This is a genomic window from Bradyrhizobium sp. Pa8 (assembly GCF_052588265.1).
Map to the genome: position 1 here is coordinate 6,452,234 of NZ_CP176767.1, position 56,185 is coordinate 6,508,418.

The 56,185-nt window shown below is 63.6% G+C and carries 52 protein-coding genes (2 of these 52 cut by a window edge); 21 read left to right on the forward strand and 31 right to left on the reverse strand.

All coding sequences use genetic code 11. The annotated features are described in order from the left end of the window. On the forward strand, positions 1-1,825 hold the 3' portion of the coding sequence (locus tag ACKWRH_RS30635) for a caspase family protein (protein WP_445216547.1). It extends 11 nt beyond the left edge of the window; the window shows 1,825 of its 1,836 coding nt (coding positions 12-1,836); its start codon lies off the left edge, out of view; its stop codon occupies positions 1,823-1,825. Between the two features lie 73 nt (positions 1,826-1,898). Here the strand turns inward: ACKWRH_RS30635 and ACKWRH_RS30640 are convergent, their stop codons facing one another. The 4 genes from ACKWRH_RS30640 to thiD all read right to left on the reverse strand — a co-directional run bounded on the left by ACKWRH_RS30640 (position 1,899) and on the right by thiD (position 5,845). Beyond that, positions 1,899-2,882 carry a threonine/serine dehydratase gene (locus tag ACKWRH_RS30640; protein ID WP_445216548.1) on the reverse strand — a complete coding sequence of 328 codons (984 nt, stop codon included), beginning with the start codon at positions 2,880-2,882 and terminating at the stop codon, positions 1,899-1,901. Between the two features lie 64 nt (positions 2,883-2,946). Further along, positions 2,947-3,990 (reverse strand): glycosyltransferase family 4 protein, encoded by a 1,044-nt coding sequence (locus ACKWRH_RS30645; protein WP_445216549.1) that lies wholly within the window; start codon positions 3,988-3,990, stop codon positions 2,947-2,949. Between the two features lie 13 nt (positions 3,991-4,003). Continuing rightward, positions 4,004-4,816 carry a UDP-2,3-diacylglucosamine diphosphatase gene (locus tag ACKWRH_RS30650; protein ID WP_028159777.1) on the reverse strand — a complete coding sequence of 271 codons (813 nt, stop codon included), beginning with the start codon at positions 4,814-4,816 and terminating at the stop codon, positions 4,004-4,006. 228 nt (positions 4,817-5,044) lie between these two features. After that, a complete protein-coding gene (gene thiD, locus ACKWRH_RS30655; RefSeq protein ID WP_445216550.1) occupies positions 5,045-5,845 on the reverse strand; it encodes a bifunctional hydroxymethylpyrimidine kinase/phosphomethylpyrimidine kinase in 801 nt (266 codons plus the stop codon). 154 nt (positions 5,846-5,999) lie between these two features. On the opposite strand from thiD, the gene ACKWRH_RS30660 reads away from it, so the two are divergent. The 3 genes from ACKWRH_RS30660 (at position 6,000) to ACKWRH_RS30670 (ending at position 9,372) form a co-directional block, all read left to right on the forward strand. Then, positions 6,000-6,245, forward strand: coding sequence for an Lrp/AsnC ligand binding domain-containing protein (locus ACKWRH_RS30660; RefSeq protein ID WP_014493934.1), 246 nt, complete (start codon positions 6,000-6,002; stop codon positions 6,243-6,245). 378 nt (positions 6,246-6,623) lie between these two features. Beyond that, a complete protein-coding gene (ypfJ, locus tag ACKWRH_RS30665; RefSeq protein ID WP_445216551.1) occupies positions 6,624-7,658 on the forward strand; it encodes a KPN_02809 family neutral zinc metallopeptidase in 1,035 nt (344 codons plus the stop codon). Positions 7,659-7,806: 148 nt separating this feature from the next. Continuing rightward, positions 7,807-9,372, forward strand: coding sequence for an alpha/beta hydrolase (locus ACKWRH_RS30670; RefSeq protein ID WP_445216552.1), 1,566 nt, complete (start codon positions 7,807-7,809; stop codon positions 9,370-9,372). Position 9,373: 1 nt separating this feature from the next. On the opposite strand, the gene ACKWRH_RS30675 is transcribed toward ACKWRH_RS30670, so the two are convergent. Continuing rightward, the gene (locus ACKWRH_RS30675) at positions 9,374-10,303 is read right to left on the reverse strand and encodes a c-type cytochrome (RefSeq protein WP_445216553.1); all 930 of its coding nucleotides are present in this window, start codon (positions 10,301-10,303) and stop codon (positions 9,374-9,376) included. Between the two features lie 153 nt (positions 10,304-10,456). On the opposite strand from ACKWRH_RS30675, the gene ACKWRH_RS30680 reads away from it, so the two are divergent. Then, positions 10,457-10,873, forward strand: a complete 417-nt coding sequence (locus ACKWRH_RS30680) for a CHRD domain-containing protein (RefSeq protein WP_445216554.1) — start codon at positions 10,457-10,459, stop codon at positions 10,871-10,873. A gap of 90 nt (positions 10,874-10,963) precedes the next feature. On the opposite strand, the gene ACKWRH_RS30685 is transcribed toward ACKWRH_RS30680, so the two are convergent. Continuing rightward, positions 10,964-12,532 (reverse strand): winged helix-turn-helix domain-containing tetratricopeptide repeat protein, encoded by a 1,569-nt coding sequence (locus ACKWRH_RS30685; RefSeq protein WP_445216555.1) that lies wholly within the window; start codon positions 12,530-12,532, stop codon positions 10,964-10,966. Between the two features lie 170 nt (positions 12,533-12,702). Here ACKWRH_RS30685 and ACKWRH_RS30690 point away from each other — a divergent pair, with 170 nt between their 5' ends. Further along, the gene (locus ACKWRH_RS30690; protein WP_445216556.1) at positions 12,703-12,954 is read left to right on the forward strand and encodes a DUF1127 domain-containing protein; all 252 of its coding nucleotides are present in this window, start codon (positions 12,703-12,705) and stop codon (positions 12,952-12,954) included. Positions 12,955-13,081: 127 nt separating this feature from the next. Here the strand turns inward: ACKWRH_RS30690 and ACKWRH_RS30695 are convergent, their stop codons facing one another. Next, a complete protein-coding gene (locus ACKWRH_RS30695) occupies positions 13,082-14,365 on the reverse strand; it encodes a cystathionine gamma-synthase family protein (protein WP_445216557.1) in 1,284 nt (427 codons plus the stop codon). Positions 14,366-14,734: 369 nt separating this feature from the next. Here ACKWRH_RS30695 and ACKWRH_RS30700 point away from each other — a divergent pair, with 369 nt between their 5' ends. Then, positions 14,735-15,013 (forward strand): hypothetical protein, encoded by a 279-nt coding sequence (locus ACKWRH_RS30700; RefSeq protein WP_445216558.1) that lies wholly within the window; start codon positions 14,735-14,737, stop codon positions 15,011-15,013. Positions 15,014-15,147: 134 nt separating this feature from the next. Here ACKWRH_RS30700 and ACKWRH_RS30705 read toward each other — a convergent pair whose 3' ends face one another. The 12 genes from ACKWRH_RS30705 to ACKWRH_RS30760 form a co-directional block, all read right to left on the reverse strand. Further along, entirely contained in the window at positions 15,148-15,594 is a 447-nt protein-coding gene (locus ACKWRH_RS30705; RefSeq protein ID WP_445216559.1) for a c-type cytochrome, read from the reverse strand. Between the two features lie 131 nt (positions 15,595-15,725). Then, positions 15,726-18,035 carry a xanthine dehydrogenase family protein molybdopterin-binding subunit gene (locus tag ACKWRH_RS30710; protein ID WP_445216560.1) on the reverse strand — a complete coding sequence of 770 codons (2,310 nt, stop codon included), beginning with the start codon at positions 18,033-18,035 and terminating at the stop codon, positions 15,726-15,728. 286 nt (positions 18,036-18,321) lie between these two features. Continuing rightward, positions 18,322-18,597 (reverse strand): DUF1127 domain-containing protein, encoded by a 276-nt coding sequence (locus ACKWRH_RS30715; protein WP_445216561.1) that lies wholly within the window; start codon positions 18,595-18,597, stop codon positions 18,322-18,324. 428 nt (positions 18,598-19,025) lie between these two features. After that, on the reverse strand, positions 19,026-19,943 hold the full coding sequence (locus ACKWRH_RS30720) for an NADP-dependent oxidoreductase (RefSeq protein WP_445216562.1): 918 nt from the start codon (positions 19,941-19,943) through the stop codon (positions 19,026-19,028). A gap of 206 nt (positions 19,944-20,149) precedes the next feature. Then, entirely contained in the window at positions 20,150-20,344 is a 195-nt protein-coding gene (locus tag ACKWRH_RS30725; protein ID WP_445216563.1) for a hypothetical protein, read from the reverse strand. Between the two features lie 45 nt (positions 20,345-20,389). Next, positions 20,390-21,376: an alpha/beta hydrolase gene (locus tag ACKWRH_RS30730; protein ID WP_445216564.1), complete on the reverse strand. Its 987-nt coding sequence runs from the start codon at positions 21,374-21,376 to the stop codon at positions 20,390-20,392. Between the two features lie 146 nt (positions 21,377-21,522). Beyond that, entirely contained in the window at positions 21,523-24,438 is a 2,916-nt protein-coding gene (locus ACKWRH_RS30735; protein WP_445216565.1) for a helix-turn-helix transcriptional regulator, read from the reverse strand. 46 nt (positions 24,439-24,484) lie between these two features. Next, complete coding sequence (gene murJ, locus ACKWRH_RS30740; protein WP_445216566.1) at positions 24,485-26,011, reverse strand: murein biosynthesis integral membrane protein MurJ; 1,527 nt, start codon at positions 26,009-26,011, stop codon at positions 24,485-24,487. A gap of 230 nt (positions 26,012-26,241) precedes the next feature. Further along, positions 26,242-27,417, reverse strand: coding sequence for a DegT/DnrJ/EryC1/StrS family aminotransferase (locus tag ACKWRH_RS30745; RefSeq protein ID WP_445216567.1), 1,176 nt, complete (start codon positions 27,415-27,417; stop codon positions 26,242-26,244). Positions 27,418-27,427: 10 nt separating this feature from the next. Continuing rightward, positions 27,428-28,432, reverse strand: coding sequence for a Gfo/Idh/MocA family protein (locus tag ACKWRH_RS30750; protein WP_445216568.1), 1,005 nt, complete (start codon positions 28,430-28,432; stop codon positions 27,428-27,430). A gap of 183 nt (positions 28,433-28,615) precedes the next feature. After that, positions 28,616-30,028: a mannose-1-phosphate guanylyltransferase/mannose-6-phosphate isomerase gene (locus ACKWRH_RS30755; protein ID WP_445216569.1), complete on the reverse strand. Its 1,413-nt coding sequence runs from the start codon at positions 30,026-30,028 to the stop codon at positions 28,616-28,618. 7 nt (positions 30,029-30,035) lie between these two features. Then, the gene (locus tag ACKWRH_RS30760) at positions 30,036-31,025 is read right to left on the reverse strand and encodes an SDR family NAD(P)-dependent oxidoreductase (protein ID WP_445216570.1); all 990 of its coding nucleotides are present in this window, start codon (positions 31,023-31,025) and stop codon (positions 30,036-30,038) included. 221 nt (positions 31,026-31,246) lie between these two features. Between ACKWRH_RS30760 and ACKWRH_RS30765 the strand changes: the two genes are divergently transcribed. Then, positions 31,247-32,203, forward strand: a complete 957-nt coding sequence (locus ACKWRH_RS30765) for a lysylphosphatidylglycerol synthase transmembrane domain-containing protein (protein ID WP_354095695.1) — start codon at positions 31,247-31,249, stop codon at positions 32,201-32,203. 107 nt (positions 32,204-32,310) lie between these two features. Next, positions 32,311-33,084 carry a glycosyltransferase family 2 protein gene (locus ACKWRH_RS30770; RefSeq protein ID WP_354095694.1) on the forward strand — a complete coding sequence of 258 codons (774 nt, stop codon included), beginning with the start codon at positions 32,311-32,313 and terminating at the stop codon, positions 33,082-33,084. Here ACKWRH_RS30770 and ACKWRH_RS30775 read toward each other — a convergent pair. From ACKWRH_RS30775 to rfaD, 4 genes are all read right to left on the reverse strand, one after another. Then, a complete protein-coding gene (locus tag ACKWRH_RS30775) occupies positions 33,062-34,984 on the reverse strand; it encodes an SDR family NAD(P)-dependent oxidoreductase (protein WP_354095693.1) in 1,923 nt (640 codons plus the stop codon). The genes ACKWRH_RS30770 and ACKWRH_RS30775 overlap by 23 nt on opposite strands. A gap of 85 nt (positions 34,985-35,069) precedes the next feature. Next, the gene (locus ACKWRH_RS30780; RefSeq protein WP_445216571.1) at positions 35,070-36,359 is read right to left on the reverse strand and encodes an O-antigen ligase family protein; all 1,290 of its coding nucleotides are present in this window, start codon (positions 36,357-36,359) and stop codon (positions 35,070-35,072) included. Next, positions 36,356-37,840 carry a D-glycero-beta-D-manno-heptose-7-phosphate kinase gene (gene rfaE1, locus ACKWRH_RS30785; RefSeq protein WP_445216572.1) on the reverse strand — a complete coding sequence of 495 codons (1,485 nt, stop codon included), beginning with the start codon at positions 37,838-37,840 and terminating at the stop codon, positions 36,356-36,358. The genes ACKWRH_RS30780 and rfaE1 overlap by 4 nt, the downstream gene beginning before the upstream one ends. 13 nt (positions 37,841-37,853) lie before the next feature. Then, positions 37,854-38,834, reverse strand: coding sequence for an ADP-glyceromanno-heptose 6-epimerase (gene rfaD / locus ACKWRH_RS30790; RefSeq protein WP_445216573.1), 981 nt, complete (start codon positions 38,832-38,834; stop codon positions 37,854-37,856). 174 nt (positions 38,835-39,008) lie between these two features. On the opposite strand from rfaD, the gene waaF reads away from it, so the two are divergent. The 3 genes from waaF (at position 39,009) to ACKWRH_RS30805 (ending at position 41,287) form a co-directional block, all read left to right on the forward strand. After that, positions 39,009-40,058 carry a lipopolysaccharide heptosyltransferase II gene (gene waaF / locus ACKWRH_RS30795; protein ID WP_445216574.1) on the forward strand — a complete coding sequence of 350 codons (1,050 nt, stop codon included), beginning with the start codon at positions 39,009-39,011 and terminating at the stop codon, positions 40,056-40,058. 254 nt (positions 40,059-40,312) lie between these two features. Next, a complete protein-coding gene (locus ACKWRH_RS30800; protein WP_028153513.1) occupies positions 40,313-40,612 on the forward strand; it encodes a hypothetical protein in 300 nt (99 codons plus the stop codon). Between the two features lie 276 nt (positions 40,613-40,888). Next, positions 40,889-41,287: a hypothetical protein gene (locus ACKWRH_RS30805; protein ID WP_283017097.1), complete on the forward strand. Its 399-nt coding sequence runs from the start codon at positions 40,889-40,891 to the stop codon at positions 41,285-41,287. A 192-nt stretch (positions 41,288-41,479) separates the two neighbouring features. On the opposite strand, the gene ACKWRH_RS30810 is transcribed toward ACKWRH_RS30805, so the two are convergent. Further along, positions 41,480-42,517 carry a glycosyltransferase family 4 protein gene (locus ACKWRH_RS30810; RefSeq protein WP_445216575.1) on the reverse strand — a complete coding sequence of 346 codons (1,038 nt, stop codon included), beginning with the start codon at positions 42,515-42,517 and terminating at the stop codon, positions 41,480-41,482. 126 nt (positions 42,518-42,643) lie between these two features. On the opposite strand from ACKWRH_RS30810, the gene galE reads away from it, so the two are divergent. The 3 genes from galE (at position 42,644) to ACKWRH_RS30825 (ending at position 46,317) form a co-directional block, all read left to right on the forward strand. Further along, positions 42,644-43,657 carry a UDP-glucose 4-epimerase GalE gene (gene galE / locus ACKWRH_RS30815; protein WP_354095688.1) on the forward strand — a complete coding sequence of 338 codons (1,014 nt, stop codon included), beginning with the start codon at positions 42,644-42,646 and terminating at the stop codon, positions 43,655-43,657. 118 nt (positions 43,658-43,775) lie between these two features. Further along, positions 43,776-45,578, forward strand: coding sequence for an ABC transporter ATP-binding protein (locus ACKWRH_RS30820; protein WP_445216576.1), 1,803 nt, complete (start codon positions 43,776-43,778; stop codon positions 45,576-45,578). Between the two features lie 37 nt (positions 45,579-45,615). Further along, positions 45,616-46,317, forward strand: a complete 702-nt coding sequence (locus ACKWRH_RS30825; protein ID WP_071912070.1) for a fumarylacetoacetate hydrolase family protein — start codon at positions 45,616-45,618, stop codon at positions 46,315-46,317. A 141-nt stretch (positions 46,318-46,458) separates the two neighbouring features. Here ACKWRH_RS30825 and ACKWRH_RS30830 read toward each other — a convergent pair whose 3' ends face one another. Continuing rightward, positions 46,459-46,917, reverse strand: a complete 459-nt coding sequence (locus ACKWRH_RS30830) for a YybH family protein (RefSeq protein ID WP_445216577.1) — start codon at positions 46,915-46,917, stop codon at positions 46,459-46,461. 128 nt (positions 46,918-47,045) lie between these two features. On the opposite strand from ACKWRH_RS30830, the gene ACKWRH_RS30835 reads away from it, so the two are divergent. After that, positions 47,046-47,588, forward strand: coding sequence for a Spy/CpxP family protein refolding chaperone (locus tag ACKWRH_RS30835; RefSeq protein WP_445216578.1), 543 nt, complete (start codon positions 47,046-47,048; stop codon positions 47,586-47,588). 3 nt (positions 47,589-47,591) lie between these two features. Beyond that, entirely contained in the window at positions 47,592-48,317 is a 726-nt protein-coding gene (locus ACKWRH_RS30840) for a sulfite exporter TauE/SafE family protein (RefSeq protein ID WP_445216579.1), read from the forward strand. 81 nt (positions 48,318-48,398) lie between these two features. Here the strand turns inward: ACKWRH_RS30840 and ACKWRH_RS30845 are convergent, their stop codons facing one another. Beyond that, entirely contained in the window at positions 48,399-49,328 is a 930-nt protein-coding gene (locus ACKWRH_RS30845) for an aspartyl/asparaginyl beta-hydroxylase domain-containing protein (protein WP_445216580.1), read from the reverse strand. A gap of 244 nt (positions 49,329-49,572) precedes the next feature. On the opposite strand from ACKWRH_RS30845, the gene ACKWRH_RS30850 reads away from it, so the two are divergent. Further along, positions 49,573-50,229: a hypothetical protein gene (locus tag ACKWRH_RS30850; protein WP_445216581.1), complete on the forward strand. Its 657-nt coding sequence runs from the start codon at positions 49,573-49,575 to the stop codon at positions 50,227-50,229. Here the strand turns inward: ACKWRH_RS30850 and ACKWRH_RS30855 are convergent. Together ACKWRH_RS30855 and ACKWRH_RS30860 are read right to left on the reverse strand one after the other, a co-directional pair. Next, the gene (locus ACKWRH_RS30855) at positions 50,198-50,353 is read right to left on the reverse strand and encodes a hypothetical protein (protein WP_014493894.1); all 156 of its coding nucleotides are present in this window, start codon (positions 50,351-50,353) and stop codon (positions 50,198-50,200) included. The two genes, ACKWRH_RS30850 and ACKWRH_RS30855, sit on opposite strands and share 32 nt — an antisense overlap. A gap of 154 nt (positions 50,354-50,507) precedes the next feature. After that, positions 50,508-51,431, reverse strand: a complete 924-nt coding sequence (locus ACKWRH_RS30860) for a LysR family transcriptional regulator (RefSeq protein ID WP_445216582.1) — start codon at positions 51,429-51,431, stop codon at positions 50,508-50,510. A gap of 213 nt (positions 51,432-51,644) precedes the next feature. Here ACKWRH_RS30860 and ACKWRH_RS30865 point away from each other — a divergent pair, with 213 nt between their 5' ends. The 3 genes from ACKWRH_RS30865 to ACKWRH_RS30875 are packed head-to-tail and all read left to right on the forward strand — an operon-like array spanning position 51,645 to position 53,881. Further along, positions 51,645-52,355 (forward strand): SDR family NAD(P)-dependent oxidoreductase, encoded by a 711-nt coding sequence (locus tag ACKWRH_RS30865; protein WP_445216583.1) that lies wholly within the window; start codon positions 51,645-51,647, stop codon positions 52,353-52,355. A gap of 15 nt (positions 52,356-52,370) precedes the next feature. Then, the gene (locus ACKWRH_RS30870; protein ID WP_038957548.1) at positions 52,371-52,607 is read left to right on the forward strand and encodes a tautomerase family protein; all 237 of its coding nucleotides are present in this window, start codon (positions 52,371-52,373) and stop codon (positions 52,605-52,607) included. A 32-nt stretch (positions 52,608-52,639) separates the two neighbouring features. Next, positions 52,640-53,881 carry a YbfB/YjiJ family MFS transporter gene (locus tag ACKWRH_RS30875; protein ID WP_445216584.1) on the forward strand — a complete coding sequence of 414 codons (1,242 nt, stop codon included), beginning with the start codon at positions 52,640-52,642 and terminating at the stop codon, positions 53,879-53,881. Positions 53,882-53,898: 17 nt separating this feature from the next. Here ACKWRH_RS30875 and ACKWRH_RS30880 read toward each other — a convergent pair whose 3' ends face one another. From ACKWRH_RS30880 to ahcY, 3 genes are all read right to left on the reverse strand, one after another. Next, positions 53,899-55,365 (reverse strand): flavin-containing monooxygenase, encoded by a 1,467-nt coding sequence (locus ACKWRH_RS30880; protein ID WP_445216585.1) that lies wholly within the window; start codon positions 55,363-55,365, stop codon positions 53,899-53,901. Positions 55,366-55,416: 51 nt separating this feature from the next. Next, entirely contained in the window at positions 55,417-55,836 is a 420-nt protein-coding gene (locus ACKWRH_RS30885; RefSeq protein ID WP_038957546.1) for a nuclear transport factor 2 family protein, read from the reverse strand. Positions 55,837-55,998: 162 nt separating this feature from the next. Beyond that, positions 55,999-56,185 carry the 3' portion of an adenosylhomocysteinase gene (ahcY, locus tag ACKWRH_RS30890; protein ID WP_445216586.1) on the reverse strand. Its footprint extends 1,235 nt past the window's final position, so only the last 187 of its 1,422 coding nucleotides appear in the window; its start codon lies off the right edge, out of view — the gene reads right to left on this strand; it ends in the stop codon at positions 55,999-56,001.

Genomic DNA, 56,185 nt, shown 5'->3' on the forward strand with positions numbered 1-56,185 from the left:
AAAGCCTTTCCTGATGACGGCTAGCCTCGTGGGAAGCCTGTTCGGCTTTGCCTGCGGCCCTGTTTCCGCGCAGGTCGCCCCGGTCCAGCCTGCCCCCACCGCGCTGCAAGGCCCGGAACAGCGCGTGGCGCTGGTGATCGGCAATTCCAACTACAAGAACGCGCCGCAGCTCCAAAACCCCGATAATGACGCGGAGTCGATGGCGCAGTTCCTGAACTCCGCCGGCTTCGAGGTGGTTGCCGCGACCGACCTGACCCAGAACGACATGCTCCGCGTCGTCCAGGCCTTTTCCGCCAAGGTTTCCGCGCGGGGTCCGAACACTGTCGTCATGGTCTACTACGCCGGTCACGGCGTGCAGCTCGCCGGCGAGAACTATCTCGTCCCCGTCGATGCGAAAGTTTCGAACCCCACCGAGCTCGTGAGCAACTCGGTGCGCCTCGTCGATGTGATGTCGACGCTGGAGACGATCCCGAGCCGCATGCGCATCGTCATCCTCGATGCCTGCCGCAACAATCCGTTCCCTGATGTCAACGACGCCGGCCGCGGCCTCGCCATCGTCGATGCGCCGAACGGCTCGATCGTGGGCTACTCGACCGCGCCGGGTGCGGAAGCACAGGACGGCACCAACGGCCACAGCCCCTACACCCAGGCCTTCCTCAACGTCGCGCGCGAACCCAACGTGCCGATCGAGCAGCTGTTCAAGCGCGTGCGTCTGGAAGTGAACCAGACCACCAGCGGCGCGCAGATCCCGTGGGAAAGCTCGTCGCTGACCTCGGACTTCACCTTCTTCGGCGACACCGCTGTTGCCGCCACCCGCGCCCCGGTGAATGCGCCTGTCGTGCAGATGGCCTCCAACCTGCCGAGTCGCTCGACGCGCCAAGCCTATGACTACGTCGTGTCCGAGGGACGTCCGGAGTACTATCAGGAGTTCATCCAGATGTACCCGCATGACCCGCTATGCGACCACATCCGCTGGCTGCTCGCGAACCTGCTGATCACGCAGGCCTGGCACAAGGCGGTGCTCGCGAACTCCGCGCTCGGCTACAAGAGCTTCTACGACAGCTACGGCAACAGCCCCTATGCGCAATCCGCGCTGAAGCTCCAGACCCAGCCGAAGCTGATCCCCCTGATGCAGGCGACCAAGTTCCTGGCGCCGCAGAACATTGCTCCGACGTTCAAGGTCGGCAATCTCGGCCAGCCCAAATACATGCCGCTGATGCAGCAGGGCAATGGCGGTGGGCAGATGAATGGCAATCTGCCGGTCGTGCAGAAGCCGGTCGACAGCAACCTCATCGGCAAGCTCGGCAATGGCGGCCAGGTCGTCAACCTGCCGGCGGGCAACAATCAGCCGAACGGCACGCCGTCGCAGACCCCGGGCAAGATCGTCACCCTGCCTGCGCCGGCCAACGCGACCAACAATGGCGGCATTGGCAAGATCGTCACCCTGCCCGCGACCAACACTACGCAGAACGGCGGCAGCAACAATGCCGGCACTGCCAACGGCACGACCAAAGGCACGCCAGGCAAGATCGTGAGCATGCCGGTGAATGTCGGCAAGGGCGGCTCGACTGTCGATACGAAGCCGGTCATTCAGACGCAGAACAACCCGATCCGCGTCAACAACGGCAACACCGGCATCGTGAAGCTCAACAACAACCCGGTGAACAAAGTGCAGGTCCAGAACAACCAGCAGAACAACCGCCCGGAGTTCAACACTACGAACCGCATGGTCAACAACGGCGGCAACAACTTCCGCCAGTCGATGAACCAGGCGCCGAGCACGAATAATGGCGGCAACAATCGCCGCGGCGGCTTCGCGCACTGATCGCCACAAGCGAAACGAAGAAGGGGCAGAGCGGCAACGCTCTGCCCCTTCTTCGTGTCAAAATCTCAGAAGATCAGGCCACCAGCTCGGCAAACAGATCCGCATCGACATTGCCGCCGGAGAGCACGATGACGACGTTCTTCCCGGCGACGTCGAGACGTCCCGCCAGCAGCGCGGCAAGGCCCACCGCACCGCCCGGCTCGACCACGAGTTTCAGCTCGCGATAGGCAAACGCCACCGCCGCACCGACTTCCTTGTCAGATGCAGTCACGCCGCGCGCCAAGAGCTTGCTGTTGATCGCAAAGGTCATCTCGCCAGGGATCAGGGCCATCAGCGCGTCGCAGATGGTGCGGCCCGCAGGCCCATGCGGCTCGCGGTGGCCGGCGGTCAGCGAAATGCCGTGATCGTCGAACGCCTCGGGCTCGGCCACCACGATCTCGGCGAGCGGATAGCGCGCCTTGACGGCCGTGGCGACGCCCGCGATCAGGCCGCCGCCGGAGGCCGGTGCCACCACGATGTCGGGACTGAGGCCGAGCGCAGCCATGTCGTCGGCGATTTCGCGACCGGCGGTGCCCTGCCCCGCGATCACGAACGGATCGTCATAGGGCCTGACCAATGTCGCGCCGCGCTTCTCGGCGATGCCGCGCGAGATCGCCTCGCGGTCGTCGCGGTCGCGATCGTACAGCACGACCTCGGCGCCATAGGATTTGGTGCGCTCGCGCTTCGACAGCGGCGCATCCGCGGGCATCACGATGGTCGCATGCATGTCGAGGATCTTTGCAGCCGCCGCCACGCCCTGGGCGTGGTTGCCGGATGAGAACGCGACGACGCCGCCGGCGCGCTTGTCCTGCGGGATCGAGGCGACCTTGTTGAAGGCGCCGCGGAACTTGAAGGAGCCGGTGCGCTGGAGCATCTCCGGCTTCAGGAAGACCTTTGCGCCGACGCGCTCGTTGAGCACGGGAAAGGACAACAGCGGGGTGCGGATGGCGAAGGGCGCGATCACGCGTGCTGCTGCTTCGATATCGGCAGGGCCGATCGGGAGGAGCTGTTCGGTCATGCCTGATGTTATCGCGCCGGACGAGGCGCGGGGCAAGACACCTGCGCGCGATGAACCTTGGTTTTCAGGCTACGAAACTAACCGGCTCCGCCCCATTCCTGCCAGGAAGCACCGCGCCAACCGCCTTGATGCTGTCCACAAACGCCCTCGCCGAGGCCTCCCAGGTGTAATTGGCGGCGAATTCGACGCAGTCCTGACGGGACACGTCGAGCGCCGCGAAGCAGGCGTTGCGCAGATCGTGATCCAGCGCGCCGACCGGTGCATCGCCGATCACGTCGCGGGGGCCCTTCACCGGGAAGGCCGCGACCGGCAGGCCGCTGGCGAGCGCTTCCAGCAGGACGAGACCGAACGTGTCGGTCTTGCTGGGGAACACGAACACGTCGGCCGCAGCATAGATTGCCGCCAGCGCCTCGCCGTGCTTCTCGCCCAGGAAGATCGCATCCGGATAGGCTTCTTCCAGCGCGACCCGCGCCGGGCCGTCGCCGACGATCACCTTGGTGCCGGGCAGATCGAGATCGAGAAACGCCTCGAGATTCTTCTCCACCGCAACCCGGCCGACCGAGAGAAACACCGGCGCCGGCAGGCAGAGGTCGATCCCACGCGGGTGGAACAGGCTGGTGTCGACGCCGCGCGGCCACAGCACGACATTGTCGAAGCCGCGTTCGCCAAGCTCGCGGGCGAGCGCCGGCGTTGCCGCCATCACGGCGCGGCTGGGCGCGTGAAATCGGCGCAGCGCCCGCCAGATCAGGGATTCCGGAACCGGCACGCGGGCGCGGACATATTCGGGAAAGCGGGTGTGGAAGCTGGACGTGAACGGCAGCTTGCGCTGGCGGCAGTAGCGGCGGACCATCAGGCCGATCGGCCCCTCCGTCGCAATGTGGATGCTGTCGGGGCGCGCCTCTTCGATCAGCTTCGCGATTCGCGCCGGGCGCGGCATGGCGAGCCGCACGTCGCGGTAGCTCGGCATCGCGAAGGTGCGGAACGATTGCGGCGTCAGGAACGTGAACTCGACGCCGAGCGCCTCGGCGGCGTCTGCGAGCTTGGTCAGCGTCCGAACCACACCATTGACTTGCGGGTGCCAGGCGTCGGTCGCGACCAGGATGCGCATCAAGCGGCCTCTGCTATGCAGCTCTGGCTGCGACCTGCGGGACCTGGGCCGGCTTCCGCGCCTGATCCGCCCAGGTGATGATCTCGAAATGACCGTCGTCATGCTCGACCAGCGCCGTGCAGCTCTCGACCCAGTCGCCGCAGTTCATGTAGCGGATGCCGGCTTCGTCGCGGATCACGGCATAGTGGATGTGGCCGCAGATCACGCCGTCGGCGTCGTGGCGCCGCGCCTCGGCGGCGAGCGCCTGCTCGAACGCGCCGATATAGTTGACGGCGTTCTTGACCTTCTGCTTGGCCCATTGCGACAGCGACCAATAGGGCACCTTGAACATGCGCCGGAAGAAGTTGACGAAGCGATTCATCTGGATCGCGAAGTCGTAGGCCTTGTCGCCGAGATGGGCGAGCCAGCGCGCGTTCTGCACCACGAGATCGAAGATATCGCCGTGGATGACGAGGTAGCGCTTGCCGTCCACGCCGGTGTGGACGGTGTTCTCGACCACGTCGATGCCGCCGAAATGCGTGCCGTAATAGTTGCGCAGGAATTCGTCGTGATTGCCGGGGATGTAGATGACCTTGGCGCCCTTGCGCGCCTTGCGCAGCAGCTTCTGGACCAGGTCGTTATGCGATTGCGGCCAGTGCCAGCTCGACTTCAGCGCCCAGCCGTCGACGATATCGCCGACGAGATAGATCGTATCGGCATCATGGTAGCGCAGGAAGTCGAGCAGCAGGTCGGCTTGAGAACCGCGGGCCCCGAGATGAACGTCGGAGATGAACAACGTGCGAAAGCGCCGCTCCGGGCTCTCGTCACTCACATCGTAACTTCCCATGCGCCAGCCTGTAACAAATGTCCCGTGACAGGGGGATGACAGATTGAACCCTTGAGGCACCCTCAGATACGAATCAGACCTTGCCTCGCCCTGCCCGCGAATATCAGTCGCATGCGACAATCAGGCGACATGGCGCCGCAGCGGCCTCCGCAAGACCCCGGAACCGATGGCTGAACAGGTTAACGGCAGCGGTCCCGCGCGCCGCTGGCGGAGCGCTCGCGGCCCGGATCAGTAAGATTTGTGGAAATGATGGATCGGCCCGTGGCCGTGGCCGACGCTGAAGCGGTCGGCGGCCGCGATCGCTGCGCTGATCCAGGCCTTGGCGTTCCGCACGGCCCGCTCCAGATCCTCGCCCCTGGCAAGCCCGGCCGCGACGGCCGAGGACAGTGAGCACCCCGTGCCGTGGGTGTTGCGGGTGGCGACGCGCGGCGCCGCAAGCGCGATCGTGTTCTCGGCCTCGACGAGATAGTCGATGCTTTCGGCGCCCTCGCCGTGCCCGCCCTTGATCAGGACACCGCGGCAGCCCAGCGCCAGCAGCCGGCGCCCCTGGCTCTCGATCTCGGCATCGCTTGCAGCGACGGGCTCGTCGAGCAGAGCCGCGGCCTCAGGCAGGTTAGGCGTGATCACCGACGCCAGCGGCATCAGTTTCCTGCGCAGGGCTTCCACCGCCTCCGCGGCGAGCAGGCGATCGCCGGAGGTTGCGACCATCACGGGATCGAGCACGATATGGCGAGGCTTCCAGCGCGTCAGCGCCGCCGCGATCGCATCGATGCTGGCGGCCTGCGCCACCATGCCGATCTTCACCGCACTGACCTCGAGATCGGAAAACACGGCATCGATCTGCGCGGTGACGAATTCGGCGGGCACCGCGTGGATGCCGGTGACGCCGCGCGTGTTCTGCGCGGTCAGGGCCGTGATGGCGGAGGCGCCATAGACGCCGAGCGCGGCAAAGGTCTTCAGGTCGGCCTGGATGCCGGCGCCGCCGCTCGAATCGGAGCCGGCGATGGTGAGCGCCACGGGCGTCGTCATGGGGCGATTTTCCGCTTCCTGGGGACCATGGTCCGTCCTAGCGCGCATGCCCGGGGGCAGCAAGTTCGCTTGCGCCCGAAGGCAGCAAGTTTGCTTGCTAAATCCGGCCGGTTTTGGCCTATTAGCCGCCAGATATGCCTTCGGAGTGACTGCAATGGTTCCTTTTTTCGTCCAGATCAAATGCAAGCTCGGCCAGTCCTACACGGTCGCCAACGCGCTTGCCGAAGCCGAGATCGCCTCCGAGATCTACTCCACGGCCGGCCATTACGATTTGCTGGTGAAGTTCTACGTCGACAAGGACACCGACATCGGCCACTTCATCAACGAGAAGGTGCAGGTGCTGCCGGGCATCCAGGACACCCTCACCATCATCACCTTCAAGGCGTTTGGCGCGAGCTAGGGCGGGCACCCACAGAGGGCCGGATGGGAAGTCCGCTTCCGAGACAGCGCAGCGGACCAATTGTGCTCAAGGTGAGTTCTTCGGATTTTGACCATCGCATACATCATCCGGCGCTCGCCCCCCTCTCGCGCTGGCAATGCTCAACGCGCTTCATCGATGACGGCCGCGTCGACATCGCGCCAATGTCCGGTCAAAAAACGGATAATCTCCAAGTGGTTGGGGCCTTTGCATCCTAGCCCACGCGCTTAGGTCCGCGGAGGAACAATTCGGCGGCCCGATCGCGTGCACTTATGCCGCGCGCAAAGTGTGAGAAATTTCATTGAACATACAACCCTGGAATGCTCTTTTCGCACGGATCGTGAGCGCCGGGGGCCGGCAATGCCCAAAGGACCGCTTGTTTCGATAGCAGTTGCTGCCTGGGTGCTTTGCACAGGCGGCTTAGCCTGGGCAGTTCGCCCAGCACCGATAGACCCCGCTGCCATCCTCCGTAACCAAGTCGACAAGATTAGTCCGGGTTCAGTTGTCTTTAATCCTCCGACGGAAATGACGGTCGGCTATCACGAGCCAATAACCGTCCAGCCGCTCCAACGTCATGGCGTGGCTCAAACTGAACAGATCGAGATTGGCAGCTTCATGCGGGCTCGCCTATTCGGTGAAGGATTCACGGCAACAACGAGTAGCGATGACGCGCAAGCCAAGTGGCTTTATGCCGAGCTTCCAGCGAAGTCGGGCGACCAGACCGGTGCGCCGCGCGACAAAATGTATCTCTTCGTTTCGCGAGTTCTGGGCAGCACGGAGGAGGTCTGGCAGGCAATCTTCGCATCCGATCGCCTAACTTATCGGCCACCCCGTCTCGTCCTGTACACAAGCGCCACCTACGCAGCCTGCGGATTAGCCGAGAAAATCATGGGACCATTCTATTGTCCTGCTGATCAGAAAGTCTACCTCGACCTTTCGTTCTTCCAAGAGATGCAGACTGAACTTCACGCCTGCGATTCGAGCGGCGCCGACTGTCAACTTCCTCAGGCCTATGTGATAGCCCACGAAATCGGACACCACGTTCAGAACTTGCTGGGAATTACGCCAAAAGTGCGCGAGCTTCAAGGGAGCATGGAGACGGAGGCGGAGAGAAACCGGTTACAAGTTCTTCTCGAGTTGCAGGCCGATTGTCTCGCCGGCATTTGGGCGCGCAAAATTAAAGAGAAAGCGAAGATCAACGCGAGCGACATAGCAGCGGCAATTCGAACGACAGAAGCACTAGGCAACGACACCCTGCAGAAAAGTGCCTTGGGGTACGTAGTGCCTGACTCGTTCACTCATGGCAGCGCTGCGCAGCGCCATCATTGGTTCGATGTCGGTTACGCAACTGGATTGGTGAAGAGCTGCAACACCTTTGCTGGAGCGCGGCAATGAGGCCCGACCTTCCCAACTCTCAACAGCCGATGTCCGACGACGACTGCATACTACCGAGCGGGCCGCTGGGGAGCCCCCACTGGACGAAGAGAAACCCCGCGACGAACGCCTGCTCGGTCTCTTGCATTTTCATTTTTAGGGGAGTGCCGTGCCCCAGAATTGGTTAAAATATTTGGCTGTTTGGTCAATTGCTTTCGCAACGAGCTTCGGGAGCAGCTACGCGCAACCGATCGTCGCCGAGCGAGACGTCCTTCAAATTTGCGAAGCGTTTTCGCGGAAGGCCCCAGAGCGAATGCCGGCAATTGTTCAGCCGGAAGCTGCCAAAAATTTCGTTGGGAGATACGCTCGCTTTTCGGACCGGCTACGAGGCTGCCTATCGGCATCGGAGCGCGAGCGCGAGCCAAATAGCGTGACTTTTTTGATTCAGAACACACAGTATGAGAGTTACTGGAAGTTCCTCACTGATTCCAACTCAGTTCAATGGATTTCTATCGAGAGGTTTAGGCCCGTCACGCTGGCAGATGATGAGCCATGGCGCGCGCCTTTTGATGTGATAGCAGCCCCGATCAGGCCAACGATTAAACCCGGCGGCACCAAAATAGACCCGGATATCCAAGGCGGCGCGATTCAAGGCTCCAGAATCGACACACGTATCGTTGAGTTTTTCTATGCAACGAACCGCAAACAGTCGGACACTCCCCCCGATGTCGAAGGCCATCCCCAGCCCGCATTCACAAGCGATGGACCTCCTGTCTACAGCTTAAACGGCTGGACTGCTGTCAGCGGCTACACAGGCGAGCGCAACCCTGATCTGAGTGTCGGAATCGTTCGCGTCCGGGTGCCTGAAGGACACCACATCGGAAACATAGAATTGCCCCCGAGCCTTAAGCTCTTCGGATTTGATTTGAGAAGAGACACACTTGACCCAACGAAGCATTTTACTATTCGCAGCATCGAGAAAACAGACGAAGCGAAATGGATAAAAACGCTAGCGTCAACGAAGAAGAAAAAGGCTCTCGTGTTTGTCCATGGCTTCAATACCAAATTCCGCGACGCCGTCCTCCGGGCAGCGCAGATAACTTGGGATCTTCAGTTCAGAGGCACCACAATCTTATTCTCATGGCCGTCTCGCGGGGATATCGCGGACTATCTCTATGACAAAGAAAGCGCGTTAGGTTCGCGCGCGGCCTTTCTTCGCGTGATCGACGATCTTTACAAAGCCGGATATGACAACATCGATGTGATAGCTCACAGTATGGGCAACTTGGTCGCAGTTGAGGCCCTATCAAATAGCGCCGCGACACGATCGCCCACGGCTATCGCGCAGTTGATTATGGTCGCCCCCGATGTGGACCGAGACATGTTTGTTCAAGACATTTCCGGCGTTGCAAAGGTCACTAAGGGGCTTACACTTTACGCATCCAAGAACGACAAGGCCTTGCAGCTATCGAAGCGTATTGCCGGAGGTATCCCGCGCGCAGGAGATGTACCTGATGCCGGGCCGGTTGTTTTACCTGGACTTTGGACGATTGATGTCAGTCTAATTGGAGATGAACTGTTCGGACTAAATCACAACACGTTCGCCACAACACGAAATGTGCTTAACGATCTTGCGATACTACTTATGGAAGGCAAGCCTCCACCACGGCTGATTGAAATCCGGGGCTTCCCTGAGCCTCCCCAAAAGGCCGCGTACTTCCGCTACATACCCTAGACTAGCTGGCTTCCTTGCGTTTCGGCCGCGGCGGTCCGTCCACCGGCGGCAGTGACTTGATGTAATCCGCCATGGCCGCGAGATCCTCGTCAGGCAATTGCGAGGTGTTCTTGATCACGCGCGTCATCGCGCCGCCGACGCTGTCGCCGTCGGGCAATTCGCCGGTCTTCAGGAAATAGGCAATATCCTTCGCGCTCCACTCGCCGAGACGCTTCTGTGTGATGTTGGGCACCCAGCCCTCGCCTTCCGGATTGGGTCCGCCGGCAAAGCGTTCTCCGGAGATGATGCCGCCGAGCGCATTGCGCGGGCTGTGGCATTCGGCGCAATGGCCGAAGCTGTTGACGAGATAGGCGCCGCGGTTCCATTGCGGCGACTTCGTGCCGTCGGCGACGAAGGGCTTTCCGTCCATAAACAGGAATTTCCAGATGCCGATGTTGCGCCGGATGTCGAACGGAAAGCGCACGTCGTGGTCACGCACCTTGCCTGCAACGGGCGGCAGCGTTTTCAGATAGGCGAAGAGGTCGAGCACGTCCTCGCGCCTGGCGTGCTGATAGGACGTGTAGGGAAACGCCGGAAAATAATGCTGTCCGTCCGGCGAGACCCCGTGCATGACCGCGTTGACGAAATCGGCGTCGGTCCATTTGCCGATGCCGTAGGTCGGATCGGAGGAGATGTTCGGCGCGTAGAACGTTCCGAACGGCGACTTGATCGCGACGCCGCCGCCGAGCCTGGTGCGATCGGGCTGGTCGGGGACGGCATGGCAGGACGCGCATCCGCCGGCGTTGAACATCACCTCGCCATTGGCGAGATTGGGGACATGGGCAGGCGCGGCGGCGGCACCGGTCACCACCACCGGCGCGCTGAGCCACCAATAGACGCCCGCAGCGGTGACCGCGGCAAGCAGCGCCACGACAATTGTTCGTTGCAACATGCAGATCCATTCATTGCTTGCCGCGAACTTATGACCGATGTCCACGCGGCTCCAGCCACGAAGAATTTAGCCCGCCCCGGCCGGAAACGGGAATAAACTGAAACGGCCAATGTTGGAAGGTTGGCAGGCCAACGAGGTCTCAGGGAGAATGTCATGAACAAGACCGTCATCGCCATGGTCGCGCTGGGCGCCGCAGCTTTTGCAGCCCCCGCCGGCGCCGAAAAGCTGAAAGCAACGCTCGACGGCAAATCCGAGGTGCCCGCGACCACCACCAGCGCCACCGGAACCGCCGATCTGGACTATGATGCTGCCAGCAAGAAGCTGTCCTGGAAGGTCACCTATTCCGGTCTGTCCGGCCCGGCAACGGCCGCCCACTTCCACGGGCCGGCCGAGGCCGGCAAGAACGCCGGCGTCGCGGTCGCGATCCCGAACGCGACCTCCAGCCCGGTCGAGGGCTCGGCGACGCTGACCGATGCGCAGGCCGCCGATCTGCTCGCCGGCAAGCTCTACGTCAACATCCACACCGCGGCCAATCCGGGCGGCGAGATCCGCGGCCAGGTGACGAAGTAGGCCTCAAGGCTGCTTCGTACGCGAAGGCCGGGCGCTGGAGGGAGCGTCCGGCCTTTTCGATTCCGCGCGCCGCGAGGTGGCTGAACACGCTCATTCCGGCATGCCGGCAACCCGGAGCGCTTGCGTCAGCTTTTCGGCATCTTGCGGTCGACGCATTCGCGATGTGTAGTTGGCGATGCGCTTGTTGGGAGATAGCTTGATCGCGTCGGCGCAAATCCGCCGCGCGTCCTCGACGTGGCCTAATGCAGCGTGACATGCTGCCAGAATGAACAGTGCAGGCGGAAAGATTGGGATCAGACTGACTGCTGACGCAGCACAGGACAGGGCGTCCTCATTGCGACCGGCGAGGAAATAAGCGTAAGCTAGACCCGTCTGGGCGTTGCAGCTCCCATGCGGATGGAGCGGGTTCAGACGCAATGCAATACTGAACTGCTCGACTGCGGCGTCACCGCGGCCAAGCCAGAGCTGGCCCCATCCGCTCCAATGCCGTGCGATGACGAGGTTTGGGTCCAGTTTTATCGCTCGCGTCAGGTGAGATTCGCCCTCCTCGACCTCACCGAGGACCTGGGCGAGAGCATGTCCGGCCATGGCAAGTACCGATGGATCATTCCTGTCAAGTTCAACCGCTCGTCTCGCCAGCCGCGCGGCTTCACTGCGTTCATGGGCTTCATCAGTGATCCAGTCGAAAACATTCCTCAGGACATAGCAACGGGCGCCGAGCGCGTATGCACGCGCGAATTCGGGATCGATCTCGCGGGCAGTTTTTGCGAGCTCGATAGCCTCGATGCTTGCTTCCTCGGTGAATTTGAAGAAGGAGGCAAATGCCCGAAGATAATAGTCGTAAGCCTGAAGGTTGTCGGTCGGCTGGCGTCGGGCGCGCTCGATTTCGGCGCGCTCCAGCTGCGGGGAGATTGCGCCGATGACGCTGCCCGTCAGCCGATCCTGCAAGTCGAAAATATCTTCGATCTCGCTGTCAAACCGGTCCGTCCAGAGATGCAGGCCGCTCGCCGCGTCGATCAACTGGCCCGCAATTCGGACTCGGTTGCCGGCCTTGCGCACACTGCCTTCGAGCACGTAGCGAACGCCCAGCTCCTGACCGATCTGTTTGACGTCGATCGCCCTGCCCTTGTAGGCCAGAGTCGAATGTCGCGCGATCACGAAGAGAGACTTCGAACGCGACAGTCCCGAAATGATGTCCTCGACCATACCGTCGGCAAAATAGTCCTGCTCCGGATCCGGGCACAGGTTGGCGAATGGAAGGACCGCGATCGAGGGTTTGTCGGGAAGCGAGAGCGCAGGTTTCGGCGTCTCGGCTGCGCCGTCGGCGGCGGCTGCACCCTCGGCGGCAGGCGTTTCCCGGACCTGACCCACGAAGCGGAAACCTCTGCGTGGCAGTGTTCTTATCAGCCGCTGCTCTTCGCCAGAATCCCCGATCGCGCATCGCGCACTGTTGAGGCGGGTCGTCAGCGCCGCATCGGACACGCAGCGCCCCTGCCAAATGGCATCGATGAGTTCATCCTTGCCTACGACGCGCTCCCGGTTGCGGATCAGGTAATCGAGGAGATCGAACACCAGTGGCGTAACTGAGATCCGATCCGCTCCGCGATGCAGCTCTCGCCGACCGGCGTCGAATGCATACTCCTCAAAGAGATAGCGCACGGCGCGAATCCCTTGGGTGAGCCCTCCGGGGCGATCGGGGTGGGCTTTTTGGCCCGCTGGACGTCGCAAGAATAAGCTGCCGGTAGGCAAAATGTAAGCTGTCGGTCAAGCACGCGCGTCGGTCTTCGGGCACCTTCCAGGGGTGAAAAACACCCCCCGAGGGCACTGCAATGACCCTGATCCAAGGTACAATGTGGCCGGAACGGGCGTCCATATCGTCCCGGCATGTCCGCAGCCTGATCCGGAAGTACTGGGATGTCTTTCAGGCACGTCGCGATCGCCAGAGATTGCGCGGCACGTTGTCCGGCTTGAGTGACCGGGAGTTGATGGACATCGGCACGACGCGCGGCGAGATCGACTACGTTACCGCCAGCCGCGATATCGACCCGCGAGACATCGTGAGACATTCGCGCGGAGTGTAAGTCCGGAGCCATTCGACCTGCCAGGAGATACCAGCCTGACCAACGGCTTGGCACCTTGGCTCGCGCGGGCGGCCGCATGGCCGACCTCATTGCGTTGCCTGGGTTCGGCAATGTCGGGGCTACGCCTTCAAGCCGCGTTCAGCGCCTGTGTGAGGTCGGCGATCAGGTCCGTCGGGTTTTCGATACCGATCGACAGCCGGATCGTGGAATCGAGGACGCCGATTTTCCGGCGGATGTCGGCGGGAACGCCGGAATGGGTCATGGTTGCAGGCAGGCTCGCAAGCGACTCCGTTCCGCCAAGACTCACCGCCAGCTTGAGGATTTGCAGCGCGTTGAGGAATTTCACCGCCGCGTCCTTGCCGCCGACGATGTCGAACGAGAAGGTGGAGCCCGCCCCCAGGCATTGCCGCGCGAACACCATTCCGGCCGGCGAAGCCTCCTCGAGATGGCCGAGATAGTGAACCTTGGCCACCTTGGGGTGATCGCGCAAATAGTCCGCCACGAGGCGCGCGTTGCTGTCGGCCTTCTCCATGCGCAGGCTCAGCGTCTCGAGCGAGCGGTTGATCATCCAGCAGGAATGCGGATCGAGCTGGGTGCCGATGGCGCCCCGGAGCGCTTTGATGCCCTTCACGATCGCCTTCGCGCCGAGCGCGGCCCCCGCGATCAGGTCCGAATGACCGCCGACATATTTCGTGAGCGAGTACAGGGAAATGTCCGCGCCATGCTCGATCGGCCGCTGAAACACCGGCCCGAGCAGCGTATTGTCGCAGGCGATGATCGGAACGTGTCCCTGGGTCTTTCCAATGACTTCGGCGACGCGGCGCATCATCGCGACGTCGACCAGCCCGTTGGTCGGGTTGGCCGGAGTTTCGATCAGAATCATCGAGACCCGGCCCTTGCGCATGGCCTCCTCCGAGGCCTGGCTGACCGCCGCTTCATCAACGCCATCGGCGAAGCCGACGGCGCCGATCGACAGGCGCGCAAGCGTGTTCGTCAGCAGGGTTTCCGTCCCGCCATAGAGCGGCTGGGAGTGCAGGATGACGTCGCCGGGGCGGACGAACGCCAGGATCGTGGTTGCAATGGCCGCCATGCCGGATGAGAACAGCGCACAGCTCTCGGTGCGCTCGTAGATCGCGAGCCTGTCCTCGACGATTTCGCTGTTGGGGTGGTTGAAGCGTGAATAGACCAGCCCCGCGCCCATCCCTTCCGGCGGCTCGCGCCGGCCGGCGACGAAATCGAAGAAGTCCTGCCCGTCATCGGCCGTCTTGAACACGAAGGTGGAGGTCAGGAACACCGGCGGCTTGATGGCGCCTTCCGACAATTGCGGATCGTAGCCATAGGTCAGCATCAGCGTTTCAGGATGCAGCATATGGTTGCCGATGTGCGTCTTCGACGGGAACGGTTTGACCATGGCCTGCCTCGCTGTTTTGATTCAGATTCTCGCCGCGTATTGGAACTCTGCGATCGAAGCACAGCACTCGGATGCGCCTGCATCCGACAGCTCTCATCAACGTCGCAGCGGCTGCGGTTGAAGATAAGCTCATACGCGGCGCCCCGACAGCGATCAGCCGGGCCTCGCAAACAAATTTTGCCTTTGGTGTGGTTCGACGAATCGATGCCTCGGTAACCGAGGCACCTCAACACAATGGTCCGAGCCTCCCCCGCCGCGGCCCTACCTTTGACGGGCCGCCCGCAAACATCCCCGATTCCGTCCCTCCATTTTCGTGTTGCCGCCACAAACAGCACTCACGAAGGCGTGACCGCGTATGGGGAGAAAAAAGTGCGCGCAAGAAGACCATGGAAAGTCGTGGGGGCCAAACATCACAACTCAAGTGTCGAGCAACTTCAGCTCGATCTGGCGGCGATCAACCGGTGCATACACGTGCTGGAAAAGGCGGACGTCAATCCTCAGGACATTGAGGTACTGACCGTTCATGCGCTGACGCTCGCCGAACAGATCGATGAGGTGCGCTGGTTGAACCCGGCCAAGGCTTTGGGGTGGTTATTCGAAAAAGAGACTCGCAAGCCTGCCGCTCGAAAAGCTTCGGGAGCCGGCTGAGCAATACGCTCGCCTTCGATCCGCCCGGATGCGCGTCCGACCGAAAAGGCGTACGAGTCAACCGAGGCGCGCGCGCACAACGCAAAAAGGGCGGATGCCGTGCGCATCCGCCCTCACTTTTTGCCGGCTCCGCGTCAGCTGTTCTTCACACGAAAGGTCTCGTGGCAGCCGCCGCATTCCTTGCCGACCGCGGGAAAAGTCGCCTTGAGCGAATCGAGGTCCTTGATCTTGCCCTTGGCCTCGCCGACGACCTTGGCGAAGCTTGCGATCTTGGCGTCGAAGCCGGCCCTGTCCTCCCAGATCTTCGGCGAGGCGCTGTAGTCGCCCTCGGGCTTCTGGCCCTTTGCGCTCGTCGGAAACAGGTTCGGCAGCTTCTTGGCCGTATCCGCGAACTGCGCCAGCGCGCTGTCCACCGTGGCCTGGTCGTAAGGCTTCTCACCCTTGACGATCGCCGCGACCGCGCCGGCGTTCTTGCCGTTGCCCTTCATGAGGGTCTGGACCTCCTTGACGGAGTCCTGCTGCGCCCAAACCGCGCCCATGCCGAGCAGCAGCGCGCCGCCAACAACCAACATTCGCTTCATTCGCAAAATCCCCTTCCCTGAGACAGGATCGTGCTGACCCCACATTGGGCCAACACCGTTTGGCAGAGTTCATTCCATCCAAAGCGCGGCGATAGATCGTCGCACTTTGGATTATTTGATCGAGCTCGAGATTAAAGGCTGTGGCGGCGGTGGTGCTCGTTGATGGCGATCCACACCCGCTCCGGGGTGGCCGGCATGTCGATGTGGTCGATCTTGTATTCGCGCCAGAGCCCGTCGACGATGGCGTTGACGACGGCCGGACAGGAGCCGATCGCGCCGGCCTCGCCCGCCCCTTTCACGCCCAGCGGATTGGTCGTGCAGGGAACGTTGCTGGTCTCGAACACGAAGTCCGGACCATCAGCCGCGCGCGGCAGCGCGTAGTCCATGAAGGTCGCGGTGATGAGCTGCCCGTCAGTGGCGCCGTAGACCACCTGCTCCATCAGCGCCTGGCCGATGCCCTGCATGGCGCCGCCATGCACCTGGCCCGCCAAAAGCAGCGGATTGAGCGTCTTGCCGAAATCGTCGACGATCACGTAGTTGACGATCTTGATGATGCCGGTCGCCGGATCGATCTCGACTTCCGCCAGATGCGTGCCGTTCGGATAGGTGCCGTCGGCGCTGGCAAAGGTCGCGCTGCCGTTAAGCTTCGACGGATCGGCGCTCCCGCGCTTGGCGAGATCGGCGAACGACATCGAACGGTCGGTGCCGGCAATCCGCACCACGCCGTCGGAGAGCTCGAGGTCGCCGGCACTGGCTTCCAGCGCCTGCGCCGCGATCTCCTTCAGCTTTTGCCCGAGCTCACGCGTGGCGCGCTCGACGCTGACGCCGCCTGACGGAATCGAGGCCGAGCCGCCGGTGCCGAGCCCCGTGGCGATCTCGTCGGTGTCGCCCTGGCGCACGTGCACGCGCTCCGGGGGCAAGCCGAACTGCTCGGCGACGATCTGCGCATAAGCCGTCTGGTGGCCCTGCCCGCTCGACTGCGTGCCGATCAGGACGGTGACGTCGCCGCTGGGATCGAGCCGCACATTGGCGGTCTCCTCGCCCATCACGCCGCAGATCTCGACATAGCTCGCAAGGCCAATGCCGCGGATCAGACCATTCTTCTTGGCCGCCTTGGCGCGCTTCGGAAACTCCTTCCACTCGCCGATCTCCATCGCGCGCTTGAGATGCGCGGCGAAGTCGCCGGAATCATAGACCTTGCCCGTGGCCGTCTTGTAGGGCAGCGCCTTCGGCGGAATGAAATTCTTGCGGCGGATGGCGTCCGGCGTCATGTCGAGTTTTCGCGCGCAGGCGTCCACCAGGCGTTCGATCACATAGGCCGCTTCGGGACGACCCGCGCCGCGATAGGCGTCGACCGGCACGCTGTTGGTGAAGATGGTGCGCACCCGGCAGTGGAAGGCCTGGATGTCGTAGAGGCCCGGCAGCATGCCGGCGCCGCCATGCGGAATGTAGGGGCCGAACGTCGACAGATACGCGCCCATGTCGCCCATCAGGTCGCAATCCATCGCGAGGAATTTGCCGTCCTCGGCCAGCGCCATCTTGGCGGTGGTGACGTTGTCGCGGCCCTGCGCGTCGCCCATGAAGTGCTCGGTGCGATCGGCCGCCCATTTCACTGCTTTCTTGAGCTGCCGCGCAGCGACCGCCATCAAGGCGTATTCGCGGTACGGAAACAGCTTCGTGCCGAACCCGCCGCCGACGTCGGGGCAGATCACCCGCATTTTCTCGGTCGGGATGTTGAGCACGTTCTGGCAGAGGATGTCGCGCAGGCGATGGCTGCCCTGGCTGCCGACCGTCAGCGTCAGATGATCGCGCTTGGCGTCGTATTCGCAGACCGCCGCGCGCGCCTCCATGAAGCTCGCGACCACGCGCGGATTGACGATGTTGATTTCGGCGACCGCATGCGCCTTCGCAAAGGCAGCTTCGGTCGCCGCCTTGTCGCCGATCGAGACGTCGAACAGCACATTGCCGGCCTTGTCCGGCCAGACCTGCGGCGCGCCCTTCTTGACCGCGTTGACGACGCCGGTCACCGCCGGCAGCGGGCTCCATTTGACCTCGATCGCCTCGATCGCGTCGCGGGCCTGGTCGATGGTCTCGGCGACCACGAAGGCGATGGAATCACCGACATGGCGCACCTCGTCCTTGGCGAGGATCGGGTAAGGCGGGCCGGTGAACGGATCGGTCTCGAGGTTGAACAGGCAGGGCAGATTGCCGAGATCCTTCACATCATCGGCGGTCAGGATCAGCGCAACGCCCGGCAGCGTGCGAGCCCGGCTCGCATCGATGGTGTACTTGGCATGCGCGTGCGGCGAGCGCAGCATCAGGCAGCGAAGCGCGGCCTGCGGCGCATAATCGTCGGTATAGCGGCCCTTGCCGCGGATGAGCGCGTCATCCTCCTTGCGCAGCACGCTTTGGCCAACGCCGAACTTGATGGGAGCCGCCATTTTCTTATCCCGTCCTCATGGTTGTTTTGCGGGCATATTGCCGTGGAAAAAGTGGCAAGGCAAACGGCTTTAGGCGTGCACAGGCCGCGCAGGCTCGCCTGGTGCCTCGCCTGTCAGAGCGGGATGCGACGAAAACGCCGCAGCCCGGTCATTTCCCTGTGAAGAACGGTCCGATTGATGGCACGATAGTTGCCGAACTCGTCCCGCGGTGCACTTCCAAGAAGAAGTAGTCGTGCTGACTGCCGCTTGTTCGCAAAGCGTATCTCCGCTTCTGACGGTTGATCACCTATATCACGCCCCGCCTCCAAAGATCCGTGGCGCGATCTCTCAGCGTATCGATAGCTCGTTGAGGCGTGATGTAGTCGATCTCGCTACGCGTCAAACCGATATCCATCAGCTCCCTGTCACTCAGCTCCTGCAATCCGACCCGTGGGCGCTGCCGCCACTCCTGAAACGCATACCAATATCGCCTGAGCAGGCTCAGGACGATGGAGAGGTCGAGGCGAAGCCTCGCGGCATCGCGCTCAATCTCGGATGGGATGCTCGTCTGTTGGGGTGGCATCGGATGCTCCTGCTGTTGTGCCGGCAGGGAGCGTGGCCAAACAAAAGGCCCCGTCCGATGCCGGCGGGGCCTTGGTGAAAAGATGTCGTCGTCGAATTCCTAGCGCGCGACTCCTTCCACGGCCCAGCCGAAGCGGGTCATGTGGTTGCGATTGAAGTGGCGCGACGATTTGATCATGCGGCGCCAATACCACGGCAATCGTGCAAAATCAAGGGATGTGCGGAGGTCACGTGCACCTTGGAGGCGAGTCCCTCGATCCGGCGAATTCGCTTATTCGACGCGACCAATCATCCCCCTGCGCGAGGGGCATTCCAAAACGGACGTTTGCGACCGCTTTGAGAGGGCGGCTATTGACCCGCTGGGACATTCTCAACAGCCGGCCGACCTGGACGAGCCGGCCGGCTGCGCGCACAACGGACGTGCGTCGCTCAGGGACGAACGCGGATAATCGTATTCCCCTTGCGTCGCTCGGTCGAATTTAAGGCGGCGACGGCATCGTCGAGGGTCGAGACGTTGCCGATGTTAGTCCGCAGTCGTCCGTCCCGCACCCGTTGGACGATCTCACTCAGTTGGGCACGATCAGCCTCGACGACGAAGTCGATCGCCAGCCCGTTGGAAGGCCGCGCCTCCGCCGGCCCGACGATGGACACCAGTGTTCCCCCGGCTCGAATGAGTCCGGTGGACCGCTTCTGGATGTCACCACCGATGACGTCGAACACCAGATCGACTTCGCCGATGTCCTCCAGTGCGTCGTTGTCAAGGTCGACGAACTCATTCGCGCCGTGGTCGAGCACTGCCTGACGATCGGCGGCACGTCCGGAGCCGATGACGTAAGCTCCGGCCGCTCGTGCAAGTTGCGTCACCATAGACCCGACTGCCCCTGCCGCCCCGTGTGCCAGCACGCTCTGCCCCGCCTGAAGGCGACCGTGCTGGAACAGCCCTTGCCACGCGGTGAGGCCCGAGATCGGCAGGCTCGCGCCCACGGTAAAGTCGACGTCGCCCGGCAGCGGCGCAAGGTTGCGCGCCTCGATTGCCACGTACTCGGCCAACGTGCCGTCACGATACCAGTCCGCGAGGCCGAACACCCGTTGTCCCACCGACAGCCCCGTCGTTCCATATCCAAGGGCAGAGACCACTCCGGCCAGCTCGTGCCCAGGGATCGACGGCGTTCGGTCGCGATCAAGGCGATCGGCCCAGCTCGAGGGCCACGCAAGCTCAGTCGGGATAAATCTCGACGCATGAACCTGGACGACGACATCGTTTATCGCCGCCTGTGGCTCGGGCCGGTGCACCAGCTTCATGCCGGCCGTTCCCGCGGCTTGCTCCGTTACAACGATAGCCTTCATGAGATTTTCTCCTTGGTCATTTGTCTCTTCGGTGGAAATGCGAGGGAGCGCGCACGCGCCGGCTTTCCACAAAATGCTAGGCAGTGTGGAACTCCTGTCTCCGTGTCGGCGATTGAGTTGTCTGCACTGATCGGAACCCCCGCTAAGCCCGATGGATCGGGCTCGCTCCGATCCATGGTCGTAGCGAGTAGATGCGTTGCGCCTGGCTATAAAAAAGTACCAAGATTGACGATTCTGGCTGTACCAGCCGATGCCGTGATGTCGGCCTTGAGACTGTGAGCCGACGAGAATCGCAAAACTGGACTTGGCAAATTGCTGCAGACGCCACCCGGCTGGATTTTTTCAATCAGCAGGGCATTGCGCGAAAACGCCGCAATCATCAGTTCGGGATCGGCCGGCAAGCAACAGGCGGCGACAAGGTCGCCGCCTGTTCTTCCAAGGCTAGATCAAGGCGCGAGATGTGCCTTGATCTCCGCCGACATCTGCCGAATCGCGGCCTTGGGCTCGGGGTCGCTCTGGATGCCGTTCAGCAGGACGAAGTCGTGGATCATCCCGTTGTAGCGGGTCGCGATCACGGACACTCCGGCCTCCTTGAGCTTGCGCGCGTAAGCCTCGCCTTCGTCGCGCAGCGGATCGTTCTCTGCGGTGATGACTAGAGCCGGGGGAAGCCCCTTCAATTGCTGCAGGCTGGCGCGCAGCGGCGAGACGTAGGGGTTGTTGCGCGTCGCCGCGTCCGGCGCGTACAGATCCCAGCCGTATTTCATGAAGGCGCGGGCGAGAAATCGTCCCGTGCCATATTCGTGATACGATGCGGTGTCGACGCTGGCGTCGGTCGCCGGGATCATCATGACCTGATAGCTGATCTTGGGGCCGCTGCGGTCTTTGGCCATCAGCGACAATGCCGCGGTCATGTTGCCGCCAACCGAATTGCCGGCCACCGCGATCCGGCTACCGTCCGCGCCGAACTCTTCGGCGTGGCTCGCCACCCATTTCAGCACGGCATAGGACTGGTCGAGCTGCGTGGGGAAGCGCGCCTTCGGCAGGGATGTGTACTCAACGAAAACACCGATCTGGCCGGAGCCGACCACCAGGTCGCGCAACAGACGCTGATGGTTCTGGAAATTCCCGACGATCCAGACACCGCCGTGAATGAACAGCAGTACGCCGGGCTTTCCGGTCACGTGCTCGGGCTTCATGATGTAGATTTTCACGGACTGACCATCCTGGGTGATGGTCTGCTCGGTCGTGTTCACTCCCGACATGTCGACTGGCGTCTTGTTCTGAAGCTCCGTAAGGATGTCCTGCGGCTTGGGCTGGGGCAGCTCCCAGAACGGGCTCGGATCCTTGTTGATCTCGCGCAGGAAGGTGCGAACCCGGGGATCGATCCGGGGGTCGGTCCCGGCGTCTGGGGCCGCATCGGCGGCTTGGGTCATGAGGATTGCTCCGAGGCTGAGGATTGCGAGTGAAGAGAACAGTTTCATGGTCAACTTTTGCTTGGGGGTAGACGCACTCGCACAGCTAGCCCGCGCGGAGGGGCTGCCGCTTCTGTCAAATGACCAGTCCGATGACGGGACGGCGATCAGTCCGCGGGGCGGCTGATGCTTGCGAGAACGGGGCGTAGCCCGGACCGCGAGGTGATTCCGGCCTTCGAAAAGATCCGGTGCAGGTGGTACCCGACAGTTCTGTGGGACAGATACAGTCTGGCGCCGATCTCCTTGTTCGAGAGACCTTCGGCGGCGAGTTGCGCGATGTGAAGCTCCTGCGGGGTCAGCGTGTCCCACACCTGTTCGGTTCGCCGGCGGCTGGTTTCGCCCGACGCTCGCAGTTCCTCGCGGGCCCGATCGCTCCAGGGCGAAGCGCCGAGCGCATCGAACATGTCGCGTGCCTCGCGCAACGGAGCCCTCGCATTGGCGGATCTGCGCTGGCGGCGCAGCCATCCGCCATAGGCCAGGAGAAAACGGGCTCGCAGGAACGGCCATTTCTTCGCGGCCGGCCCAGGACCTTGCAGTCCAAGACCTTGCAGGAAGAACGGCTCGGCATCTTCCGGCGCAGCGAGGAACGCCTTGCCATATTGCAGCATCGTCCCGACCCACGGCACCGGCGTCGGAGCCGAGGCGCGCTCGATCTCATCAAGCACGCGGCTCGCCTCGTCCGCATTGCCGGACGACACGGCGGCCTCCACGAAATCCGCGAGGCCAAAGAACTGAAGGCCGAAATTGAAAGCGGGATCGGCCGGCGTGAACAGGCGTCGCAGATGTTCGAAGGCCTCCCAATGACGGCCCGCGCCGATTGCGGATACGCCTCGTGCGAGCTGCAACATGGCCAGCAGGAAACTCGCGCCGATGGACAGGGCCAGGGCTTCCGCCTGCGCCGCATACGCTTCGGATTGCTCCAGATTGCCTTGCATTCCTGCGAGCCTGGCTTTCAGGATCGTGGCTGCGGCAATCCACGGAAGCCCGCCGGTCTCTTCGGCAAGCCGAGCGGATTCCTCGGCCTCCCTCATGGCGCCCCGCCAGTCACCGACTTCCATTTCCGCCCACCCTTGGGCGAAAAGCACCCGGGCGAGATCGCTGAGCCGTCCCTGCATGCGCAGCACGGCACTGGACTCGGCGAGAAAGTTCACACCGATGTCGAAGGTCCCGATGACATTGGCGGTGCTGCCGAGGATTCTCGCAATGGTGAGATCGCTGGGCGCCGTTCCCGCAAGTCCCTGCAGCTTGAGGTACACATCAGCTCCGCGCCGCAGCGGTTCGACGTAAGCGGAGATCGCGATCAGGCGGGGATCCGTGTCGGGCAATTCCAGCTGCGTTGCCGCGTCGTAAACTTTTTTGCAAAATTCATCGCTTGCGCTGCTCCACCAGCAGCGTTGCGCGGCGCGCCAAAGAAGATTGCCAGCGAGATCGATCGCGCCGGCGGCGTGGGCTTTCGCGGCGAACCCGATCAAGGCGAGAATCTTCGCGGGATGGTTGGCCGCCGGAGGCTGGCTGATCTCGCGGCACCAGGCAATCCGGACCAGCGCCAATTGGTTCGCTTCATCGATGTCGGCCTGCCGCAGCAGCCGCTCCATCAGCTCCGGCTGCCCCAGATCGGCCGCGAGCTCGGCCGCCCGCAACAGCCGGTCGCTTCTGGCTCTCGCAGTGCTGCTCAGCCGTGCCGCACTTTCCAGGACCTCGATCGCCATGGCAACCGCTCCGCGCCGCAACGCTCGCGCCGCCATCAGGTCGTACTCGCCGGCGAGCTCGTCGTCAGGTCCGATCGTCGCTGCGGCACGATGCCATAATTGGCGGTCGAGCTGATCATGAATCACGGCAGCAAGCGCGGCGTGGATCCTTTGGCGGGTCGCCGGGTCGGCGGCCTGGTGCATGGCGGAGCGAACCAGCGGATGCCGAAACCGCACCTCCATTCCGTTGATCTCGATCAGCTTGGCCGCGACCGCGGGCGCCATCGCATCGATCCCCACGCGCTCGCCCAACACGGCTTCGGCGGTGGAAAGGATTTCGTGGAGCGATGTCCCGTCGTTTTCTGCCGTCACGAACAGCAGCAATCGCGCGATGGGCGGGAGGTCGGATAACCGATTGGAGAAGGCGCGCTCGAGCCGGTCGGTCAGCGGAAGCCACGGCGTATCTCCAGCGGCTCGTTCTCCGCGAGGCAGCTCCACAAGGGCCAGGGGATTGCCCGAGGCTTCTTCAAGGAAGCGGCTGCGCAGCTCCGCAGGAAGGCCCGGCGCATTGGCATCGAGCAGATGCTCGGCATCGGCCGCGTCAAGCCCTGAAAGTCGCAGCCTCTGGGTCGAGGCGTCGCCAAGCGAACCCTTGAAGTCATCGCGCATGGCCACCACCAGAACGATCGGGTCCGAACTCAATCTGCGCGAGATGAAGGCCAGCACCTCATAGGTCGCCTGATCCAGCCATTGGGCATCGTCGGCAACAAGCAGCAGAGGCTCGCGCGTCGCCCTTTCGCTCAGCAGAGACAGCGTCGCGAGTGCAACCAGGAAAATATCGGGCGCCCCCGTGTCATCCTGCATGCCAAATGCAGCCAGCAAGGCCGATCGCTGGCGAGGGACAAGGCCCTCTGCCCCCTTCATCAGCGGACGCAGGGCCTGTTCAAGTGCTGCAAACGGCAAATGGACTTCGGCCAGGACGCCGGTCATGCTCAGGACGGAGAAGCCGTGTTTACTGGCTCTGTGCCGGGCCACATCGAGAAGCGCAGATTTTCCGATGCCGGGCTCGCCGCTGATCACAAGCGTGGATCCCCCCTGGTCGATCCGCTCGATCAGATGATCAATCAGAGCAATGTCCTGCGCACGACCCTGCAAACTTGGAGACGCAGGGGCAGCACCACTGCGCCTTTTCGGCGACGAGGCTGTCTTTTTCGCCCGTCTGGTCATCGCGTAACCGTTGGTGGCACTCCACCCCTTCGAACTCAGTCGAGGTTTAACGTTAGCATGTACCGGGAACCAGAGGAGAGCCGTATACGTGATGGCTGCTTCCGGCATGTCTCGCCTGCTGCAGCAGCCTTTGGCCCGCCGGATTGATACAGGCCTAGCCGCGCACCAGCGAGACCAGCCAATTGCGGCCGAACAGCGCAAGGATCGCGAGCGCGTAGATGATCGTGCCTCCGACGGCGAGCAGGACCAGCGTCAATTCATCGTGGAAGTGCATCGAGGACAGATAGGAACCGCTGAACCGCGCGATCAGCCAGAACGTGGCGGCGAGGATCAGTCCGGTCAGCAGGAATTTGGCGAGCGACATCAGCCATGCGCGATCCAGCACGAGAAAACCGCGCCGCACCGCGAAGAACAGCACCAGCAGCAGATTGGTCCAGACACCGACGGCGGTCGCCAGCGCGAGGCCAATCTGGGCGAGCGATCCCATCAGGGCGACCTTCAGAGCAACGTTGACCGCGATGCCGGTCAGTGAGGCGCGCACCGGCGTCGCCGTGTCCTTGCGCGCATAGAAGGTCGCGACCGCGCTGCGGATTAGCACGAAGGGGATCAGGCCGATGGCATAGGCCGCGAGCGTGGCGCCGGCGGCGGCGGCATCGGCCTTCGAAAACGCGCCGCGGGCGAACAGCGCACGCATGATCGCGTCGGGCACGGTGATGAAGGCCGCCACGAACGGCACCGAGAACAGCAGCGTGAAATCGAAGGCGCGGCGCTGCGCCTTCATCGCGCCGTCATGATCGTTGGCGGTGATCCGCCGCGACATCTCCGGTAGCAGAACCGTGCCGATCGCGATGCCGATCACGCCGATCGGCAGCTGGTTGAGGCGGTCGGCATAATACAGCGCGGACAGCGCGCCTGCGGGCAGGAAGGTCGCGATGATGGTGTCGGCGAATAGCGCGACCTGTGTGCCCATCGAGCCCAGCGTCGCCGGTCCCAGTGCCTTGAAGAAGCCCCGGACGTCCTCGTCGAGCCGCAGCGGCGCAAAGCGCGGCAGGCCGCCATGGCGCGCGAGATCGCCCGCGAGCAGGAAATATTGCAGGAAGCCGGAGATCAGGACGCCCCAGGCCGCGGCGTGGCCCGCGCTGGGAAACCACGCGGCGAGCGCCAGCGTCATCATCATGGAGATGTTGAGGAAGATCGATGCGGCCGCCGCGCTGGCAAAGCGCTGCATCACGTTGAGCATGCCGCCATAGAGCGTCACCAGCGTGATCAGCAGCAGATAGGGAAAGGTAATCCGGGTCAGCTCGATCGCGAGCTTGCGCTGCTCGGCGTCCTCACTGAAGCCGGGCGCCAGAATGCTCATGGCCTGCGGCATGAACAGCCACGCGACGATCAGCAGCACAACCTGCGAGGCCAGCAGCAGCGTGAAGATGCGGTCGGCGAACAGTTTTGCCGCCCCCTCCCCGCGCTCGCCATGGACGTGGGCATAGGCCGGCACCCAGGCGGCGTTGAAGGCGCCCTCGGCGAAGATCGCGCGGAAATGATTGGGCAGCCGCAGCGCCACGAAAAAGGCGTCGGCCACGGGGCCGGCGCCCAGGATCGCCGCGAGCATGATGTCGCGGGCAAATCCCGTCAGCCGCGAGAGCAGCGTGTAACCACCGACCGTGAAGATGCGTCCGAGCATGCGTCTGTTTTAGAGCATGGCGCGATTAGGTCTAGGTGCAAGCCGCGGCAGAGGTGTGCCCCCTCCCGGGAGAGGGCGATCGCACATAAGGCGCGCGCCGCGAGCGCCGACAGTCTCCACAGCGTCATGGCCGGGCTTGTCCCGGCCATCCACGCCTTGCCACGCACACAAAGAACGTGGATGCCCGGGACAAGCCCGGGCATGACGACCAGCGCGGCAAAACGGCGAAATCAGCCCGCGATCGCGCCGCGCACGGCGGCGATGATTCGTTCCTGGTCGGCTTCGGTCAGGTAGGCGTGCATCGGCAGGCTGATGACGTCCTGCGACAGGCTCTCGCAGCCCGGCAGGCCGCCGTCGGCGACCGGATACTGCTTGTAGGCGGTCTGCTGATGCATCGACTTGCCGTAATAGATCGCGGTCGGCACGCCTTGGGCCTTCAGCGCGGCGGCGAAGCCGTCGCGGTCGGTGCCCTCAGGGAGACGGATGGTGTACTGCGCCCAGACCGAGGTATTGCCCGGTGCCAGACGCGGCACGGTGACCACATTGGACAGGCCTCGCGCGTAGCGCTCCGCGACCCTGTTGCGGGCGGCGATCTCGTCGTCAAAGATCTTCAGCTTCTCGATCAGGATCGCGGCCTGCATGGTGTCGAGCCGTCCGGTCAGTCCGAGGCGGACGTTGTCGTATTTGTCGACGCCCTGCCCGTGCACGCGGATGCTGCGCAGCGTCGCCGCGAGTTCGTCGTCATCGGTGAAGATCGCGCCGCCGTCGCCGAAGCAGCCGAGCGGTTTTGCCGGGAAGAAGCTGGTCGCGGTGGCGAGCCCGAAGGTGCCGAGCTTGCGGCCCTTGTAGCTCGCACCAAAACCCTGGGCGGCGTCGTCAAGCACGAACAGGCCTTCGGCCCTGGCGATCTCGGCGATGGAATCGTGATCGGCGGGCTGCCCGAACAAATCGACCGGGATCACTGCGACCGGCCTCAGGCCGGCCTTGCGGGCGGTCGCGATGCCGCGCTTCAGCGACTCCGGGCTCATGTTGAAGGTGGCTTCATCGACATCGACGTAAACAGGCGTCGCGCCGGTCCGCGCCACCGGCGACGCGGTTGCGATGAAGGTGAAGGACGGGCACAGCACGGCATCGCCGGGGCCGACATTCTTCGCCATCATGACCATCAGGATCGCATCGGTGCCGCTGGCGCAGCCGATCACGTGTTTGGCGCCGCTATAGGCCGCAAGCTGCCTCTCGAGCTCGGCGACTTCAGGGCCGTTGACGAACTGGCAATGGTCGAGGACGCGCTTGACGGCGGCATCGAGCGAGGCGCCGAGCCGGCGCCGCTGCGAGGCGACGTCGATGAAGGGAATGGGTTCGGAACGCAGGTGCTGGTTCATGGCGCCTTCTTGAGTGGTCGACATGGAAAGGGAATCAGCCGGCGACGCGGCGCGGGCCCTTGCGGGCAGCTGACGAGGCCGCAGGCCGCGACGGCGTTTCGAGGCACTGCGTAGCGATCTCGAGACTGGCGACGCCTTCGTCGCCCGTGACCGCCGGCGTCTCGCCGTTGCGCACGGCCTTCAGGAACGCGACCAGCTCGGCACGGAGCGGCTCGTCGTGGCCGACCGGCAGATGCCGCATCGAATAGCTGCCATCAGGCTTGAAGCCGAAGCACTCGGTGACCTGGCGCGTCAACAGATCGCCCATCACGTATTTGTCGCGGGTCGCGACCGTGACGCTGCGCGCCTTGAACGGCGTCAACCAGTTGGTGTTGATGTGCGCGAGCACGCCGTTGGCGGTGCGGAACTGCAAGAGCGCGATGTCCTCGCGCTCGGCGACCGCGCTCGACAATTGCGGCTGCACCTCGACGATGTCGGATTCGGTGAACCAGCGGATCAAATCGATGTCATGCACGGCGAGATCGATGACGACGCCGACATTGGACATGCGCGGCGGGAACGGGCCGACACGGGTGATCGCGATCGAGAGAATGTCTTCGCCCGCGATCGCCTGCTTGACGGCGGCGACCGCCGGATTGAAGCGCTCGACATGGCCGATCATCAGCGTGACGCCGGCCTTTTGCGCGGCGGCGACGATCTCGCGGCCTTCCGCGACCGTGGAGGCGATCGGCTTCTCGACCAGCACATGGACGTTCCTGGAGATGCAGGCGAGCGCGACCTCGTGATGCAGATGGGTCGGTGCCGCAATGGTGACGGCGTCGACGCCTGCGGCGAGGAGCTGGTCGAGTGTCTCGAAACCCTGGCAGCTGGCAAGCTCGGTGGTGCGGGTCAGGTGCGCTGGCGACGGATCGACCACTCCGACGAGGCTGACGCCCGGAAGACCCGCGAGCACGCGCGCATGGTTGCTGCCCATCACGCCCGCGCCAATGACGCCAACGCGCAAGCCGGCCTTTGCCGGTGCAAACCCTTTGGAACTCATCTGAGTAAACCCCGATTCAACGCAAATCCCCGGGCCGCTTCTAGCACGGGCGCCACATTTGTGGCGAATGCCGACCTGACGGTCCGGACACGATTTGATTCAAAAAGTTACACGTTCCCCGGGCCTTAAGGCGAAAAACAGGCCGCCTTGTCGGCCCGGGTCGCGTGATTCGGAGCTTGCTGGTTACGACCTTTGATAGTCGTCTTCAATCCGGATGATGTCGTCTTCCCCGAGATAGCTTCCGGTCTGGACCTCGATGAGTTCCAGCATGATCTTGCCGGGGTTCTCCATCCGGTGCACCGCGCCCATCGGGATGTAGATGGACTCGTTCTCGTGCACGGTCTTGACGGTTTCGTTGACGGTCACCCGGGCGGCACCGCGGACGACGATCCAGTGCTCGGCACGATGATGGTGCTTCTGCAGCGACAGGCGCCCGCCCGGCTTGACGACAATGCGCTTGACCTGATGGCGCTCGCCATTGTCGACGGACTGGTAGCTGCCCCAGGGCCGGTGCACCTTGAGATGCTCCTCGGTGACCTTCGGTGCGACCGCCTTCAGCTTCGTCACGAGGCGCTTCAGGCCGTTGGCATCCTTCTGGCGCGAGACCAGCACCGCATCCGCGGTGGCGACCACGACGAGATCGTCGACGCCTTCAAGCGCGACCAGCGCATGATCGCTCGTGACGTTGCAGTTGCGCGAATCCTCGAACACGGCGGTGCCATGTGCCGAGTTGCCTTGCGTGTCCTTGTCGGACAATTCCCACACGGCACGCCAGGAGCCGACGTCGGACCAGCCGCAGGACACCGGCACGACCGCTGCGCGCGAGGTCTTCTCCATCACCGCATAGTCGATCGAGATCGCCTTCGCCGCGCCGAACGCCTCGGGCTCCAGCGTCACGAAGCCGAGATCGCGGCCGGCATTGCTCACTGCATTGGACACCGCCTCGACGCTCGCCGCGTCGATCCTGCGGTATTCGTCGAGCAGGACCGTGGCCGGGAACATGAAGTTGCCGCTGTTCCAGAGATAGCCCGAACTGACGTAGTCGGCCGCCTTCACGGCATCAGGCTTTTCGACGAAGCGCGCGACGGCGTGCACCTCACCGGAGATCACCTCGCCCGGGCTGATATAGCCGTATTCGGTCGCCGGCCGCTCCGGCTTGACCCCGAAGGTGACGATGCGCCCGGCGCTCGCGGCGGTGAGGCCCTCGCGGCACGCCGCGACGAAGGCGGCATTGTCCTGCACCACGTGGTCGGCGGCGAGCGCGAGCACGATCGCGTCACTGGCGCGGTTCTGCGCGAACACCGCGCCCGCGGCGATCGCGGGGCCGGAATCGCGCCGCATCGGCTCGAGGATCACGTCGGCCTCGATGCCGATCTCGGCGAGCTGCTCCAGCACCATGAAGCGATAGGACGCATTGGTGATGACGATCGGACGATCGAACAGCGAGGCATCCGACACGCGCAGCAGCGTGTCCTGGAAGGTCGAGCGCGTGCCGAACAGCGGCAGGAACTGTTTTGGGCGCACCTCGCGCGAGGCCGGCCACAGCCGCGTGCCGGCACCGCCGCACATGATCAGGGGGATAATGCGTTTGTCCATCGTCATTTCAAACCTTGAAGTAGTCCCGATACCAGGTGACAAAATTACGGACCCCGAGCGCGATCGGCGTTGACGGTGCAAAGCCGGTGTCGCGCGTCAGATCCTCGACATCCGCGAACGTTTCCAAGACGTCTCCCGGCTGCATCGGCAGCAATTCTTTGATTGCCGTCCGACCCAGCTCCTGCTCCAGAAGCCCGACGACATGCATCAGCTCTTCCGGATGGTGGTTGCCGACATTGTAGACCTTAGACGGCGCATTTGCGGCAGCCGGGTCATCCGCGGGCACCCGATCGATGAGCTTGGATACTACACGGGTGACGTCGTCAATATAGGTGAAGTCGCGACGCATTTTGCCATGGTTAAAGAGCCGGATCGGACGCTCCGCCATGATGGCGTTCACGAACAGAAACAGGGCCATATCGGGCCGGCCCCACGGGCCGTAGATGGTGAAGAAGCGCAGGCCCGTGACCGGCAGCCGGTAGAGATGGCTGTAGGATTGCGCCATCAATTCGTTCGCCTTCTTGGTCGCGGCATAGAAGCTCACGGGATGGTCGGTCCGGTCCTGGACGGCAAATGGCAGTTTAGTGTTGGCGCCATAAACGGAGGATGACGAGGCGTAGACGAGATGACGACAAGAGTTGTTGCGGCAGCCCTCCAGCACGTTGAGAAAGCCCTGGAGGTTGGAATCGCCGTAAGTGTGCGGATGGTCGATCGAGTAGCGCACGCCCGCCTGCGCCGCGAGATGCACGACTTTGTCAAATCGATGTCGCGCAAACAGCGCCGCGATGGTCTCGCGGTCGGCAAGATCGGCCTCGACGAAGGTGAAGCGGGAATCGTTCCGAAGCAGCGCCAGGCGCGCCTGTTTCAGCGCCCGATCGTAATAGCTGTTGAGATTGTCGAGCCCGACCACCGGCCGGCCCTCAGCCAGAAGCTGCCGGGCGACGTGAAAGCCGATGAACCCGGCGGCTCCCGTGACCAAAATCGCCTGATCCGTCATCCTGTTCCCAAGCGATCTGTTGCCACGCGATCCCCAAGCCGGCCCCGCGGCGCCTCTTTAGCCGCGGTATCGAGGCCGTCGCAATAGCCTCGCCGCTATTCGTCACCGCTCGAGATAAGCGCTATTGCAAGATCGGCGCCAAAACCATACCAAAGCGGCCGAATTCGACGCCTCGCGTCGGGTTGCCTCAAATCTTCGCAAACCCTGTTCATGCGGGCGAGATGCGCCGAATCCTGCTGTCGACGGCCAAAATCCTGATTTCCGGAGCGCTGCTCTACCTGGCGCTGCGCAAGGTCGATCTGTCCGAACTGTTCTCGCGCCTCACCGCGACCAGCCTGCTCTGGATCGCCATGGCGATCGCGGTCACGTTCCTGCAAATCTTCGTCGGCGTGGTCCGCTGGCGCGAGATCAGCGCCGAATGCGGCGCACCGCTCGAGCTCGGCCGCGCCATGCGCTACAACGTGATCGGCGCGTTCTTCAACCAGACGCTGCCCTCCGCGATCGGCGGCGATGCGGTCCGGCTGTGGCTGGTCGCGCGCGCCGGCGCCGGATGGCGTGCGGCCACCTACTCGATCTTCGTCGACCGCGCGATCGGCCTCGTCGCGCTGGCGATCGTCGTCGTCGCGAGCCTGCCCTGGAGCTACGAGCTCATCACCGATCCGCACGGCCGCTCGGCGCTGCTGCTCGTCGATTTCGCGGCACTCGCGGGCGGTGTCGGTTTCCTGATCTTCGGCGCGCTGAAATGGTCGTGGCTGAAGACCTGGTGGGCCACCCATCACATCCACGCCTGCGCCGTGATTGCCAACCGCGTGATCTTCAACGCCAAGCGCGGACCGATCGTCGCAATTCTATCGCTTCTGGTTCACGTGCTCGCCGTTGTCATTGCGTGGTGCGTGGTGCAGTCGATCGCCGCACCGGTCAGCTTCGGCCAGACATTCCTCCTCATTCCGCCGATCATGCTGATCACCCTGATGCCGATCTCGATCGCCGGCTGGGGCGTGCGCGAGGCGACGATGGGCCTGGCCTTCGGTTTCGCCGGACTTTCCGCCAACGAAGGCGTCAACGTCTCGCTGCTGTTCGGCGCCGTGCTCTTCATCGTCGGCGCGATCGGCGGCCTGGTCTGGATCCTCAGCGCGGAGAAGGCCGCGCAGGGCTCGGAGCCTATCGGGGCCGCGTGAATAAGCGTTCACAAGGCCGGCACGAAAGCAGCGCGACCTCCGCGATGATCTATCAACCCTCGGGGTTGTTTCCTATAATCTCCGGCGCGTAGCGTCACGGATCCGGAATGAAGATCAGCGTCATCACAGCCAGCTACAACTCCCAGCCGACGATCGGCGCCACCATCGAATCCTTCCTCGCCCAGACGCATCCCGACAAGGAGATGCTGGTCGTCGACGGCGCCTCAAAGGATGCGACGCTGAAGATCGTGGAGTCGTTCGGTTCCAGCGAGATCCGCGTGATCTCCGAGCCCGACAAGGGTGTCTACGACGCCATGAACAAGGGTCTGCATCTGTTCAAGGGCGACGCGATCGGCTTCCTCAATTCGGACGACACGTTCCACGACGACAGCGCGCTGGCGGCGATCGCGGCGGCGCTGGAACGGGCCGACGTCGTCTATGGCGACCTCGACATGGTCACCGATCACCAATCCAAGGCCCTGGTGCGGGCCTGGCGTGGCGGACACTACGGTCGCTACTCTTTTCAGCTCGGCTGGGTCCCGCCGCATCCGACGTTCTACATGCGGCGCCAGGTCGCCGAGACGGTCGGCGACTACGATCTGAGCTACGTCACGACCGCCGATTACGATTACATGCTGCGTGCGCTGGCACTGAACGACTACAGGGTCGCCTACCTTCCGCGCGTCATCGCCGATTTCCAGATGGGCGGCATCAGCACCAGCGGCTGGCGCGTGACCTTGCGCGCCAATCTGGAGTGCCTGCGGTCGCGCCGGCAACATCTGAACGCGCCGGTCGTCGACGCCGCGTTCTTCCTGCGCTTTGCCCGGCGGATCTTTCAACTCCGCTCGCCGTCGTCCCTTAGGATGCAGCGCTCGCGTTGATGCCGAACTCCGGAACGGCATCCTTCAGGATGGTCCTGATGGTGGCGCGATCGTCATGCGCGATGGCGAGCTCGAGCGCGGAGATCCATTTGCGCAATGTCTGCATCGGCGGCTCGTTCGGCTTCGCCGCCATGACGCCGGCGACCCCGATATCGACGGTCGGCTCCTCGGAGGCGAACAGGATCTCGTTCAGCCGCTCGCCCGGCCTCATGCCGCTGAACACGATCTCGATGTCGTGGCCGGGCTGCAGACCCGAGAGCCGGATCATCCGTTCCGCCAGATCGACGATCTTCACCGGCTGGCCCATGTTCAGCACGTAGACCGAAACGTCGAAACGCCTGGCGCCGAGCGCGTGGGTAGCGGCCGTGATGACGAGATCGCAGGCTTCGCGGATGGTCATGAAATAGCGGACCATGTCGGGATGCGTCACGGTGACCGGACCGCCGGCCTCGATCTGCGCCTTGAACTTAGGCACGACCGACCCGTTCGAAGCCAGCACATTGCCGAACCGGACCGAGATGAAGCGCATCGCCGGCTTTCTGCCGCCGGCCTGCGACACGAGGTCATGGTCGAGCGCCTGGCAATACATCTCCGCGAAACGCTTGGTCAGGCCGAGCATCGAGACCGGCTCGATCGCCTTGTCGGTCGAGATCATCACCATGGCCTCGGCGCCAGCTGCAAGCGCGGCATCTGCCACGTTGATCGATCCGAAGATGTTGGTCTTGACGCCCTCGCTCCAGTCCCGCTCCAGGATCGGAACGTGCTTGAGTGCGGCGGCATGGAACACGATGTCCGGCTTGAACTCCGCCATCAGATGCGTGATGCGCTCGCGGTCGCGGATATCGGCGATCCGGCCCTCGATCTCGGCGCCGGAACCGCGCGCGGCGAGCGCCTCGGTGACCGCATAAAGGGCCGGCTCCGAATTCTCGACGATCAGCAGACGCGCCGCGCCGAATGCAACCACCCGCTCGCAGATCTCCGAGCCGATCGAGCCGCCACCGCCGGTGACGATGACGCTCTTGCCGTTGATCAGGGCTTCGAGACGGGCGTAGTCGATCGTCTCGCTCGGCCGCAGTAGCAGGTCCTCGACCGCAACCGAGGTGAGCCGCGGCACATCCCCCTGCTCGAGCGACGGCAGGCGGCTGACGATCACACCAAGCCGCCGCGACCGCATCAGCACGGATTCGGGATGCGAATCCGGCTCGAAGGCGGACGGCGTCATCACCACCCGGGCGATCGATTTGTTGCGCTTGGCGAAGCTGCCGATGACGTCCTCGATGTCGTCGATCGCGCCCACGACCGGCACGTTGCGGATGAGCTGGCCGAGATCGGCCCGGGACGGCGACAGCACCCCGACCGGACGGAGGTGCCTGATGGCACCGCTCTCGACACCGCGCAGCACGACCTCGGCATCGGCGGCGCGCCCGATCAGGAGCGTCGGCGCGGCATTTTCGGTCCTGACGTGATGCATCACCCGGGTATAGCGGAAATAGCGATAGGTCAGCCGCAGCGCGCTCAGCGCCGAGATCTCCAGGAACCAGTAGAGGACGATGGTGATCTTGCCGAGGAAGAAGGCGCCATGCACGTTCGGCGCGACAAAGATGTAGTCGAGCACGAGAAGCGCGACGGTGAGCACCGAGGCGACGCGGATGATGTTCAGCGCATCGGGCAGCGAGATGAAGCGCCACTTCGTTGTCGTCAGGTTGAAGACGTAGAAAACGACCACGCTGAAGGCGAGGAAATAGGGCAGGATCTGCAGCAGCAGCGGCAAGCGGGCCGTGAAACCCGCGCCACCCTCGAAGCGCAGATAGAACGCAACGAACAGGGCCGCGGCCGTCGCCACCACGTCGTGAAGCGCGATCAGGAAATTACGCAAGGTAAGATGCGAAAGACGCGTCATCTGCCGGCCGACTATATCCAGTTCTTCAACACAACCTGATCGCGCTGATAACCCATCTGTCCGGGACTTGCCAGCGCTCCGAAGCTCAGCTGCGAGGTTCTCCCGGGCTCCGGCAGTTCCGGCGCGAATTGAGCACCATCCCGCCGGCCACACCGACACCGAGAACGTACATCCACCCTTCATGGAAGTCGAAAAGATGGGAATTGAACAGCGAGGTGAATACGTTTTGGACAACGACCAAAAGCCCTATCCAGTTGGCGAGATCGTCGCCGCGGAACAGGAGGAGATGCACCGCCCACATCGCATACAGGATGATGATGCCGACAACGCCCCATTGCACGGCCACGTTCAGCGTCTGGTTATGGGGATTGCCGATCACCTCGTTTGAGGCCTGGTAGGGGCCGCCGGTCGCAGCCTGCTCGAACAAGCCGCGCGTCGAGCCGGTTCCATGGCCGACGAGCGGCGCCTCGGCAAAGAAACCCAGCGATTTGCGCCAGAACTCGAGCCGAAGTCCGATCGATGTCGGGATGCCCTTGTCCTTGTAGAGCTCGTACTGCACGGAGAATGTCTCAATCGTCGAATGCAGCTTCGACGAGGTCTGCCATGCCAGCGCGGCGAGGACCGCGAGAGCCGCGAAGATGATCAGGACGCTGCGCCATTTCAAATGCAGCAGCCCGAACACCGCCAGCATGATCGGTACGGTCACGAGTGCGGTGCGCGAGATCACCACAACGGCCATGTTGACGAAGAAGCTGAGCGCAATCGCCGCCAGCAGCGCGGCCAGCCAGACCCTCTTTTGCTGCAGCAGCTTCACGATCGGAAACGCGAGAGCGACCGCGCACAGCGTGAACTCCTGGCTCTGGTCGATGTAGTTCTTCACGAAGATGCCGCGCGAATTGGGTTCGTCAGGCGGCTTCATCGAGAGCGTGGGATGGAAAAACACCAGCCATGACATCACCGATAGCAGCACGCAGGAAACCAGAAACGCGATGAACACGAGGTGTCCGCGCGACGAGCGTTCGAAATGATAGATCAGGACCGGGAGCACGAGCAGCTTCGTCGTCGGGTTCACGGCGTAGAACCGCGCGCCCCAGGCCGCCCCCGACCACAGCGTGCCGACGAGCGCGAGCAGGCACAGCGCGATCGGCAGCGCGCAGATCGGTCGCTTCAGCGACTGCAGGAAGTCCCTGACGTCGAGAAACGGCACCATGCAAACCAGCATCGCGACATTGAAGATCGCCGCCAGCGACGTCGACCACGGCAGCGAGGCCGCGGTCAGGATGGCAAACATATCCACCGTCTCGGACCATGCCGCCGGACTGCGCAGGCGCCGGAGCGTCGTCCCCCACATCGTCTCCCGCGCGAGCGCCGTCACTTGTCCCCTCCGCGCGCGCGATGGACCAGCGCGGTCGTGCTGAAGCCCAGGAGGATGTCGACCAGCACGACGGTTCCGCCGGCGGCTTCGACGACCTCATGGCCGACCACCTGCTCGCGGGTGTAGTCGCCGCCCTTCACCAGCGCGCTCGGCTTGATCCGGGTGATCAAATCGATCGGCGTATCCTCCTCGAAGATGACGACGAGATCGACGGCTTCGAGCGCCGCGAGCACTTCCGCACGCGCCCGCTCGTCCTGAACCGGGCGATCGGCGCCCTTCAGTCGCCGCACCGAGGCATCGCTGTTGAGGCCGACGATCAGGCGATCGCAGGCTCCGCGCGCCGCGGTCAACACCTTGACGTGGCCGGGATGCAGGATGTCGAAGCAGCCGTTGGTGAAGCCGACGCGCAGGTCCTGCCGGCGCCATTCCGCGAGCTGTGCGTCGAGCGTATCAGGCTCGAGCACGATCTTCTCCTCAGCCGCGAGATAGGCATGCGGCAGGATCTTCCGCCGCAGCTCGGCCGCGCTCACGCTGGCCGTGCCTTGCTTGCCGACGGCGACGGCAGCAGCCGCATTGGCCATCCGCAAGGCCGTGTCCCAGTCCGCACCCGCCGCGAGCGACACCGCAAGCGCGGCGGCGACGGTGTCACCGGCGCCGGAGACGTCGCGCACCTTCACGGGGACTGCCGGAACGTGAACGGCTTCGCCATTGCGCGGCACCAGCGTCATGCCGTGCTCGCCTTGCGTGACCAGGATCGCCTCGCAATCGGCGAGCCGCATCACGTCCTCGCTGGCATCGACGATGCTCTGCGGCGTGTCGGCGCGGCTGCGGGTCGCCTCCGAAAATTCCTTGCGATTGGGCGTGAGCAGCGTGGCGCCGCGATAGATCGCCCAGTTCAGGCTCTTGGGATCGACGATCACAGGCTTGCCGAGCGTTCGCGCGGCGTCGATCGTGTGACGGATCACGCGCGCGGTCAGCACGCCCTTGGCATAGTCGGAGAGCAGCACGATGTCGGCGCGCGCGATCTGCGGCAGGATTGCGTCGATCAGCCTGGTCTCGATGTCGTCGGAGGCAGGCACCGCCTGCTCCCAATCCGCGCGCAGCATATGCGTGGAAAAATGCTCGGAGACGAAGCGGACTTTTCGCGTGGTCGGCCGCGACGGATCGCACACCAGCACGCTTTCAATGCCGGCATGCTCCGCAAGTGCCGCTTCGAGCCGCTTGCCCGCATCGTCCTCGCCGACGAGGCCGACGAAGATGCAGCGCGCCCCGAGGGAGGCGATATTGCGCGCGACGTTTCCGGCGCCGCCGATATGGATCTCGCTGCGCTGCGCCGCGATGACAGGCGCCGGCGCTTCCGGCGAGATCCGCGAGACCTCGCCATAAACGAATTCGTCCAGCATGATGTCGCCGATGCACAACACCGTACGGCCTGAGATGGCTTGCGCGAGAGCGTCGAAATCGAGAATGGGCGTCGGCATGGTCCTTGAAACCTCAGCGGAAGCGGTCTGGCCGGTCGAGATAATCGCCGACATAGGCTTTCACCGCATCCTCGAGCGTCGTGAAGCCGCCGTTATAGCCGGCGCGGTGCAGGCGATCGACCTCGCTCTGGGTGAAGTATTGATAGCTGCCGCGGATCTGCTCGGGCATGTCGACATATTCGATGTTGGGCCGGGTGCCGAGCGCGGCATAGGCAGCGAGCATCAGGTCCCTGAAGCTGCGCGCCTTGCCGGTACCGATGTTGAAGAGACCGGACACCGACGGCGTCGCCAGCAGCCACATGACGACGCGCACGACGTCGTCGACATAGATGAAATCGCGGCGCTGATCGCCGTCGGCGATGCCCTCGCGGTGCGACTTGAACAATTGCACGACACGGCCCGCCCTCACATCGTCGAAGCGGCGCGCCAGCACGCTCATCATCGAGCCCTTGTGGTATTCGTTGGGGCCGAACACGTTGAAGAATTTCAGTCCAGCCCATTGCGGCGGCAGCTTCTCGCCGCGCGCGACGCGCTCGGCGACGGCGAGATCGAACAGGTGCTTGCTCCAGCCGTAGAGATTCATCGGCCGCAGTTTCTTCAGCGCGGGCAGTGAGGCGTCGTCGCCAAAGCCGTCGGCACCATCGCCATAGGTCGCGGCCGAGGAGGCGTAGATCAACGGCACCGCAGCCGCCGTGCACCAGTCCAGCAGGCGCATCGACAGGCGAAAATTGGTCTCGATCACGAGGTCGCCGTCGGTCGCGGTGGTCTCGGAAATCGCCCCGAGATGGATCACGGCATCGAGCTTGCGGCCCTTCAGCCAGTCGGGCAGTTCGGCCGGCGGGACGATATCCACAAGCTGGCGCTTGGCGAGGTTTCGCCACTTGCCCTCGGTCCCGAGGAGATCGCAGACGACGACATCGCTGCGACCGGCCTCGTTCAGCGCGGCGACGACATTCGACCCGATAAAACCGGCCCCGCCGGTCACCAGCAACATTCCACCTATCCTGCCAGGTTTTGCCCTGCCCGATTTTCACGGCCCGGTCCTGCCCTAGCGCATGATCCGCCAAAGTGTAAGCGGTTTTGGGCTCGGCGCTGTACCTGCTTTACCTGCAGGTCCGGAGCGGGTAACCGAACCGCCACATCAGCGCGTTCCCGGTCCTATTAACGAATGAACCAAGATTCGCAGTTTAGCCGAGATGCAGATCGGAGCGACACCCGCCCGATCCTGATCATCCCCTATATGTGGATCGGCGATTTCGTCCGGAATCACACCGTTGTCCGGGTCCTGAACGAGCGCTGGCCCAACCGGCCGGTCGATCTCCTGACCACCTCCCTCTGCGCCCCCCTGGTCGATTACATGCCCGGCGTGCGCGATGGGCTCGTCTGGGACCTGCCGCGCAGCCGGCTGGCCGTAGGCCGCCAGTTCGGCCTGGCGCAGCTCCTGCGCGAGCGGAATTACGGGACAGCCCTGGTGCTGCCCCGGACCTGGAAGGCGGCCATCGCGCCCGCCCTGGCCGGGATTCCGGAAAGGGTCGGTTTCGTCGGCGAGTTCCGGTTCGGCCTGCTCAACCGCTGGCGCTGGGGCGAGAAGAAGCTGCCCCGCTTCATCGACAAGAACGCCGCCCTGGCCCAGCCCGATGGCGCCCCCCTGCCCCCAGAATGGCCGGTGCCGCAATTGCGGGTCCCGGCGGGGGACATCGTCCGCTGGCGGCAGGCCAATGGCCTCAGCGCCGGGGCGGCGGTCGCGCTGGCTCCCGGCTCAGTCGGCGCCTCAAAGCGCTGGACCTATTATCCGGAGGCTGCCCGCTTGCTGGCCGAGCGCGGGCTGGAGGTCTGGGTGGTTGGCGGCCCCGCCGAAAAGGACCTCGCGCGGGAGATCGTCGCCGCGGGCGGCCCGGGCGTGCGGGACCTCACCGGCAACGATCTGCGCAACGGCGTGCTGGCCATGGCCGCGGCCGGCGTCGCCATCTCCAATGATTCCGGCCTGATGCACATCGCAGCCGCCTTAGGCACGCCCACCATGGGCATCTTCGGCCCGACCAGCCCCTATCTCTGGGCCCCCCTCAACGGGCTTGCGGCGACCGTGGTGCAAGACAAGAGCGTACTCTCATGCCAGCCCTGCCAGAGCACGATCTGCCGGATGAACGATCACCGCTGCATGCGCGACATCGCGGCTTCCGAGGTCGTGGCGATCGCGCAGCGGGTGCTCGGAGTGTGAACTCATTGACGCCATGCGTTGGTCGGTGAACTGGCAGCGAATCCAACAGCAGGTCTTTCCGTCCGCCAACTTTAGTCAGTGACGTTGTCAGTTCTTTCGCGGGATAAGGCTGCGTTGCTGCCGCTTGTGAAGGCTGAACCAAGATCACGTCGACAAAGACGAATCTTCATCGAGATTCGAACAAGAGGTTCGCTCCTCAAACGTCGCTCGATACATGCCTCTTGGACATTTTACACAGTTATGGAGGTAGCCCCATGCCGATCGTTCAATTCACTCGCTTCAAGACCGACAAGCCCGAGGAAATGATCAAGATCGTCAGGCAGGCGAAGAAAATCTTTGAGAAACACGGCGCCGAATTTCTTCGGCTCTCCCGCTTCCACACCGGCCAGTGGGCAGGAGAGTTGCTGGTTGCGACGCGCTATTCCAATTGGGAAGTTTACGGCAAAGTGCAGGAAGCCGTGGCAAACGACCCGGAGTTCGCGCAAGTGCAGGCTGACGGAATGAAGATTTCCCAACTACAGGGCCGCAACATCGCCGTTAGCATCGATCTCTAGCTGGGGCGCCGCCCCGCAAGCCACTCAAGCGCGGAGGCCGCCGGACAAATGCGGCGGCCTTTCCAGCTCTGACAGATCGCACTCGTCATCGCGCTACGCTGCGCTTTGCCTCAAGCAGACGAGCGCTCTGCAGAGCCTATTGACTTAGATCAACAACAGCTTCGCCAGTTCGCCGCACCCAAATACTGCTCAAGACCGATACGAAGGGCCGCGTCGTGCTGCGCCCCCGTCGAAGAGGCTGATCTAGCAGTATTGACCATCTAGTCGGAGAGTTTCATGAGAACCTTCAATCCTTTGGTGACGTTGGTACTTCTCGTGACGCAATCGGCCTCGATTCAGGCTGCGGATTTGAACGGAGCTTGGACAATCGACGCCTCGGCCTGTGGCCAAATATTCACCAAAGAGAACAACAGGCTTGCCTTCAAGAAAGATGCTGATCTCCACGCGGGCGGTTTGATCGTCCAGGGAAGGCAAGTAACCGGCACATTTGAAAAATGCACTGTCAAATCGTTGCGCGATGACGGGCCGAATATGCGAATAATCGCGTCGTGCTCGGACGGCGTCTCGATTTCAGACGTCGCATTCGACCTGACATTCTCCGGAGAGAATAATATCACACTCAGCTCCAAGGAGCCGGTGCCAGTGCAAATGCCGTATGTGCGCTGCCCAATGTGAAGTCGACCGCGACGGCCGTCGAGGCTGTGCCGATGATGACATCATGCCGGTGTTTTGCCCGACGAGTCAAATCGCTTTCGTAAAATCAGAATAAAATCATCGCCGGCCGCCAAGCCATTGATTCTGCTGGCACCGGCTACTGTGCATGGGGTTGTCTTCGCGGTTTTGCTTTGCGGCCCTGGAAACGACGCTTCAGAGCAGCGGACGATAGACCTCGCCGATCCGCGCCGCTTCGGCATCGAGGCTGAACTTCTCGAGCACGCGCGACCGGCCGCGCTCACCCATCACCGTTGAAGAGGCCACGTCGCGCATCAGCGGCTCGAGCGCCACGGTGAGCGCGCCGGCATCACCTGTCGGGATCAGCACGCCGGTGACGCCATCCTCGACGACGAGCTCGGCAGCCCCGGCACGCGCAGCGACGAGCGCGCTGCCGGCGGCCATCGCCTCGATCAGCGTCAGGCCAAATCCCTCGTTGCGCGAGGTGAAGGCATAGATCGTCAGCCGCTGGTACCAGCGCTGCACCGCTTCGATCGGCAGCTCGCCGGTGATGACGATGCGCGATTGCAGGTTGGCTGCCTCGATGCGTTTCTTCAGGTCGTTCGCGAAAGGAGTCTGCTCAGGCGTGACCTGTCCGACGATGACTGCGGTGAAGTCAGGATAGCGCGGCAGCAGCCGGCACATCGCATCGACGAACACATCGGTGCCCTTCTGCGCGCGCACACGACCGAAGCAGCCGATCGCGTGGCGGCCCGGCAGCCCGGCTTCCGCGAAGGCAGCGGCGCGATCTGGCGGCGGCGCATAAACGTCGGTGTCGACGCCGTGCGGGACCACCGTCGCCTTCACTTTCAGGAACGAGGCCGAGATGTCTGATGTCGCGATGATCGCGTCCATGCGCCGGATCAGCCAGCGCGTGATCCAGCTGTGATGCCGCTGCGCGGCCGACGTGAACACGAGTTTGAGCGGCCAGCCGAGCGCGCGCAGGAGCACGCCTGCGATCATCTCGTTGTTGCGCCGCGCATGCCAGATCAATGGCGTCTTGCGGCCCCATAGCCTGAGGAAATCGGCAGCGCCCAACCGCGAAATCCCCTCGGGCGCGTCCGAGCCGAACCATGCGGCGCGATAGAGCTTCGCCAGCCGCGGCGCCACCATCCGGTTGGTCGCGGTGACCCCGGAATAGCGCCTGTGCAGATTTGGCACGATCACTTCGAGATCGCCGGGGGAATTCGCCACGTCATGCTCCGTTACGGAAGCCCCCTATACGCAACATTAAGCATAGTGACCAGTTCAGGGCTGCCGAAACCCCCTCTTCACCGCGCAAACGTTAACTTGGCGCGTTGATCGAAGACGGGTGAGATCATGACTGTGCTAGTCACCGGCGGCGCCGGCTATATCGGAAGTCACACGGTCCTGGCGCTGGCGGAAGCCGGCGAGGACGTCGTCGTGATCGACGATCTCTCCACCGGTTTCTCCGCCTATCTGCCCGAGGGCGTGCCGCTGTTCATTGGCGACGCAGGCGACGAGAACCTGGTCGAGGGCGTGATCGCCCAGCACAACATCGAGAGCATCATCCATTTCGCGGGCTCCGTCGTCGTGCCGGACTCGATGCGCGATCCGCTCGGCTACTACCGCAACAATTTCATGACCGCGCGCAACCTGCTCAATGTCGCCGTCAAGCGCGGCATCAGCCGTTTCATCTTCTCCTCGACCGCGGCCGTCTACGGCAATCCGGACCTGGTGCCGGTGCCCGAGCATGCGCCGACGCGGCCGCTGTCGCCCTACGGCTCGTCGAAGCTGATGACCGAGATCATGCTGCACGACGTCGCCGCCGCCTACGGCATGCAATACGTGACCTTGCGCTATTTTAACGTCGCCGGTGCCGATCCGCAGGCGCGTATCGGGCTGGCCACCGTCGGCGCCACGCATCTGCTCAAGATCGCCGTCGAGGCCGCGACCGGCCAGCGCGCCAAGATCGACGTGTTCGGCACCGACTATCCGACCCAGGACGGCAGCTGCATCCGCGACTTCATCCACGTCTCGGACCTCTCGCAGGCCCATCGCTCGGCACTCGCTTACCTGCGCAACGGCGGCGCCTCGACCACGCTCAATTGCGGCTACGGCCGCGGCTATTCGGTGCTGGAGACCATCGACGCGGTGCGCCGGGTTTCGGGGCGCAGCTTCGCCGTGCAATACGCCCCGCGCCGGCCCGGCGACATCATGACCATGGTCGCCGACACCAGCCGCATCCGCGGCCTGCTCGACTGGAAGCCGCAATACGACGACCTCGAGACCATCGCGGCCCACGCGCTGGCCTGGGAGGACAAGCTGTTCCGCGAGCGCCATGGCGAGCTCCGCCACGCCGTCTCGGCCTAGATTCCATCCCAGCGCAAGCCCTTAATTGGGCTTGAAAAGCGCGGCTTTAGCGGGCACAGAGGCCCTTCGATCCCTGACGCGCGGGCAGGCCTTTCCTTGCCCCGTCAATGGACACCGGATGGCCCAGTTTCCAAAGAAAATCACCGACGATCCCTATACGGCGGCAATCCTGATTCGCCGCCTGGTCACGGAACAAGGGGTCATCTACTGGCGGCGCTACCTTGTCGCCTTCGGGCTGATGGCGCTTGCCGCCGGATCGACCGCGGGCGCGACCTACGTGCTCGGCCAGGTCATCAACCAGGCCTATGTCGACAAGAACATCCCGGGCATCGCGATGTTCTCGGGCATCACGGTGATCCTGCTGTTCATCAAGGGTGTGGCGACCTACGGCCACATGGTGATCCTGACCAAGATCAGCAACGCGATCCTCGCCACCAACCAGCGCCAGCTGTTCGCCAAGCTGATGCGCGAGAGCGTCGGCTTCTTCTCCGAACGGCATTCGTCTGAATTCCTGGCGCGGCTGACCGCCGGCGCCAAATCCATCACCGACGTGCTCAACATGCTGGTCAACGCCGTCGGGCGCGACCTGTTGATGCTGCTCGCCATGATCGGCGTGATGGTGTGGCAAGACCCGGTGATGTCGTTCATCGGCCTCGTCGTGGTGCCGCCGGCAATGCTGGTGCTGCGCAAGCTGGTCAAGCGCATCAAGGGCCTCGCCTTCAACCAGTTCACCGGCACCGCCGACATCTTGGAGACGATGCAGGAATCGCTCCAGGGCATCCGCACGGTGAAGGCATTCACGCTCGAAGACACTATGCAGAAGCGCATCGACGAGAACATCGCGATCGTCGAGCGCAATGCCAACAAGATGGCCCGCGTCGCCAACCGTTCCAACCCGCTGATGGAGATGCTGGGCGGCTTCGCGGTCGCCGGCTGCCTGCTCTACGGCGGCTACAGCGTGGTCGCGCTCAACGCCACGCCCGGCGCGTTCTTCTCCTTCATGACCGCTTTCCTGATGGCGACCGAGCCGGCCAAGCGGCTGGCGCGGCTCAACATCGACCTCAACAGCCAGCTCGTCGGCGCCCGCATGCTGCTCGAGGTCGTCGACAGCCCGGCGAGCGAACATTCCGATGACGACAAGCCGGCGCTGAAGCTGTCCGAAGCGAAGATCGAGATGCGCGATGTCAGCTTCTCTTATCGGACTGGCGAGACCGTCCTCAACCGCATGTCCTTCGTTGCCGAGCCCGGAAAAGTCGCCGCGCTGGTCGGTCCCTCCGGCGGCGGCAAATCGACCGTGCTGGGGCTGCTGCTGCGCTTCTACGAGGTGACGCAAGGCGACATCGTGATCGACGGCCAGTCGATCGGCGCGGTCTCGCGCAAATCGCTGCGCGCGCAGACCGCCTATGTCGGCCAGGACGTGTATCTGTTCCGCGACACCATCCGCAGCAACATCGCCTTCGGCAAGCCCGGCGCGACCGAAGAGCAAATCATTGATGCCGCGAAAGCCGCCTGCGCGCATGATTTCATCATGAGCTTCCCGCTCGGCTACGACACCCCGGTCGGCGAGCACGGCACGCAGCTTTCTGGTGGCCAGCGACAGCGCATCGCGGTGGCGCGCGCGCTGATCAAGAACGCGCCGATCATCCTGCTGGACGAGGCCACCGCCGCGCTCGATTCCGAGTCCGAGCGGCAGGTGCAGGAGGCGATCGAGCATCTCTGTCAGAACCGCACCACCATCGTGATCGCGCACCGCCTGCACACCATCATGCACGCCGACGCGATCCTGGTGGTCGAGGGCGGCGAGATCGTCGAGCAGGGCCGCCACGACGATCTGCTGCGCCGTTCCGGCCGCTATGCCTCGTTCTTCCGCCTCCAGCATCACGACGCCGGCGCTCTGGCGCCGATCAGCGCAACCGCATAGAGTTCCTCATCAACCTCAAGAGCAGCGAGATCGCTCCATGAACGCCGCCTCCTACGTCATTCCGCTTCCGCCCCAGGCTTCGCTTCCCGTCGTCGGAGAGAGCGGCCGTTACCCGGTGCGCCGCATCTGGTGCGTCGGCCGCAACTACCTCGAGCACATCCGCGAAATGGGCAACGACGAGCGCGCGCCGCCGTTCTTCTTCGCCAAGCACGCCGACATGCTGGTGCCCGACGGCGCCACCATTCCCTATCCGCCGCTGACCAAGGATCTGCATCACGAGGTCGAGCTGATCGTCGCGATGAAGAGCGGCGGCCTCAACATCCCCGCCGACAAGGCGCTCGACCATGTCTACGGCTATGCCGTCGGCATCGACCTCACCCGCCGCGACCTCCAGATCGCCTCGCGCAAGAAGGAGCGTCCCTGGGAGATCGGCAAGTCGTTCGACGGCTCGGCCCCCTGCTCCGCAGTGCAGCCGGCCTCGAAGATCGGCCATCCCGCCAAGGGCAAGATCTGGCTGACCGTCAACGGCAAGGAAGCACAGAAGGGCGATCTCACCGAGCTGATCTGGAACGTGCCCGAGATCATCTGGCAGCTCTCGCAGCAGGTGAAGCTCGCCGCCGGCGACATCATCATGACGGGCACGCCGGCCGGCGTGTCGCAGCTCCAGCCCGGCGACAAGCTCGAATGCGGCGTCGACGGCGTCGGCACGCTGAAGGTCTCGATCGGCCAGCCGGAATAGCAAACGTGGGTTCGTAGGGTGGATTAGCGAAAGCGTAATCCACCGCTTTCGACCTTTGCCAAGATGGTGGATTACGCTGCGCTAATCCACCCTACGCACTGCAAATCGAGGCCCCGGACATGTCCGGGGCCTTTTGCATTTCTACCAGGCCTTCACCGGCCGATTGGCGTGGCTCGCCTGCGGCACACCGCGATTGAGCGACATGTGCGAATGCACGCACAGCCAGCCGTCGCCGTTTTTTGAGAACACCATCGTCGCGCGGCCGGGGCGCGGAAACGCGCTGCCATCGGGATGATAGCCCGTGCTCGTCCACGGCACGATCACCGTTGCCATCGTGCCGTCGGGGGATGCCAGAATGGAGACCTGTTCGAGCACGAAGCGGAAGTCGGTCGTCTTCGGCCAGACGTTATTCCATTGGGACGAGACCCATTGGTCGAGGCCGGGGATGACATCGTTATGCGTCCCGAAGGCCAGCACATCCGGATGGAAGAGCGGCCGAGCCGAGGCGTAGTCGACCTCGCGGACATAGCCTGAGAAGGTATCCAACCACTCGCGGAAGAATTGCACGATCTCGGTGTTCGCAAGTGGCAACGGGGCCATTGCCTGCTCCATGTTTGGCGCTCGATCAAGGCAATGTTGTTGCCATGGGGCGAACCGTCCAGCAAGATATGTACTGAGAGCACCGGTGGCCATCGGTCGACGAACCGGTGATTCATGGAGCCAGACTCATGAGACGCCTCTTTCTGCTTGCGGCTACCCTCCTCGTCATGTGTGACGCTGCCAACGCGCAATCCAGCCAGCCCTATGCTGGCCTCGAGCAGCGCCCCATCAAGGCGCTGTCGCACCAGCAGATCGACGATCTCCAGGCAGGACGCGGCATGGGCTTGGCGCTCGCCGCCGAACTCAATGGATATCCCGGCCCGAGCCATGTTCTTGAGCTCGGCGATCGCCTCGACTTGACCCCGGATCAACGCATCCGCGTTCAGGGTCTCTTCGAAGCGATGAAGCAAGAGACGGTCCCGCTGGGTAACAAGCTTGTCGAGCAAGAGAGGGAGCTGGACCGTCTTTTCTCAGCCGGCGTCGTGACGTCGGAGTCGCTCAAGGCGTCCATCGCTGCCATTTCCGAAACTCAGGCACAGCTCCGTGAGAGCCACCTCAAGTACCACCTGACGACCGCTGCCTTGCTCGACCAGAGTCAACTGCAGCAATATGCCGAGCTGCGAGGTTACCAGCGCCCCGACAGCTCCAAAGGACACAAGCATCATCATTAGAAAATGCTGACGGCATTCTTCGCTGCGATTTCTCTTCTCTACGCGACAGTAGGTCAAGCTGGAGGAACGGCATTTCTTGCCTTGATGGCCTTTGCCTCGTTTCCTCCAAGCGAAATGCGGCCAACGGCCTTGCTGCTGAATATCGTCGCCGCCACGTATTCCACGTGGCTGTTCAATCGCGGCAGCCATATCGATTGGGCAAAGTTGAATCCGTTTCTGATCGCCTCACTGCCGACCACCCTGGCCGGCGCATCCATTGTTCTGGCCGATGACATCTACCACACGGTGACGGGGCTTGTGCTCATCGCCGCCGCTGCCGTTCTGATGATCGGACGGAGCGGCCGCGATGCGCCGGATCGCGTCACCCCGCTCTGGGCAGCGATATCCACGGGCGCAGGTGTCGGCTTCATCTCGGGGCTCACCGGCGTCGGCGGAGGCGTTTTCCTCGCTCCCATTCTGGTTGGGATGCGCTGGGCGTCCCCCAGGCAGACTGCGGCGCTTTCCGCGCCATTCATCCTGGGAAATTCGGCAGTCGGTTTGATTGGCGCGCTGCACGCCGGGCAGGCGCCGTCACCCCAAACGTGGCTGTATGCCCTGGGTGCGCTCGCCGGCGCGACGGTCGGAACCACGATTGGCCTGCGATGGCTTTCGCAAGCAACGACACGCTACACTCTCGCAGCGATCCTTGGCTCAGCCGGCGTTCAACTCGTAGCCTTCGCTGCCAGATGAAGCCGGAATCGTATGGCGGATTACGCTTCCGCCTTCGCTCTTCGAGCTACGGCGGACAAGTCGCCAATCCACCCTACTGACTCACCGCAGCGCCGACATCACGATGAGACCGAGGATCAGCGCCGTCAGCGAATATTTCAGCGTGTAGTAGACGTTGCGGTTCCACTCCTTGACCTTGCGGCTGCCGAGATGGATCTCGTAGAGCTTGCCGAACACCTTGTTGAGCACTCCGACGCTCTCGCCATCCACGTTCTGGGTGGCCGAGGCCTTGACGATGTGATGGCTGACCCAGCGGTTGATCGCGGTCATGAAACCGTACTTCATCGGGCGCTCGACGTCGCAGAACAGGATGATGCGGTTGACGTCGGTCGCATTCTCCGCGCTGTGGATGAAGGTCTCGTCGAACATGAAGGCCTCGCCGTCGCGCCAGACGCATTCGACGCCGTCGACCAGGATGCGGCACTTGTTCGAGTTCGGCGTGACGAGGCCGAGGTGGTAGCGCAGCGAGCCGGCGAAGGGATCGCGGTGCGCGCCGAGCTTGCCGCCCGGCGGCAGCATCGCGAACATCGCGCCGTGCACGCTCGGGATCGAGTTGAGCAGCTCCACCGTCTTCGGGCACAGCGTGCGCGCCGAGGGCAGGAAGTCGTCGTACCATTTCAGGTAAAACCGCTTCCAGCCGCTCTTGAAGAACGAGTAGAAGCCCCAGTCGTTGTTCTTCGCCGCCGCGCGAATGAAGCCTTCGTCGAACAGACGCACCGCCTCGTCGCGAATGGTCTCCCAATTCTCGCTGAGGGGTTTAAGCTCCGGAAACTGCTCGACCGGGATCACCGGCTTGTTCGGCACGGCCGAGCCCGCATACATCAGCACGTTGTAGGGCGCGAGATAGGTCGAGTGATCGCCGAGTTGGCGCACGAAGCGCAGTCGCTGCTTGCCGCGGAAGTGAACGTAAATGGTCGAAGCCGCGAGCACATAGAGAATGACAAGTTGCGGCGCAAAAAGCTGTTTCAGCATTTCCCCAAATCCCGAGTGACCCAGCCGGGGACGTGATCTACTCCGACCCGGCCCGAGCTGCAAGATATTGGCGTGCATCCTGAGGCTGTTCCTCAGGTTGTGATTGGGACGGTCCCAAGCCGTGCCGCACAATTTGAAATCGTAGCTGACCCGCCGCCAATCCCCGCGTTGCGGTCGGTTTGCGGCATGCTATCCTGGCTCCAGGGTTGGAAAATCGGGGTGCGTCTTGGGGATGTGGCGGTCGTTGGCGGGCTCCGCGCTCGCGCTGGTTCTGCTTGGAATATTCGCACCCGTGAACGGCCAAGGCACTTCGCCGTCACCCCAAGGCGGCAAGCCTCCGGATCCGGAGCTGCGCGGCCAGTGGCTACGGGTCGGGCAGACATTCGCCTGCAAGGTCGAAGCCGGTAAGCGCATCACCCCGCCCGATCCCGACATCCTCAGCTTTGCCTGCCAGCGGATGGGCGCGCTCGGCGTCGGCATCTCGGAGGCCTCACTCAAGGCCGCGCTCGGCGAACCGCACCGCAAGCTGCCGCCGGCGGACAACGCCACGAACTATGTATACTTCCTCGGCAAGCCAGACCAACTTCCTTACCTCGCCGCGACCGTGAAGGCGAACCGCGTCGTCGCACTTCAGGTCAGCGGGCCGGCGCCGGTCGCCACCTACAGCTTCAACCAGGTCAATCTCGGCGACAGCACCGAGAAACTGATGGCGCAGTTCGGCGGCCCATTCCACGTCGGGCCGAGCGGGCTGGAAAAGACCGAGCTCTGGACTTACGAGCCATGGCCCTTCTCATTCGAGGTGAGGCAGGACCGCGTCACCTCGATCCGGATCAGCGATCCGACCATCAAGTACATTCGATTGCGTCCGATCAAGCCCGCGACAGCGCCTGCAGACCCTTGAAGGTGAGGCGCTTGGGGTCGGTGACGCCGGCGAGATAGAGCCGGCGGATGAAGGCGATGACGGCGTCGCGGTCGCAATCGGTCAGCGCGACGACGGCGTCGACCGCAATCTTCTGGGCTTCCATTGGGCTCACCTCGGCCTTGCGAGTAACCCCGGCCGAGTCAGGCTAGGACTCATCCGTTAAATCGGCGTTAACCGTTCTGGAACCATCGCCGATTCAGCCCGGCGGCCGTATACGCAAAACAACGCATTGGCCGTCGCCGCGCGGCCGCAATGTCTTAGCGTGCACCAAGGCTCTTCTTGAGCTGCGCAAAGTGCTTCTTCAGCCGGGGCACGGCGAAGTCGGTGAAGGCCCGTACCTTGGGCACCGAGAGCCGGCCCTGCGGGCAGATCAAATGCGCGGGCATCTCCGGATCCTCATCGCCGGCCAGCACGATCTCGAGCTCGCCGCGCCCGACCTGCTCGGCCACCTGGTACGAATACATCCGCGCCACGCCGCGCCCGGCAACCGCTGACGCCACCGCCGCATAGGTGCTGTTGACGACGAGGCGCGGCGTGAACTGGACTGTCCTGGCTGCCGATGAGCCGGCCTGTGGCGCAAAGGTCCAGGAATTGGGAAGGTGCGCCATCGCCACGATCTGGTGCTTGGCGAGATCGCCGGGTTCAGCGATGCGCGGGTGCTGCTTCAGGTAGCGGGGCGCTGCGACAACGACGCGGCTGATCTCGCCGACCCGCATCGCCACCATCGCCGAATCCGCGAGAGGGCCGATGCGAAGCGCGATGTCGACGCCCTCCTCGATCAGATTGACCGAACGGTCGAACAGCAGGAGCTTTGCCGACACTGTCGGATAGGCATCGAGAAATGCATCGAGGATCGGCCGCAACACCATCTCGCCCGACACCACGGGGGCAGTTATCGTGAGCAGGCCCCGGGGTGCCGTGCGCGGTCCGGCCGCGATGTCGTCGGCCTCCTCCAACTCGGTGAGCACGCGGCGGCAGATCGCAACGTAGCGCTCGCCCTCCTCGCTCAGCTTGATCGATCGCGTCGTCCGGTGCAGCAGTTCGGCGCCGACCCGCTCCTCGAGGAAGGCAACGGCGCGGCTGACCGCCGCCGGCGAGCGGCCGAGCTTGCGCCCTGCGGCGGCCAAGCTGCCCTCGTCCACCGCAAGGACGAACACCTTCATCGCATCCAGACGATCCATGCCTACCCGTCACCCCATCAAATTCCAGTGACAAGCTAGGCGTTCGCCCCCGCCGCGACAACCGCCGCCAAAGGCCGGTCCGGCATTCGTTCGCGCCACGTAACAGTGTCTGCCGGACAACGTGTATTCGCAGCCGGGCCGCCGCGGCGTACCTCAGCACGCAAGCCAGCCGCTGCTGGCGCAGGTTCTGAAAGCCAACAACAGGAGTCCGTCATGGGTATCGAGCAGAAGGTCGCCATCATCACCGGTGCATCGCAGGGCATCGGCGCCGCCCTGGTCCAGGGTTTTCGCGATCGCAACTATCGCGTCGTCGCAACGGCGCGGTCCATCAAGCCGTCGGGCGACGATGACATTCTCGCCGTTCCCGGCGACATCGCCGACCGGGCCACCGCGGAACGCGTGGTCTCGCAGGCCGTCGCGCGCTTCGGCCGCGTCGACACGCTGGTCAACAATGCCGGCATCTTCGTCGCAAAGCCGTTCACGCAATATACTGCCGAAGATTATGCCGCGGTAATGGGGACCAACGTCGCCGGCTTCTTCAACATCACGCAGCTCGCCATAGCCGAGATGGAGAAGCAGGGCTCTGGCCATGTCGTCCAGATCACGACCACGCTGGTCGATCAAGCGAACTCGAACGTGCCGTCGGTGCTGGCCTCGCTGAGCAAGGGCGGGCTGAACGCCGCGACCAAGTCGCTCGCGATCGAATACGCAAAGCGCGGCATCCGCGTGAACGCGGTGGCGCCCGGCATCATCAAGTCGCCGATGCATCCCGTTGCGACGCATGCCCAGCTCGGCGCGCTGCATCCGGTCGGCCACATGGGCGAGATGTCCGACATCGTTGGCGCCGTGCTCTATCTCGAGAGTGCCTCCTTCGTCACCGGTGAGATCCTGCACGTCGACGGCGGCCAGAGCGCCGGCCACTGAGCGCGGAGAAGCACCATGCCGATCGTCACCATTCAAGTGACCCGCGAAGGAACGACGCCGGGAGCGGCGTCGCTCACGGCGGAGGAGAAGGCCGCGCTGATCAAGGGATCGAGCCAGTTGCTGCTCGACGTGCTCGGCAAGCCGCTCGATTCCACCTTCGTGGTGATCGAGGAAGTCGACACCGACAATTGGGGTTGGGGCGGCCTGCCCGTGCAGGACTTCCGGCGCCGCCGCGCCGCAAAGACAGGATGATCCGCGTGTCTTCGGGCGCGCAGGAGGATGACATGACTGAACTCAATGCAAACACTGGGCACCACTCCCGGCCGCATCAGCGGCCGGGATCGGAATCGCAATCGATTTCGCGGCAAGCTTGGCGATACGCCGTGGCGGGATTGTCCGCATCACTGGTCGGGCTTGGCCTCGCCCGCTTTTCCTATACGCCGCTGATCCCGGCGCTGATCGCCGCAAAATGGTTCAGCGCATCCGACGTCGTTTATCTCGCCGCCGCCAACCTCGCCGGTTACCTCGCCGGCGCGCTCGCGGCACGCGCCTTGGCCACCCGCATCGGCGCCGTCCGCGCGCTGCGAGCGATGATGCTGCTTGCCACGCTCTCCTTCTTCGCGAGCTCTACCCCGGTGTCATTCGCCTGGTTTTTCGCCTGGCGCTTTCTGTCGGGCCTCACCGGCGGAATCATCATGGTGCTGGCGGCCTCCGTCATTCTGCCGCACGTATCGGCCGCGAGGCGCGGCATTGTCGGCGGCGTGATCTTTGCCGGCGTCGGCCTTGGCGTCGCCGCGTCGGGGACGCTGGTGCCGTTGCTCCTTCAACAGGGCTTGCAGCAGAGCTGGTACGGCCTCGGCGTGCTCTCCGCCGTGCTCACGCTCGCGAGCTGGTGGAACTGGCCTGCGGAGGCCAGGAGCGATGCCGCGCCTTCGCACCACGCGAAGTCCCATCAGGCCTCGCCCGCCGTCCGCGCGCTGCTGGTCCAGTATGGCCTCAACGCGGTGGCCCTGGTGCCGCACATGGTCTTCATCGTCGACTTCGTGGCGCGTGGCCTCGGCCAGGGCATTGCCGCCGGCTCGCGCTACTGGGTGCTGTACGGTCTCGGCGCCATCGTCGGCCCGCTCGTCACCGGCCATCTCGGTGACCGCTCGGGATTTGGACCGGCCTTGCGCGCCGCGTTCCTGATCGAGGCGGCCGCGGTGCTGCTGCCGACCGTCAGCACCGCACCAGTTTCGCTGATCGTGTCGAGCGTGGTGGTCGGCGGCTTCACACCCGGTATCGTGCCGCTGGTGCTCGGACGCATTCACGAGCTCGTGCCGCACTCGACCGAGCAGCAGCGCGCGACATGGAGCCACGCCACCACCAGCTTCGCGCTGTTCCAGGCGGCGGCAGCCTACGGCTTCTCCTGGATCTACGCGCAGACCGGCGGCGACTATCTGCTCCTGTTCGGACTTGGCGGCGCCGCCGTGGTGCTCGCGCTTGCGATCGATCTTGGGCTCGCGCTCACCACGCGCAAGGCATAAAGCGGGCGGCGGCGTGATCAAGAATACTGCATCACGCCGTCGTCGATCTTGCCGAAGCGCAAGGAGACGATGTCGAGCGCGTAATTCTGGTACAGCCGCCATGGCTGCTTCGAGCCCTGCTTCGGCATCTTCGCGACCGAGCGCTGCACATAGCCCGAGGTGAAATCGAGCGACGGCTGCGCGGTGATTTCAGGGTCGTCATTGTGCGGCATGCACTGACGGAAATTGTGCCGGTCCATGTAGTTGATGAGCCGGCAGACATATTCGCAGGTGAGATCGCATTTCAGCGTCCAGGACGCGTTGGTGTAGCCGAAGGCCGACGCCATGTTCGGCACGTCGGCATACATCATGCCCTTGTAGGTCAGCGTGTTGGCGAAATCGACGGCGCGGCCGTCGACGCTGATTTCGAGACCGCCAACGACCTGAAGCACCAGCCCCGTCGCGGTGACGATGATGTCGGCCGCGAGTTCGCTGCCGTCCTTCAAGCGAATGCCGTCGCGCGTAAAGGTGTCGATCTCGTTGGTGACGACGGCGGCACGGTGCTCGCGGATCGCCTTGAACAGATCGCCGTCCGGCACGAGGCACAGCCGCTGGTCCCAGGGATTATAGCGCGGCGTGAAATGGGTTGCGACGTCGTAGTCGGGGCCGAGCGCCATCTGCACGCCCTTGAGCACCAGCTCCTTGACCTTGGCAGGCCGGCGCCGGCTGAGCTGGAAGAAGAACATCCCCCACATCACGTTGCGCCAGCGGATGACATGATAGGCAAGGCGCGTCGGCAGATTGCGGCGCAATTTGTTGGCGACGGGGTCCTGCGCCGGACGCGACACCACGTAGGTCGGCGAGCGCTGGAGCATGGTGACCTGCGCCGCCTTCTTGGCGAGCTCAGGCACCAGCGTCACTGCGGTTGCGCCCGAGCCGATCACGACGACGCGTTTTCCCGCGTAGTCGATGTCCTCGGTCCATTTCTGCGGATGCACGATGCGGCCGGCGAAATCCGCCACGCCCGCAAACTCCGGCGTATAGCCCGCCTCGTATTTGTAATAGCCCGAGCACATGAACAGGAAATTGCAGGTGAAGCGCACGAGCTCGGTTGCGCCCTCCCCCGTGATGCGCTCGGCCTCGACGGTCCAGCGCGCGTCCGGCGTCGACCAGGACGCGCGCTTGACGCGACTGCGAAAGCGGATGTGCTTCTCGATGCCGTTCTCGGCTGCTGTCTCGCGTACATAGTTCAGGATCTGCGGCCCGTCGGCGATCGCCTTCGGATCGGTCCACGGCTTGAAGGAATAGCCGAGCGTAAACATGTCGCTGTCGGAGCGGACACCGGGATAGCGAAACAGGTCCCAGGTCCCGCCGATGCAGTCGCGCCCCTCGAGAATGACGTAGCTCTTGCCCGGGCACTTGCTCTGAAGATGATAGCCCGCGCCGATGCCGGACAGGCCGGCACCGACGATGAGGACGTCGAAATGTTCTTTGGCTTCGGTCATGGCGTTCTTCCCCCGGCACAGGATGGGCGGCGCCGCGCCGAATTGCAACCGTCAGGCGGTGGCGGCGTCATAGACAAGGGCTGTGTCGAAGTACTCGTAAAATTCGATCGCCTTGCCGTCCTTGAAGCGCCAGAAATCGACCTTCGGGGTCTCAAAGACCTTCCCGGTCCTCTTGTTGGTCCAGGCAGTTGAGCCGCGCGCGAAAACAGCATCGCCCTGGGCGACGTATTCATTCATGGTGTAGTGCTGCATGCTCCAGTCAGCCAGCAGACCGTCGAAATAGCCACGCAGCTGGGCGCGGTCGTCATAACACTTGGCAAAGGGCACCGCCGGAGCCCCCTGCGGAAGCGAGTCGAATTTGATCTGCGCGCCGATGACGCTGTCGAACCAATAGTCGACGCTGCCGCCCTTGCTGTCGTTCCACCGACGATAGGCTTCCTTGAGCAACTGAACGTTGGCTTCGCTGGACATCGCATTCCCTCCATATGCATTTGACAATGAACGTGGGAAACGCGGCCACCCGCTTCAGAAGTGGCGGGCTTGTTCTGGCTCTACCTCCGAGCGTAGCACAACGAGGCTGCAAAAAAAGCCCCGGATCGCTCCGGGGCCTTCGTGTCGCAGCTGGTTGAGATCTCAGTAGCGGTAATGGTCCGACTTGTACGGACCTTCCTGCTTCACGCCGATGTAGTCGGCCTGGTCCTTGCGCAGCTCGGTGAGCTTGACGCCGATCTTGGCGAGATGCAGCCGGGCCACCTTCTCGTCGAGCGACTTCGGCAGCACGTAGACTTCCTTCTTGTACTTGCCGTCCTTGTTGTTGGCG

What these genes read in the sequence shown, in the direction of transcription:
- ACKWRH_RS30640 (WP_445216548.1), bottom strand. Translation starts at nt 2,882, where the DNA reads ATGACCGAACAGCTCCTCCCGATCGGCCCTGCCGATATCGAAGCAGCA.
- ACKWRH_RS30645 (WP_445216549.1), bottom strand. Translation starts at nt 3,990, where the DNA reads ATGCGCATCCTGGTCGCGACCGACGCCTGGCACCCGCAAGTCAATGGT.
- ACKWRH_RS30650 (WP_028159777.1), bottom strand. Translation starts at nt 4,816, where the DNA reads ATGGGAAGTTACGATGTGAGTGACGAGAGCCCGGAGCGGCGCTTTCGC.
- thiD (WP_445216550.1), bottom strand. Translation starts at nt 5,845, where the DNA reads ATGACGACGCCCGTGGCGCTCACCATCGCCGGCTCCGATTCGAGCGGC.
- ACKWRH_RS30660 (WP_014493934.1), top strand. Translation starts at nt 6,000, where the DNA reads ATGGTTCCTTTTTTCGTCCAGATCAAATGCAAGCTCGGCCAGTCCTAC.
- ypfJ (WP_445216551.1), top strand. Translation starts at nt 6,624, where the DNA reads ATGCCCAAAGGACCGCTTGTTTCGATAGCAGTTGCTGCCTGGGTGCTT.
- ACKWRH_RS30675 (WP_445216553.1), bottom strand. Translation starts at nt 10,303, where the DNA reads ATGTTGCAACGAACAATTGTCGTGGCGCTGCTTGCCGCGGTCACCGCT.
- ACKWRH_RS30680 (WP_445216554.1), top strand. Translation starts at nt 10,457, where the DNA reads ATGAACAAGACCGTCATCGCCATGGTCGCGCTGGGCGCCGCAGCTTTT.
- ACKWRH_RS30690 (WP_445216556.1), top strand. Translation starts at nt 12,703, where the DNA reads ATGACCCTGATCCAAGGTACAATGTGGCCGGAACGGGCGTCCATATCG.
- ACKWRH_RS30695 (WP_445216557.1), bottom strand. Translation starts at nt 14,365, where the DNA reads ATGGTCAAACCGTTCCCGTCGAAGACGCACATCGGCAACCATATGCTG.
- ACKWRH_RS30705 (WP_445216559.1), bottom strand. Translation starts at nt 15,594, where the DNA reads ATGAAGCGAATGTTGGTTGTTGGCGGCGCGCTGCTGCTCGGCATGGGC.
- ACKWRH_RS30710 (WP_445216560.1), bottom strand. Translation starts at nt 18,035, where the DNA reads ATGGCGGCTCCCATCAAGTTCGGCGTTGGCCAAAGCGTGCTGCGCAAG.
- ACKWRH_RS30715 (WP_445216561.1), bottom strand. Translation starts at nt 18,597, where the DNA reads ATGCCACCCCAACAGACGAGCATCCCATCCGAGATTGAGCGCGATGCC.
- ACKWRH_RS30720 (WP_445216562.1), bottom strand. Translation starts at nt 19,943, where the DNA reads ATGAAGGCTATCGTTGTAACGGAGCAAGCCGCGGGAACGGCCGGCATG.
- ACKWRH_RS30730 (WP_445216564.1), bottom strand. Translation starts at nt 21,376, where the DNA reads ATGACCCAAGCCGCCGATGCGGCCCCAGACGCCGGGACCGACCCCCGG.
- ACKWRH_RS30735 (WP_445216565.1), bottom strand. Translation starts at nt 24,438, where the DNA reads ATGCCGGAAGCAGCCATCACGTATACGGCTCTCCTCTGGTTCCCGGTA.
- murJ (WP_445216566.1), bottom strand. Translation starts at nt 26,011, where the DNA reads ATGCTCGGACGCATCTTCACGGTCGGTGGTTACACGCTGCTCTCGCGG.
- ACKWRH_RS30745 (WP_445216567.1), bottom strand. Translation starts at nt 27,417, where the DNA reads ATGTCGACCACTCAAGAAGGCGCCATGAACCAGCACCTGCGTTCCGAA.
- ACKWRH_RS30750 (WP_445216568.1), bottom strand. Translation starts at nt 28,432, where the DNA reads ATGAGTTCCAAAGGGTTTGCACCGGCAAAGGCCGGCTTGCGCGTTGGC.
- ACKWRH_RS30755 (WP_445216569.1), bottom strand. Translation starts at nt 30,028, where the DNA reads ATGGACAAACGCATTATCCCCCTGATCATGTGCGGCGGTGCCGGCACG.
- ACKWRH_RS30760 (WP_445216570.1), bottom strand. Translation starts at nt 31,025, where the DNA reads ATGACGGATCAGGCGATTTTGGTCACGGGAGCCGCCGGGTTCATCGGC.
- ACKWRH_RS30765 (WP_354095695.1), top strand. Translation starts at nt 31,247, where the DNA reads ATGCGCCGAATCCTGCTGTCGACGGCCAAAATCCTGATTTCCGGAGCG.
- ACKWRH_RS30770 (WP_354095694.1), top strand. Translation starts at nt 32,311, where the DNA reads ATGAAGATCAGCGTCATCACAGCCAGCTACAACTCCCAGCCGACGATC.
- ACKWRH_RS30775 (WP_354095693.1), bottom strand. Translation starts at nt 34,984, where the DNA reads ATGACGCGTCTTTCGCATCTTACCTTGCGTAATTTCCTGATCGCGCTT.
- rfaE1 (WP_445216572.1), bottom strand. Translation starts at nt 37,840, where the DNA reads ATGCCGACGCCCATTCTCGATTTCGACGCTCTCGCGCAAGCCATCTCA.
- rfaD (WP_445216573.1), bottom strand. Translation starts at nt 38,834, where the DNA reads ATGTTGCTGGTGACCGGCGGGGCCGGTTTTATCGGGTCGAATGTCGTC.
- waaF (WP_445216574.1), top strand. Translation starts at nt 39,009, where the DNA reads ATGAACCAAGATTCGCAGTTTAGCCGAGATGCAGATCGGAGCGACACC.
- ACKWRH_RS30800 (WP_028153513.1), top strand. Translation starts at nt 40,313, where the DNA reads ATGCCGATCGTTCAATTCACTCGCTTCAAGACCGACAAGCCCGAGGAA.
- ACKWRH_RS30805 (WP_283017097.1), top strand. Translation starts at nt 40,889, where the DNA reads ATGAGAACCTTCAATCCTTTGGTGACGTTGGTACTTCTCGTGACGCAA.
- galE (WP_354095688.1), top strand. Translation starts at nt 42,644, where the DNA reads ATGACTGTGCTAGTCACCGGCGGCGCCGGCTATATCGGAAGTCACACG.
- ACKWRH_RS30820 (WP_445216576.1), top strand. Translation starts at nt 43,776, where the DNA reads ATGGCCCAGTTTCCAAAGAAAATCACCGACGATCCCTATACGGCGGCA.
- ACKWRH_RS30825 (WP_071912070.1), top strand. Translation starts at nt 45,616, where the DNA reads ATGAACGCCGCCTCCTACGTCATTCCGCTTCCGCCCCAGGCTTCGCTT.
- ACKWRH_RS30830 (WP_445216577.1), bottom strand. Translation starts at nt 46,917, where the DNA reads ATGGCCCCGTTGCCACTTGCGAACACCGAGATCGTGCAATTCTTCCGC.
- ACKWRH_RS30835 (WP_445216578.1), top strand. Translation starts at nt 47,046, where the DNA reads ATGAGACGCCTCTTTCTGCTTGCGGCTACCCTCCTCGTCATGTGTGAC.
- ACKWRH_RS30840 (WP_445216579.1), top strand. Translation starts at nt 47,592, where the DNA reads ATGCTGACGGCATTCTTCGCTGCGATTTCTCTTCTCTACGCGACAGTA.
- ACKWRH_RS30845 (WP_445216580.1), bottom strand. Translation starts at nt 49,328, where the DNA reads ATGCTGAAACAGCTTTTTGCGCCGCAACTTGTCATTCTCTATGTGCTC.
- ACKWRH_RS30855 (WP_014493894.1), bottom strand. Translation starts at nt 50,353, where the DNA reads ATGGAAGCCCAGAAGATTGCGGTCGACGCCGTCGTCGCGCTGACCGAT.
- ACKWRH_RS30860 (WP_445216582.1), bottom strand. Translation starts at nt 51,431, where the DNA reads ATGGATCGTCTGGATGCGATGAAGGTGTTCGTCCTTGCGGTGGACGAG.
- ACKWRH_RS30865 (WP_445216583.1), top strand. Translation starts at nt 51,645, where the DNA reads ATGGGTATCGAGCAGAAGGTCGCCATCATCACCGGTGCATCGCAGGGC.
- ACKWRH_RS30870 (WP_038957548.1), top strand. Translation starts at nt 52,371, where the DNA reads ATGCCGATCGTCACCATTCAAGTGACCCGCGAAGGAACGACGCCGGGA.
- ACKWRH_RS30875 (WP_445216584.1), top strand. Translation starts at nt 52,640, where the DNA reads ATGACTGAACTCAATGCAAACACTGGGCACCACTCCCGGCCGCATCAG.
- ACKWRH_RS30880 (WP_445216585.1), bottom strand. Translation starts at nt 55,365, where the DNA reads ATGACCGAAGCCAAAGAACATTTCGACGTCCTCATCGTCGGTGCCGGC.
- ACKWRH_RS30885 (WP_038957546.1), bottom strand. Translation starts at nt 55,836, where the DNA reads ATGTCCAGCGAAGCCAACGTTCAGTTGCTCAAGGAAGCCTATCGTCGG.